The sequence below is a fragment of the Pseudomonas sp. GL-B-19 genome (assembly GCF_019956415.1).
Lineage (GTDB): Bacteria > Pseudomonadota > Gammaproteobacteria > Pseudomonadales > Pseudomonadaceae > Aquipseudomonas.
This window is the reverse complement of the sequence record NZ_JAHBDK010000027.1, coordinates 1-55,400: the sequence shown is the minus strand read 5'-3', so window position 1 is coordinate 55,400 and position 55,400 is coordinate 1. Positions and strand designations below refer to the sequence as shown.

The following is a 55,400-nucleotide window of genomic DNA, read 5'->3' as shown; positions in this document are numbered from 1 at the left end:
CGTAGCGGCAAGCGCGCCGACCTGTTGCTGGACAACCCACGGTTCCGTGCCGGTTACGACTTCTTGCTGCTGCGCGAAAGCGCCGGTGAGCAGACTGATGGCCTGGGTGAATGGTGGACGGATTATCAGGACGCCAATGACAGCGAACGTCGCGACATGATCCGCGACCTCAGCGGCAAGGAAGACGGCACCGGCGCACCACGCAAACGTCGCCGCAGCGGTGGCGCCAAGCGTAAACGCGCAGCCGGCGAACCGAGCGTCTCGGGCGAGTAATCCATGGAACGCATCTACATCGGCATGGGCAGCAATCTGGCTGACCCCGCCGAACAATTGCGCAACGCCGTCGATGCGCTGGCGCAGCTGCCACAGACCGAGCTGGTCGGGGTGTCCGCGTTTTATCAGAGCGACTCGCTGCTGCCTGGCCAACCGCGTTACACCAACGCGGTCGCCGCCCTCGACAGCACCCTCGCACCGCTGGACCTGCTCGATGCGCTGCAAGCCATCGAGAACGAACAGGGTCGCGAACGTCTTGAACGCTGGGGACCACGCACCCTGGATCTGGACATCGTGCTGTTTGGCGATCGACTGATCGACGAGCCTCGCCTCAAAGTCCCTCACTACCACCTGCAGGAAAGGGCCTTTGTCCTGTATCCGCTGGCCGAACTGGCGCCTGCGGATTTGCGTTTGGCCGATGGTCGCACTCTTGGTGAATTACTCGTCGCCTGCCCGTTCGTTGGCCTGGAACGCCTGCCTGCGAATTAACGCAAATCCCCTGTGGGAGCGAGCCTGCTCGCGATAGCTGCTTAACATTCACCAAAGATGTTAACTGTCAGGACGCCATCGCCGGCAAGCCGGTCTCGCTCCCACATTGGTTTTTGTGTCGAACACAGAATCTGCTGCTGAATCGCATCAGTTACGCCGGTAACACCCCCGTCGTAACAACGCGGTAACACATCCAATTGACTTCCCGAGTTCTCCTCACGACTATAGGCGTCCCGCTGCCGCCAACACGGCATTGAAGGGCGCAATCCAGGCCTTAAAAGCACGACAACAGACCGTGCGCCTGTATTTAACGAAGAATCACGCGCGTTACTCGCAGTAGTTTCCACAGCGCCTGAATGAGGATCTTTTCATGCCAGCCATCACCCTGACCACTCTGCAAGGTCTCAAGCAAAAAGGTGAAAAAATCACCATGCTGACCTGCTATGACGCAACCTTCGCCCACGCCTGCAATGAGGCTGGCGTCGAAGTGCTGCTGGTGGGCGACTCCCTCGGCATGGTTTTACAGGGTCACGACAGCACCCTGCCTGTGACGACCGCTGACATGGCTTACCACGTGGCAGCCGTCAAACGCGGCAACACCGATGCGTTCATCCTCGCTGACCTGCCGTTCATGGCCTACGCCACCACCGAACAAGCCATGACCAACAGTGCCCTGTTGATGCAAGCCGGTGCGCACATGGTCAAGGTAGAAGGCGCTCTGTGGCTGGCAGACTCGATCCGCCTGCTGGCCGAGCGCGGCATCCCGGTGTGCGCGCACTTGGGGCTGACGCCGCAATCGGTGAACATCCTGGGCGGTTACAAAGTCCAGGGTCGCAACGAAAACCAGGCTCGGCAAATGCGTGCCGATGCCATTTCGCTGGAACAGGCCGGGGCAGCCATGTTGCTGCTTGAATGCGTGCCCAGCGAACTGGCCGAAGAAATTACCCAGGCCGTGAAGATTCCGGTCATTGGTATCGGCGCCGGCAGTGGCACCGACGGCCAGGTACTGGTCCTGCACGACATGCTGGGCTTGTCGATTACCGGTCGCGTGCCAAAATTCGTGAAGAACTTCATGACCGGACAGCACACCATTCAAGCAGCCCTGAATGCTTACGTGACTGAAGTCAAAGCGGCGACTTTCCCAGGTATCGAACACGGATTCTCTGCATGAACACCGTAAAAACCGTACGCGAACTGCGGGCCGCCGTGGCCCGTGCCCGCAGTGAAGGCAAGCGCATCGGCTTCGTGCCGACCATGGGCAACCTGCACAGCGGTCATATTGCGCTGATTACCAAAGCCTCCCAACGGGTGGATTTCGTGGTCGCGAGCATTTTCGTCAATCCGTTGCAATTCGGTGCCGGCGAAGACCTCGACAAGTACCCGCGCACCCTCGCCGCCGACCAGGAGAAACTGCTCCAGGCCGGTTGCCACTTGCTGTTCGCGCCTAGCGCTGAAGAAATGTACCCCGACGGCATGGCCGGCCAGACGCGCGTCAGCGTTCCGCTGTTGTCTGAAGGCCTGTGCGGCGCCAGCCGCCCAGGGCATTTTGAAGGTGTGGCGACGGTGGTCAGCAAATTGTTCAACATGGTCCAGCCGGACCTCGCGGTCTTCGGCCAGAAAGACTACCAGCAACTGGCGGTGATCAAATCCCTGGTCCATGACCTGAACATGCCGGTCCAGATCATTGGTGAGCCGACTGTCCGTGCGGCCGACGGCTTGGCACTGTCTTCTCGCAATGGTTTCCTCAGCGAAGAGCAGCGGGCTGTGGCGCCGGTGGTCTATCGCACACTGAGTTCGATTGCCGACGCGATCAAACAGGGTGAGCGGGATTTCCCCGCGCTGATCGACGTGCAGATCAAACAGCTTGAAGTGGCTGGATTGCGTCCCGATTACCTGGAGATTCGCCATGCGCTGACCTTGCGTCCGGCCACGGCAGATGATCGCGATCTGGTGATTCTGGTCGCGGCGTTCCTTGGCACCACACGGTTGATCGACAACCTGCACCTGAACCTCGACGCCTCTGCCTAAAACACCACCCCTGTAGGAGCTGGCTTGCCAGCGAAGGCGGCGGGTCATTCAGCATTGATGTTGACTGACACACCGCCTTCGCTGGCAAGCCAGCTCCTACATTGGTCTCCCGCGTCAATTCCTGCATCGTATTGCCGCCCACAAAGCCTTCGGGCAAACTGCCCGCCGTTCGATTCCGACCTGGGAAAACACTCATGCACGCCATCATGCTCAAGGCCAAGCTGCATCGCGCCGAAGTCACCCACGCAGTACTCGATTACGAAGGCTCTTGCGCCATCGACGGCGAATGGCTGGAGTTGTCCGGCATCCGTGAATACGAGCAAATCCAGATCTATAACGTCGACAACGGCGAACGCTTCACCACTTACGCGATTCGTGGTGAAGAAGGCTCGCGCATGATCTCGGTCAACGGTGCTGCCGCCCACAAAGCCAAGGTCGGCGACCGCGTGATCATCTGCGCTTACGCTCATTACAGCGAAGCCGAGCTGCTCAACTTCAAGCCGCGCATGCTCTACATGGCGCCGGGCAATGAACTGAGCCACACCAGCAATGCCATTCCGGTCCAGGTCGCCTGATCGAACCGACATCCTGTCTTTTTCCCGTTTGTCGGACTGCTCCTGACTTCAATGTTAAAAAGTACCGGAAACAGGTCAGACAAAGTCAAGACAGATCAAGGCGCGGGGTTTACTGTATTCGCCCTGCGCCATGAAATCGTGTCGACGCAGTTGACCGGACGCCGACCCGCAGCGCTCCGGGATTTTTAGTGTCCAAAAAGCCGTTCAAGTAAAAAGGAAACCCGCAGCGATGGCGTACTACCGCACTCCTCAAGACGTGACCGCTCTGCCCGCTTGGCAGGCGCTGAATGATCACCGCCAAGCCATGCAGGATTTCAGCATGCGCGAAGCCTTCAATGCCGACCCGCAGCGTTTTACTCAATTTACTCTTAGCAGCTGCGGACTGTTTCTCGATTACTCGAAGAACCTGATCAACGCCGAGACCCGCAATCTGCTGGTAGGTCTGGCCAACGAAGTCGACCTCAGCGGCGCGATCAAGTCGCTGTTCGACGGTGAAATCGTCAACGCCTCCGAAGGCCGCCCCGCGCTGCACACCGCCCTGCGTCGCCCGGTCGGCGACAAGCTGTCGGTGGACGGCGTCAACGTGATGCCGCAGGTACACAAGGTACTGAACCAGATCACCGACCTCGTGGGCCGTATCCACGATGGCCTTTGGCGCGGTTACACCGAGAAGCCGATCACTGACGTAGTGAACATCGGCATCGGTGGCTCGTTCCTCGGCCCTGAGCTTGTGTCCGAGGCGCTGCTGTCCTACGCCCAGAAAGGCGTGCGTTGTCACTACCTGGCGAACATCGATGGCAGTGAGTTCCACGAACTGACCATGAAGCTGCGTGCAGAGACCACGCTGTTTATCGTTTCGTCGAAATCCTTCAACACCCTCGAAACCCTGAAGAATGCCCAGGCAGCACGCGCCTGGTACCTGGCTCAGGGTGGTTCGGAAGCCGAACTGCATCGTCACTTCATCGCCGTTTCCAGCAACAATGCCGCGGCGGTGGCGTTCGGTATTCGCGAAGAAAACATCTTCCCGATGTGGGACTGGGTCGGCGGCCGTTACTCGCTGTGGTCGGCCATCGGCTTGCCCATCGCGCTGGCCATCGGCATGTCGAACTTCAAGGAACTGCTGTCCGGTGCCTACACCATGGACCAGCATTTCCAGAGCGCGCCTTTCGAACAGAACATGCCGGTGCTGCTGGCCTTGCTCGGCGTGTGGTACGGCAATTTCTGGGGCGCGCAAAGCCACGCGATCCTGCCGTACGACCACTACCTGCGCAACATCACCAAGCACTTGCAACAGCTGGACATGGAGTCCAACGGCAAGAGTGTGCGTCAGGACGGCACCCCGGTGTCCACCGACACCGGCCCGGTCATCTGGGGTGGCGTCGGTTGCAACGGCCAACACGCCTATCACCAGCTGCTGCACCAAGGCACCCAACTGATCCCGGCCGACTTCATCGTGCCGATCGTCAGCTTCAACCCGGTGTCCGACCACCACCAGTGGCTGTACGCCAACTGCCTGTCGCAAAGCCAGGCGCTGATGCTCGGCAAGACCCTTAGCGAGGCGCAAGCAGAACTGCGTGACAAGGGCATGAGCGAAGACGACGTGCAGAAACTGGCGGCGCACAAGGTGATCCCGGGCAACCGTCCGAGCAACACCCTGGTGGTCGAACGCATCAGCCCGCGTCGTCTCGGCGCACTGGTGGCGATGTACGAACACAAAGTCTTCGTGCAAAGCGTGATCTGGGGCATCAACGCCTTCGATCAGTGGGGCGTGGAGCTGGGTAAAGAACTGGGCAAAGGCGTCTACAACCGTCTGGTCGGCAGCGAAGAAACCCCGGCTGACGATGCCTCGACCCAAGGCCTGATCAACTACTTCCGCGGCCGTCACCGCGGTTGATCTGACGCCAGACTACAGACGGTACTAACCTTGTAGGAGCTGGCTTGCCAGCGAAGCGGTGGATCAGTCGACATAAATGTTGAATGACACACCGCCTTCGCTGGCAAGCCAGCTCCTACGAGGGTCGTGTAGCTCCCCTCTTGTCGCACAACAAGAATAAGGAACCGTCATGTTCGATATCAGCACGTTCCCCAAAGCCGATGCCGTCCGCCGGTCTGCGAATTTAAGTCAAGACGACTATCACCGCCTGTACCGCGAGTCCATCGAACACCCCTCTACCTTCTGGGCCGAACAAGCCACGCGCTTTCTCGACTGGAGTACGCCGTGGGCCACCGTCCAGCGCTACAACCTGAAAACCGGTGAAGCCAGCTGGTTTGCCGGCGGCAAGTTGAATGTCAGTTACAACTGCATCGACCGTCATCTGGAACAGCGCGGCGATCAAGTCGCGATCATCTGGGAAGGCGACGATCCCGCCGAATCCGCGCAAATCACTTACAAAAAACTCCATCACTACGTCTGTCGCCTGGCCAACGTGCTGAAAAGCCGTGGCGTGAAGAAAGGCGACCGCGTCTGTATTTACATGCCGATGATCCCCGAAGCTGCCTACGCCATGCTCGCCTGCACGCGAATCGGCGCGGTGCATTCGGTGGTCTTTGGCGGTTTCTCCCCGGACTCGGTGCGCGACCGGATTCTTGATGCCGATTGCCGCACCGTGATCACCGCCGATGAAGGTGTGCGCGGCGGAAAATTCGTGCCCCTGAAAGAGAAAGTCGACAAGGCGCTGCAAAATTGCCCGAACGTCAGCACGGTGATCGTGGTCGAGCACACCCAAGGCGAAGTGAAGTGGGTTGAAGGCCGCGACCTCTGGTATCACCAGGCCCTACGCGACGTTAGTGACGATTGCCCGCCGGAACCGATGGACGCCGAAGATCCGCTGTTCATCCTCTACACCTCCGGCAGCACCGGAAAACCCAAAGGCGTGCTACACACCACCGGCGGTTACCTGCTGCAAGCCGCGATGACCTTCAAATACGTGCTCGACTACCGTGATAACGAAGTGTTCTGGTGCACCGCCGATGTCGGTTGGGTCACCGGCCACAGCTACATCGTCTACGGCCCGCTGGCCAACGGCGCGACCACGCTGATCTTTGAAGGCGTGCCGAGTTACCCGAGCAGCTCGCGCTTCTGGCAGGTCATCGACAAACACCACGTCAACATTTTCTACACGGCGCCAACCGCCCTGCGTTCGCTGATGCGCGAAGGGCCGGAACCGTTGAAGGAAACCTCGCGCGCCAGCCTCAGATTACTCGGCACTGTCGGTGAGCCGATCAACCCGGAAGCGTGGGACTGGTACTTCAATGCGGTCGGCGAACAGCGTTGCCCGATTGTCGACACCTGGTGGCAGACCGAAACCGGCGGCATCATGCTCAGCCCGCTGGTCAGCGCACAACGGATCAAACCCGGCTGCGCCACGCAACCGATGTTCGGCGTGCAGCCGGTGTTGCTCGATGAAACGGGCAAGGAAATCAAAGGCGCCGGCAGCGGCGTGCTGGCCATCAAATCCAGCTGGCCGGCGCAGATCCGCAGCGTCTACGGTGACCCGCAACGGATGGTCGACACCTACTTCAAGCCCTACCCCGGTTATTACTTCACCGGCGACGGCGCGCGACGCGATGAGGACGGCGATTACTGGATCACCGGGCGCATCGACGACGTGATCAACGTCTCTGGGCACCGTATCGGCACCGCCGAAGTGGAAAGTGCCCTGGTACTGCACGACAGCATCGCCGAAGCCGCAGTGGTTGGTTACCCCCACGACCTCAAAGGCCAGGGCATCTACGCCTTCGTCACACCCATGAACGGCACTACCCCCGACGACGAACTGAAGAAAGTGTTGCTGGCCCACGTCAGCAAGGAAATCGGCAGCTTCGCCAAACCGGACTTGATCCAATGGGCCCCGGCCTTGCCGAAAACCCGTTCGGGCAAGATCATGCGGCGAATCCTGCGCAAAATTGCCTGCAACGAACTGGACACGCTGGGGGATACTTCGACCCTGGCCGACCCGAGCGTTGTTCAGGATCTGGTCGATAAACGCCTGAACCAATAAGCCTCGCGCGGCCAGCAATGGCCGCGTTTTATGTTCGCCACTGAGTCGCCATGGAATTCATCCGTACCCGCATCGAAACCCAGATCATGAGCCTGACCGGTCTGTCCCTCGGCAAGCTCGATCTGGAAAATCCCAAAGGCGATCCCGGCCTGTTCGGCCCCGACTCGGTGAGTTGGCAAGTGCATGGCGATTTCAGCAGCATGCTGATCGGCGGCATCAGTGCCCTGATGCTGCAAGCCTTGCATCCATTGGCCCTGGCTGGTGTCTGGGACCATTCGAATTTTCGCCAGGACATGCTCGGCCGGCTGCGTCGCACCGGGCAGTTCATCTCCGGCACCACGTTTGGCTCGCGAAAGGATGCCGACTGGCTGATCGAGAAAGTCCGCACTATCCACCTGCAAGTGACGGGCACTGCGCCGGACGGGCGCCCCTATGCGGCCAGCGATCCAGACCTGCTGACCTGGGTGCATGTGGCCGAAGTCAGCAACTTTCTCGCCGCGCATTTGCGTTATCGCAATCCGAATCTGTCACTGGCCGACCAAGACCGTTACTACGGGGAAATCGCGTTGGTCGCCGAACGACTGGGCGCCCGTGATGTGCCCCGTTCGCGGCAGGAAATGGCTGATTACCTTGAGCGCATTCGCCCACAGTTGCTGTGCGATGAGCGCAGCCGCGAAGTCTTGCGACTGTTGCTGAACGCGCCCTCCCCCAGCCGTTTGGCCAAACCTTTCGGCAGTTTGATGATGCAGGCCGGCATCGATCTGTTGCCTGACTGGGCCAGTGACATGCTGGGCGTCAGCCAAAACCCGTTGCAACGCAAACTGATCCGCACCAGCGTCAATCGCAGCGCGCCGATGCTGCGCTGGGCGGTGCGAAATGGCTCGGTGCAGCGGGCTAAACGGCGGATGGGGTTGCTCACCTGAAAAGCTAAAAGCTTCGCGAGCAGGCTCGCTCCCACAGTGGATATGTGTCGAACATAAATGTGCAAACAGTTGAGATCTCTTGTGGGAGCGAGCCTGCTCGCGAAGGCAGCACCTCGGTGTGGCGCCAAGCTGTTAAACTCCCGCGCCAAATTCCCTCCTGCAAGGCGCCCAGCATGTCTTCCTTGAATCAGGCGCTGCGCGCCGCCCTCGAACATCGCCAGGACCTGCTTGCCGAACTGCATCAGCAAGGCACCGATTGCTATCGACTGTTCCACGGCAGCCAGGAAGGCGCCGGCGGCCTGACCATCGACCGCTATGGCCCGCAGCTGCTGGTGCAAAGCTTTCACCAGTCGCTGGAACGCGACTCACTGCTGCACCTGCACGAGACGATCAACCAGCATTTGGGCCTCGACACCCTGCTGGTCTACAACGACCGCTCCCGGGGCAATTCGCGCATCGACCGTGAAGACACGGTCTACCGTGCGAATGAGGCGGCGCTGGAGGATTTGGTTGGCCACGAATGGGGCCTGAATTACCGGGTTCGCGGGCGTCATGCCGGCCAGGATCCTCTGCTGTTCCTCGACCTGCGCAATACCCGTGGCTGGGTCAAAGCGCACAGCCAAAACAAAAGCGTGCTCAACCTGTTTGCCTACACCTGTGGCGTCGGCCTGAGCGCTGCGGCCGGTGGCGCCCGTGAGGTGTGCAACCTGGATTTCGCCGAGGGCAACCTGGCAGTCGGCCGTGAGAACGGTCTACTGAATCCGCAGTTGCCAGCCATGCAATTCGTCCAGTCCGATTACTTCCCGGCGATCCGCCAACTGGCCGGCCTACCAATCAGCCAGCGGCGCGGGCAGAAACTGCCGAGCTACCAACGCCTGGAACAGCGCCAGTACGACCTGGTGTTGCTCGACCCTCCCGCGTGGGCCAAGAGTGCTTTCGGCACCGTCGACCTGCTGCGCGACTACCAGAGTCTGCTCAAACCCGCGCTGCTGACCACCGCCGACAATGGCGTACTGATCTGCTGCAACAACCTGGCAAAAGTCAGCATGGACGACTGGCGCGAACAGGTGCTGCGTTGCGCAGAGAAAGCCGGGCGACCGGTGCGCGAGTGGACAGTGATGACACCGGGCGCTGATTTTCCGTCGATGGATCAGCAGCCGCCGCTGAAAACGCTGATCCTGCAGCTCTGACATTCACCCAAAAATTCAGTTAAATCCTGCAAAGCGTGGTCACTTCGGAACTGCAATCGCATGCCATACTCCAAGGCACTCCGATTCAGACAGATGAAGCCACACATGCCCAAAGGATTGATTCGCGCTATCGGCGCCTTGTTGACTGCTCTGGCCCTCTACAGCTTGCTGGGGTTTCTGATTTTACCGGGTATCGCGTTGCGGGTTGCCAACCAACAATTGGCCAACTACGCCACGGTGCCCGCCCACCTTCAGCGGATCGAACTCAACCCGTTCAGCCTGGAAGTCACCCTTTGGGGCCTGGTCATCGGCGAGCCGGGCAAAGAGCAGTTCGGCTTCGAACGCCTGTACGCCAACCTGCAAGTGGACAGTCTGTGGACCAAGGCCGTGCATTTGTCCGAGATCGAACTGGTCAAGCCCAAGACTGAAATCCTCTTCAGCAAGGACGGCAAGCTCAATCTACTTGGGCTATTCAAACTGCCAGCGAGCGAACCCACCCCCGCCGACCCGGATGCCAAGCCGTTTCCGCTGCGCATCGAGCGGATCGAATTGACCGGCGGCACCGTGCACTTTGAAGATGCCCGGCCAAGCGAACCTATCGAGTTCCTCTACGACAAACTCGACTTCGAGCTGAAAAACCTCAGCACCCTGCCCGACGACAGCGCCGACATGACCTTGGTGGCCATCGGCCCCAACGGCGGACAGGTCGACTGGACCGGCAACTTCAGCCTGATCCCGCTCGCCTCCGAAGGTAAGCTGAAAATCACCGATGGCAAGATGAAAGCCTTCTGGCCCTATGTGCGCGACGCAGTGCCCCTGGATCTCGAAAGGGGCATCATGAGCCTCAGTACCGACTACAAGCTCAATCTGTCCAAAGAAACCCAACTGCTGCTGAGCAATGTCGCTGTCAGCGTCGCGCCTTTCGCGATCAAGGCCCCGGACGGACGGCCGTTGGCGAAGCTTGAACGACTGGACATCAGCGAAACCACGGTAGACCTGGCCAAGCAACTCGTGGTGGTCGGCAAGATTCGCAGCCACAAGCTGGAAACCTGGGCCGCCCTCGAAGCCGACGGGCAACTCGACTGGCAAAAACTGTTCGCCAGCCAGCCGTCCAAACCCGCCGCCAAGGCCAAGGCTGAACCCGCCAGTACGCCAGCGGCAGCCGACTCACCCAAACCTGAACCGACGCCACCGGGCAAACCGTGGCAAGTGCTGCTCAAAGACGTGCAGCTGCGCGATTCCCAGGTACACCTGGCCGACCGCAAGGCGCAACCCGCTGTGGCGCTGGAAGTCGGCCCGTTGAATCTGGACCTGCAGAACTTCGACAGCCTTAACGGTTCGCCTTTTAATCTCAAGCTCGACACTGGCGTGGGCAAACAAGGCAAGGTTTTGGCCGACGGCGTGGTCAATCTCGCCCCGATCAGCGCCAAGCTGAAGGGGCAGACCAAAGACATCGACCTGCGTGTCGCCCAGTCCTACATCACCCCATTCATCCGCCTGGAACTGCGTAGCGGCATGCTCGGCAGTGATCTGGCGGTCGATCTGAAAAGCACTGAGCCACTGGCATTCAGCGTCACCGGCCGGGTTCAAGTCGATCAGTTGCACACCCTCGACACCCTTAAAACCCGCGACTTCCTCAAGTGGCAACAGTTGGTGCTCGAAGGCCTGAACTATCAGCACGGTGATAGCCTGTCGATCGACAAGGTCAACCTGTTCCAGCCCTATACGCGCTTCATGATCAACGAAGATCGCACCACCAACATCGATGACCTGTTGATCCCGCAATCGCCCGACACGGGCGCCAAAGCCACCGCCGCCAAACCGGCCAGCAACGACAAACCACTGGGCATTCACATCGGCGGTATCGCCATCAACGACGGCTCGGCCAACTTCGCCGACTTCAGCCTGACACCGAACTTCGCCACTGCCGTGCAACAGCTCAACGGGCAGATCGGCACCATCGACAGCCGTCAGGCAAAACCGGCCAGCGTGGATATCAAAGGCAAGGTCGACCGTTATGCACCGGTGACCATCAAGGGCGCGGTCAATCCGTTCGACCCGATGGCCAGCCTCGACATCGCCACCAGTTTCAAACGTGTGGAACTGACCACGCTCACGCCTTACTCCGGCAAGTTTGCCGGGTATCGCATCCGTAAGGGCCGGCTCAACCTCGACTTGCATTACCTGATCGTCAAAGGTCAGCTCAAGGCCGAAAACAAAGTGGTGGTCGAGCAACTGCAGTTGGGTGAAAAAGTCGACAGCCCGGATGCTGTGAGTCTGCCGCTGAAACTGGCGATTGCCTTGCTCAAAGACGTAGATGGCAAGATTTCCATCGAATTGCCTGTCACTGGCGACCTCAATAATCCGCAGTTCAGCGTCATGCCGATTATCTGGCAAACCCTGCGCAACCTGATCGTCAAAGCCGCCGCTGCGCCGTTCAAACTGATTGGCGGACTGGTCAGTGGCGGCGGTTCCGAGGACTTGGGCACCGTATCGTTCGCACCAGGCTCAAGCGATTTGAGCCAGGAAGCCGAAGGGGCGTTGGTCAAACTGTCCCAAGCCTTGAAGGAACGTCCGGCCCTGCGCCTTGAAATCGAAGGCACGGCGGCCGCCAGCAGTGACGGCCCGTTGATTGCCGAGCAACGCCTGGAACGGGAATACCAATACAACTACTACAAAATGCTCCAGCGTCGCGGTGACAAAGTCCCGGCCCAGGCCTCATTGCTGGTGGTCCCGGAAAACGAGAAAGGCCCGCTGTTGGAAGGCATCTACCGCACGCGCCTGAAGACTCAACCGCCGGCCGAATGGAAGGACCTGAGCAAGGAAGAACGCACCGCCAAAATGCGCGCCGACGTGATCAAGTTCTGGAGTACCAGTGACGTGCTGTTGCGTCAATTGGGGCAGGAGCGCGCGAGCAGCATCAAGGACTATCTGGTGGATAAAGGTCAGCTGGCCGACGACCGTGTGTACTTCATCGACGCCAACCTTGGCGAAGCGCAAAGTGACGGCCGGGTGGTGACGCCGTTGCATCTGGATGCCGAGTGATGCTCGGAAGATTGGTCAGCAGCCATCGAACTCACCACCATTTTGAGTGACCAAAAATCCATTGTAGAAGTGAGCCTGCTCGCGATGGGGATCGGACATTCCAGATAGATGTCGCCTGACACTCAGCTATCGCGAGCAGGCTCGCTCCCACAGTTGTTTTGTGCCACCCAAATAGAACAGGCCCCTGACACGATTGTCGGGGGCCTGTAATGACCACATCCTTATGGCCGTTCGCATGAACGCCTAAGAAGTGGCAGCCGTATTACTCAGCCCGTCTGCCACACCTTCTCCCGGTCCAGGCGAGAAGTCTTGCCTTACTCGGCTTTCAGGCCGTCAGCGGAGACCGCTTTGACGCCTTTGATTTTCTTGGTGATCGCCACTGCGGTGGCTTTCTGGGAATCAGTCACTGCAACAGTGGACGACAGTGACACGACGCCTTTGTTGGTTTCGACTTTGATGTCGGTGCCAGGAATGCCTTTTTCGGTCAGCAAGTCGCTTTTAACTTTGGTCGTGATCCAGGTATCGGAAGTAACTTCCTCGACCTTGGCAGCTTCACCAGTAGCCACTGTCAACGGGGCTTGAGTGGTGGTGGTCTGCGCGAATGCAGCGTTGGCCAGCGTCAGGGTCAGCGCGGTAGCAGTAGCGGCAGCGATAGCGAACTTCTTCATACGAGTAACTCCTGTTTTTCTAGAAAGTCTGCTGGTTGTCTTCGCAGCAGGGTTACTGGGTAGAGTGCGAACGCTGTGCCAACGTTGAGACAACAACTAAATCGTTATAAATCAATATGTTATAAATATTGCGAATTTTCGAAATCATGCAAAATGCATGACCAGGCAAAACTCTGCATGCAACTTGCGGGTTTTCACAAAGTTCCTAACACCCTGAATTTTTTGCCTTTTTTGCAGTAGCCAGGCATTCGACAAACAAAAAAAGCCCCGCAACCGAAGCAGCGGGGCCGTGTTGGGCGTCAGCGTTTACGAGGCGGAACTGGTGCAGGCTTTAGGTAAGTAATCTTGGTCAGCGGAACTGATACACGACCAGCCATTGGCCGCATCACGCTTCAACGTAATGGTCTTGCTCAGCACTGGCCCTGGGGCATTCAAAATCGTGCAGGTGATGGTGCCATTGCCTGTGGCCACTGCGCCGGTGACCGCGACGGTGCAATTGCTGGTCGTGGCATTACCCGCCGGCGCCACGTTGGCTACCGTTGGCGCAATGCCTTGGTTGATCGCATCTTCATACGGCACCTTCATCGCGGAAATCTCGGCCAGGCCAGCCGTCAACTTCGCCCTGGCCTGATATTTGGAATACATCGGCAACGCAAACGTCGCCAGAATCCCGATGATCGCCACCACGATCAGCAGTTCGATCAGGGTAAAACCTTTCTGAGTCTTCATAGACAAGCTCCATGCATGAGTCGAAAGCTCATGATCTGAAAGAGCATCAGCACAGCCCATGCCAAGCGCTACAGCCCTTGTTCGCGGGGCGGCGAGTCGAATCAAGGACCGTTCCTACCCCCAGGAACCGCACTATCTGACACTTTTTGTCACCTCAAGGCCGCTGGTTTGGCTCAGCGCCTTGACTAGGCTATAAGCCATGAAGAAATCAATCGGGTCACCAAGGACTGAACATGTCGGTCAAAGCAGCAAAAACAAATGTCTACGCTTGGGAAGGCACAGACAGGAAAGGCACCAAGATGATCGGTGAGTTGAGCGGCCAGAACCCGGCGTTGATCAAGGCCCAACTGCGCAAGCAAGGCATCACCCCCGGCAAGGTGCGCAAGAAATCCGCGTCGATTTTCAACGTCGGCAAACGCATCAAGACTCAGGACATCGCCCTGTTCACCCGGCAGATGGCGACCATGATGAAAGCCGGCGTGCCGCTGTTGCAGTCGTTCGACATTATCGGCGAAGGCTTCGATAACCCGGCCATGCGCAAACTGGTGGACGAGTTGAAACAGGAAGTCGCGGCGGGTAACAGCTTCGCCGCGTCCCTGCGCAAAAAGCCGCAGTATTTCGATGAGCTCTACTGCAACCTGGTGGATGCCGGCGAGCAGGCCGGCGCTCTCGATACTTTGCTGGAACGGGTGGCGACCTATAAGGAAAAGAGCGAAAGCCTGAAGGCAAAAATCAAGAAAGCCATGACCTACCCATTGGCCGTGGTGTTTGTCGCGATCATTGTCACGGGGATTCTACTGGTCAAGGTGGTGCCGCAGTTCGAGTCGGTGTTCAAAGGTTTTGGTGCCGAACTGCCTGCCTTCACGGTGATGGTCATCGGCCTGTCGGCGTTCATGCAGCACTGGTGGTGGGTGATGCTCGGTGTGCTGATCACGGCGATTTTCGGCGTGCGCCACGCTTTCAAGAAATCCCCGGGCTTTCGCGACTGGCGGGACACCTGGCTGTTGAAACTGCCCCTGATCGGCACGCTGATGTACAAGTCTGCCGTGGCCCGCTACGCCCGAACGCTGTCGACTACCTTTGCCGCCGGCGTGCCATTGGTCGAAGCATTGGAGTCCGTGGCCGGTGCGACCGGCAACATCGTGTTCAAGCGTGCGGTCCTGCGCATCAGGCAGGACGTGTCGACCGGCATGCAACTGAATTTTTCCATGCGCACTTGCGGCGTATTCCCCAACATGGCGATTCAAATGACGGCCATTGGTGAAGAGTCCGGCGCACTGGATGCCATGCTTGACAAGGTCGCGGGCTTCTACGAAGACGAAGTAGACAACATGGTCGATAACCTCACCAGCCTGATGGAACCATTCATCATGGTCGTGCTGGGTGTTATCGTCGGGGGCCTGGTGGTTGCGATGTACTTGCCCATCTTCCAACTCGGCTCAGCGATCTGACATGCCATTGAATGAAATTCTGACTGTTTACCCAGCGTTCTTCGTGACCCTCGCATTAGTGGTGGGCCTGGTCGTGGGCAGCTTCCTCAATGTGGTGATCTGGCGCCTGCCGAAAATGCTCGACCGCGAATGGCGGCTACAAGCCCATGACGTGCTGGGTGTACCACCCGAAGCACCCGGCCCGACCTACAATCTGATGCTGCCCCACTCCCATTGCCCGCAGTGCGACCATCGAATTCGCGCATGGGAAAACATCCCGGTGCTCAGTTATCTGTTTTTACGGGGGCGATGCTCGAACTGCGCCGCACCTATCGGCAAGCGCTATCCGCTGACCGAACTGACTTGTGGCCTGCTCTCGGCGTTTATCGCCTGGCATTTCGGTTTCGGGTGGCAGGCCTGCATGGTGTTGGTCCTGACCTGGGGCTTGCTGGCGATGAGCCTGATCGACGCCGAGCACCAACTGCTGCCGGACGTGCTGGTACTGCCGCTGTTATGGCTGGGGTTGATCGTCAACAGCTTCGGGGTCTTCGTATCATTACATGAAGCTCTTTGGGGGGCGGTGGCCGGGTACATGGCGTTGTGGTCGGTTTTCTGGCTGTTCAAGCTGCTTACCGGAAAAGACGGTATCGGCCACGGTGATTTCAAGTTACTGGCCATGCTCGGGGCGTGGGGTGGCTGGCAAATTCTGCCGCTGACGATCCTGCTGTCATCGCTCGTGGGCGCCATTCTCGGGGTGATATTGTTGCGTCTGCGCAACGCAAAAACCTCGTCGCCAATCCCCTTCGGCCCCTATCTGGCGATTGCCGGCTGGATTGCCTTGCTCTGGGGTGGTCAAATAACCGACTTCTATTGGCAGTTTGTCGGTTTGAAATGAATACCCCTGTGGAAAAACCCTGGATTCTCGGCCTGACCGGCGGCATCGGCAGCGGCAAAAGCGCGGCCGCCCAACACTTCATCGACATGGGCATCCACGTCGTGGACGCCGATCACGCGGCGCGCTGGGTGGTGGAACCGGGTCGCCCGGCGCTGACCGCCATCGCCGAACACTTCGGACCTGGTGTGCTGCAAGCCGACGGACAACTGGATCGTGCGGCCCTGCGCGCATTGATCTTTGAAGTGCCGGAGGAACGCCGGTGGCTCGAAGGCTTGTTGCATCCGTTGATCGGTGAAGAAATCGCTCACAATCTGGCCAAGGCACAATCGCCTTACGCGATTCTGGTTTCGCCGCTGCTGATCGAGTCCGGGCAGACCGCCATGACTCAACGCGTCCTAGTAATCGATGCCCCGCAACAGTTACAAATCGAACGCACCTTGCAGCGTGACCAGACCACTGAACAACAGGTCCAGGCGATCCTCAAGGTCCAGACCAGCCGCCAGGACCGCGTGAGCCATGCCGACGATGTGGTGGTCAACGACCGCGACCTCGCCTGGCTGCACAGCGAGGTCGAACGCCTGCATCACTTTTACCTTACTTTGCGTGGAGGCCAGTCATGAGCCAGACCCCAACCGTCCAATGCCCAACCTGTGGCGCTCCTGTTGAATGGAGTGCCGAGAACACCTTCCGGCCGTTCTGCTCGGATCGCTGCAAACTGATCGATCTCGGGGCATGGGCATCGGAAGAACACAAGATTCCGGTCAGCCCGGACGCCGAGGACGACCTGTTCAGCGAAGACTTCGAACCGCGTCACTGAGGTTCAAGGCCGCATAAAACCGTAGTCCTGGTCGTCATCGAGGTTTTCCGCGAGAAAACGCAACTCGTCGGCCAGGTCTTCGGTACTGCGCACTGCCTTGCTTTGCTCTACTACCGCGCTGAGCAAGGCGCGCAGGCTCAAGCCCGGATCAAACCCCACCTCCTGCGCCCCATCCAGACTCTGACGCAACTCCTGCCTCGCCCACTCGTACACACTCATACCGATGCTCCTGAAGGTTTTGTCGAGCATGAATTCGTCGATGAAGTGCCGATGTGATGTGGATCAAGACTTCGGATCGTCGTCTTTCCAGGGGGCCGAAAGGTAGCGCGTGCGATTGAACGTCTCCAGCCATTCTGGGCAAAACACCACCAGCGCGCTGACGATCATGCCGTTGATGAACGCTTCCGGAAAAATCAGCAGCCACAGATAGCCGACAAAATCTTCCAGCCAATACGGCATGGCAAAACGTTCGTCGAACCACAGCACCCACAACGCCAGCAGCAGGCACAACAACGCCGACAGCGCCGCCGCAAAAAAACCGGAACAAAAGATATACACAAAGAGGTTACGCGGCTGCGCCCGCTCCACCCGGATGGCGATGCACTCAGTGACCAGCACCGGCAGTAAAATCAGCAGCGCCCCGTTTACGCCAACGGCGACCAGGTCCTGACGCCCGAGCAACACCAGCCCGAACTGCGCAATCAAGCCGCCGATGATCGCCAACGGCCAATCCAGCAGCAGGGTCACGGCTGTCATGCCGATGAAGTGATAAGACACGCCAGTGTCGAAATCCCGCCGCACCAGCCACAGCATAAACAGCGCGAACACCGTGCCAAACAGCAAATGCTGGCGGCGGCTGTCTGTGAATAGCTCAACCCAGGGCGTGCGCCAGATGGCCCAGAGCAGCACAGGCACATAGATCAGCCAGCCGACCGTCAGCGTCTGCGGTGACAGCAACTCGGCACCAATCATGGTCGGGCCTTCTCTAGCGCCTCATGTAGCTGCGCGGCCGTGGCATATTCGTGTTGTGCCAACAATTGGCCGTCCTTGAGTTGCAGCCACAGTACTTTGTCCTCAGCCCCGGGGTAGCGCTGCGCCACACGCCCCTCACGGTCCAGCATTACCCGGTAGGAATAATCGCGCATGGCCGGAATGGCAAACATCTTCGCAATCAACCGTGGCATGCGCTGGATGTCCGCTAAAAATACGACGTGCCGCGCCTCCAGATAGCCTTTTGGCTGGCCTTGCAGTGCAGCCTCTACCAGTTTGGCGGCGTCCATACTTCGCGCCACCAGCAGCGTCCGAGCCTGATTATCTAGCGTGAACGCCTGGTCGTACTGATCGAGCAAGGTCCAGGGCGCCAGTCGCTCGCCCACTTCCAGTGCCTGGGCCCACAAGGGCAGAAAACTGAGCAGCAACACCGGCCAATATTTCACCTTCAACCCCTTGTCCTATCGCTTCTGCATGATGGCCATCAGTCTACACCGCCCTTTCAGACTGCCCAGTGACGTCCATTGCCGGTAAACGCTTTCTGCTTGTCGCATTTGAACGCTAAGCTTGGGCCTATGGATGACTCAGATTATTTACGCCTGCTGACCATCGCGGCCGAGCAAGCCAACGCGTTCCTGTCCAATGCCCGCAAATGGGAGCGTGAGCGTTGGGTGTGCCAGCGCCTGCTGCAAGGCTTGAACATTCCCTACCGCGCCGACGAGTTCGCCCCGGCCGGCGAGCCGCCGGACGTATTGTTTCGGGAGGCGAATTTCGAGGTGTTCTTCGTGCTCGATGAGGGCCGGCGACTGAACGACGAATGGCGCGACGAACTGCAACGTCGGCGCAGTGCGTTTTCCCTGAGTCAGTTAGTGCGACGCGAAGCCAAACCCAAACGCATCCCCGCCAATGAGTTTTTGCTGAGACTGGCGCCGACCTTGCGCAAAAAAGCGCACAACTACAAAGAACGTGGCATGGACCTGGGGGAGCTCGACATCATCGCCTTCGCCAGCCTCAAGCGCGAAGTGCTGGACCTCAACAGCCATTTTCCACCGCCGACCGAATACCTGCGCCAGGGCTGGCGTTCGCTGTCACTGGTCGGCCCGACGTTCGCCCGGGTGCTGTTCGCGCACCCGGATGCACCGGACTTCTTGCGCAGTAATCTGGGGCGCAGCATCGTCTTCGATGTCGGAATCAGCCTGTGAGCCCATTGCAGGAATTGATCGCGCAAGTCCCGCAAACCGGCCGCGTACGCTGGATCGGCGTGCGCCCCGAACCTCACGTACCGATGATCGAACTGGATGCCGTGGAAGCGCGACTCGAAGCCGGTTTGACCGGCGATCAAGCCCGCCCTGGCGTGCGTAACGCGCGGCAGGTGACGTTGATTCAGTGGGAGCATCTGGCGGTGATCAGTTCGTTGATGGGCCGCACGGACGATCAGCCGGTATTACCTAATGATTTGCGGCGCAACCTCGTTATCAGCGGTATCAACCTGTTCAGCCTGAAGGGTCGGCGCTTCCGGATCGGTCAGGCGATTTTCGAAACCACCGGCTGGTGCCAGCCTTGTGCGCGCCTTCAAAACAACCTCGGCCCCGGGACTTTTCAGGCCGTGCGCGGACATGGCGGAATCACCACCCGAGTGATACAAAGTGGAATCATTCGCCTGGACGACACGGTGAGCGTCGAGCCTGTCCCGGACAGCGGCTATGCTCCGTTCAACGTTCGTTAACTCAGCCTGTAGCTTCTACACATTCAGCAACGTCTACTGACGAGGCCTTTATGACCAGCCGCCTGAACCCCGACGACCAAAAGCATGTCGAAGAGTACCTGCACTTGTCCCAGCACCGAGTCGAGCGCCGTCCTTTCCGGCCGTGGATGCTCCTGGTGGTGGTACTGGCAGTGACCATTGGTCTGGGCCTGTTGAGCCGATTTATCAGTTACCTGACGCTATGAGCAGCATCGCGCTCGCTCGGTTGACTGCACCGATTTCTTTTAGCCTTGCGAGATATCCCCATGACTCATCGTATTGTCATCGTTGGCGGCGGCGCCGGCGGTCTGGAGTTGGCTACCCGTCTGGGTAAGACTCTGGGCAAGCGCGGCACGGCCAGTGTGATGCTGGTCGACGCGAACCTGACCCACATCTGGAAACCGCTGTTGCACGAAGTGGCGGCCGGGTCGCTGAACTCCTCCGAAGACGAACTCAACTATGTTGCCCAGGCCAAATGGAACCACTTCGAGTTCCAGCTGGGGCGCATGAGCGGGCTCGATCGCACGCAGAAAAAAATCCAGCTGGCCGCCACTTACGACGAAGCCGGTCTGGAACTGGTGCCCGCCCGCGAAGTGGGTTACGACTCGCTGGTGATTGCCGTCGGCAGCACCACCAACGATTTCGGCACCCAAGGCGCGGCGCAGCACTGCCTGTTCCTCGACACGCGCAAACAGGCCGAGCGTTTCCACCAGCAACTGCTCAACCACTATCTACGCGCCCATGCCGGGCAAACCGACAAAGTCGAACAGATCAGCGTGGCCATCGTTGGTGCCGGCGCTACCGGCGTTGAACTGGCCGCCGAGCTGCACAACGCTGCGCATGAACTGGCCGCTTATGGTCTGGATCGGATCAAACCGGAAAACATGCACATCACCCTGATCGAAGCCGGGCCACGGGTATTGCCTGCCCTGCCGGAACGTATCGGCGGGCCTGTGCATAAAACCCTGGAGAAACTCGGGGTCAACGTCATGACCAATGCCGCGGTCAGTGAAGTCACGGCCGACAGCCTGATCACCGCCGATGGCAAAGTGATCAACGCCAGCCTGAAAGTCTGGGCCGCCGGGATTCGGGCTCCGGGTTTCCTCAAGGACATCGACGGTCTGGAAACCAACCGCATCAACCAGCTGCAAGTGCTGCCAACCCTGCAAACCACCCGCGACGAGAACATCTTCGCCTTCGGCGATTGCGCGGCCTGCCCGCAACCGGGCACTGATCGCAATGTACCGCCGCGTGCCCAGGCGGCGCACCAGCAGGCTTCGTTGCTGGCCAAATCGCTGAAGCTGCGGATCGAAGGCAAGGCGTTGCCGGAGTACAAGTACACCGATTACGGCTCGCTGATCTCGCTGTCGCGTTTTTCGGCTGTGGGTAACTTGATGGGCAACCTGACCGGTAGTGTGATGCTGGAAGGCTGGCTGGCGCGGATGTTTTATGTGTCGCTGTACCGTATGCACCAGATGGCGCTGTATGGCGCGTTTCGTACGGCGATGCTGATGCTGGGCAGCAAGATCGGGCGCGGAACTGAACCGCGACTCAAGCTGCACTGACACACATCCAACTGCGGGAGCGAGCCTGCTCGCGAAGAGGCCATTACATTCAACCTCTGTGTTGACTGTTACACCGCCTTCGCGAGCAGGCTCGCTCCCACATTTTTTAGTCATCAACGTATAAATCTGTGTCTCACTGTATCTCCCCCCGCGTTTTTGCCCCTTCGATTACAAACTCCCCCCTTGCGCGACACAGTAGCGATACACCACTCCCGCTAAATGGCCACACCCGAGCAAGGCACCACGCCTGCGCAGGTTTATCGCCGCACTTACGTGGCAACCCGTTATCAAGCGGTTGTGTCGTGCAACCCAGGAGAATTGAAATGTCCCGTACCACCAAAAACACTATCGGTCTGCTTGGCGCTGTTTTGGCCGGTGGCATGATGTTGACCGGCTCCGTATTCGCTTCGCAGCCGTTGACTCAAGGCTATCTGCTGGCCTCGGCTGAACAGGTGGTGAAAACCCCTGAAGGCAAATGCGGTGAAGGCAAGTGTGGCGATGCATCGATGGCCAAAACCGACACCGATGACGACGGTAAAGTTTCCCGTGCGGAATTCCTGAAAGTCGCGCCGAAGTCCAATTTCGACAAGATCGACACCAACCATGACGGTTTTATCGACGAGCAAGAGGCTTACAACAACGTGAAAGCCAATTTCGAAGCCAACGGCAAGAAAATGCCAAAAGGTTTGTTCGAGCACCTGAAAGACCAAGACGGCGCCTAAGCCTCTGAGTACCACGCCCCGCTTTCTCCACCGAGAAGCGGGGCTTTTTTTCGGCAGACAAAAAAAATCCCCGTATCTTTCGATACGAGGATTTTTAATATGGTCGGGGTAAGGGGATTCGAACTCCTGACATCCTGCTCCCAAAGCAGGCGCGCTACCGGACTGCGCTATACCCCGGTAAAAAAAAGGCGACCTTTACAAGTCGCCTTCTTCGATCAGCGCTTTTGGCCTCTGATCTTAAGATTCGATTCCAGCGTTAACTGGTTTCAAAAATGGTGGGTCGTGTGGGATTCGAACCTACGACCAATTGGTTAAAAGCCAACTGCTCTACCAACTGAGCTAACGACCCAAAAATGGTCGGGGTAAGGGGATTCGAACTCCTGACATCCTGCTCCCAAAGCAGGCGCGCTACCGGACTGCGCTATACCCCGGTTTGAAATTGGCTCCGTGACCAGGACTCGAACCTGGGACCCAATGATTAACAGTCATTTGCTCTACCGACTGAGCTATCACGGAACTACATATTTCAATTTACAACGGTGAAGCTTTTTGCGTTCTCTTCGACCCGTTCGCATCGCTGCGTTCGTGTGTCTGAGGCGCGCTATTCTACAATCTTCAGAACCTCTGTCAACCCCCTAAATTGCTTTCAAGTTAATGATTTGCAACTTATTTTGGATTCCTGCTTGGGGAGCGGAAACCCTGGCGGGTGACTTACTGCGGGGCGCACTTTACAAGCCTTTTCCTTAGAGTTCAACAGCCTGGCGAAAAAAAGGCCTCGCAATGCGAGGCCTCATCAGTTTTGTTGCCTGGATGGGTCAGACGAATACGATTTCGTCGTTCTCCACCACACCCTTGGCGGTCTCGCCGGGCATGAAACGACCCGACAGAATCAACTGAGCCAGCGGATTTTCGATCCAGCGCTGAATCGCTCGTTTGAGCGGACGTGCGCCGTACACAGGGTCGTAACCCACCGCGATCAGCTTATCCATGGCCTCAGGACTCAGCTCCAGTTTCAGCTCACGCTCGGTCAGACGACTGCGCAGGCGTCCCAACTGGATCTCGGTAATGCCTGCGATCTGATCCCGCGCCAATGGCTCGAAGATCACCACTTCGTCGACCCGGTTGATGAACTCCGGCCGGAAGTGGGTGGAAATCGCATCCATCACCGCCGCACGCTGCGCTTCACGATCACCGACCAGTTCCTGGATCTGCACCGAACCCAGGTTAGACGTCATGACGATCACGGTATTCTTGAAATCCACCGTGCGGCCATGGCTGTCAGTCAAGCGGCCATCTTCCAGCACTTGCAGCAAGATGTTGAACACATCCGGGTGGGCCTTCTCGACCTCGTCCAGGAGGATCACCGAGTAAGGCTTGCGACGCACCGCCTCGGTCAGGTAACCGCCCTCTTCATAGCCCACGTACCCTGGTGGCGCACCGATCAGTCGGGCCACGGAATGTTTCTCCATGAATTCGGACATGTCGATCCGCACCATCGCCTCTTCGGTATCAAAGAGGAACTCGGCCAGTGCCTTGCACAGCTCGGTTTTACCGACACCGGTCGGGCCGAGGAACATGAACGAACCACTTGGGCGATTCGGGTCAGACAACCCGGCCCGCGAACGGCGCACCGCGTTGGAAACCGCGATCACCGCTTCGTCCTGACCAATCACACGCTGGTGCAACAGGCTTTCCATCTTCATCAGTTTGTCGCGCTCGCCTTCGAGCATTTTCGACACGGGGATACCGGTCCACTTCGACACGACTTCAGCGATTTCTTCTTCAGTCACCTTGCTGCGTAGCAACTGGTTTTCGCTTTTGCCGTGCTGATCAACCATTTGCAGGCTGCGCTCCAGGTCCGGGATCACCCCGTATTGCAGCTCGGCCATGCGGTTCAGGTCGCCTTTACGGCGTGCGGCTTCCAGCTCCTGACGGGACTGTTCGATTTTCTGCTGGATCTGCGCAGAACCCTGGACTTCGGCTTTTTCCGAATTCCAGATTTCTTCGAGGTCCGAGTACTCACGCTCAAGGCGTCCGATTTCTTCCTGGAGTTTTTCCAGGCGTTTGATCGCCGCTTCGTCGCTTTCTTTCTTCAGCGCCTGCGATTCCACCTTCAACTGAATCAGGCGACGCTCAAGACGGTCGAGCACTTCAGGCTTGGAGTCGATCTCCATCCGAATACGGCTGGCCGCTTCGTCGATCAGGTCGATGGCCTTGTCCGGCAACTGGCGATCAGTAATGTAGCGATGACTGAGCTTGGCTGCGGCGATGATGGCGCCGTCGGTGATCGCCACCTTGTGGTGAACCTCATAACGCTCTTTGAGGCCACGCAAAATCGCGATGGTGTCTTCTTCGCTCGGCTCGTCCACCAGTACTTTCTGGAAGCGCCGCTCGAGGGCTGCGTCCTTCTCTATATATTGGCGGTACTCGTTGAGCGTGGTCGCGCCGACGCAATGCAGCTCGCCACGAGCCAGGGCAGGCTTGAGCATGTTGCCCGCATCCATCGAGCCTTCGCCTTTGCCAGCGCCGACCATGGTGTGCAGTTCGTCGATGAACAGAATGATCTGCCCTTCCTGCTTCGACAGCTCGTTGAGCAGCGACTTCAGGCGCTCTTCAAACTCACCGCGATACTTGGCGCCGGCAATCAGCGCCCCCATGTCGAGGGACAGCAGGCGCTTGCCTTTCAGGCCATCCGGCACTTCGCCATTGATGATGCGCTGGGCCAGGCCCTCGGCGATGGCGGTTTTACCCACGCCAGGCTCGCCGATCAGCACCGGGTTGTTCTTGGTACGGCGTTGCAGGACCTGAATGGTCCGGCGAATTTCATCGTCACGGCCGATCACCGGATCGAGCTTGCCTTCTTCGGCACGCTTGGTCAGGTCGACGGTGTATTTATCCAGTGCCTGGCGCGACTCCTCGTGGTTGGCGTCGTTGACCGCTTCGCCGCCACGCAGGTTATTGATCGCGTTTTCCAGGGCTTTCTTGCTCACGCCCTGCCCCAGCAACAACTTGCCGAGTTTGCTGTTTTCGTCCATGGCAGCGAGCAGCACCAGCTCGCTGGAGATGAACTGGTCGCCCTTCTGCTGGGCCAGGCGATCAGCCTGATTGAGCAGGCGCGCCAGGTCCTGCGACATGTTCACGTCGCCGGTCGGGTTCTGGATTTTCGGCAGCTGGTCGAGCTCTTTGGTCAGCTCTTTACGCAGGCTGTTGACGTCGAAACCGACCTGCATCAGCAGGGGTTTGATCGAGCCGCCCTGCTGTTCAAGCAAGGCCTGCATCAAGTGCGCCGGCTCGATGCCGGGATGGTCGAGGCCGACAGCCAGGGATTGGGCGTCGGATAGTGCTAACTGCAATTTGCTGGTTAAACGATCTATACGCATGGGTCACCTTCCTTTTGAGCAGGCCGGACCTATAAAACATCCTGAATGAAGAAACCTGCCAGATACCGCTATAGATGCGGTCGATTCCGGGAGTTTCAAGCGTCGTGATGTTGATGCAGATCAGCTCAGTCTAGCGTTCAAGCCAAATGAGGGAGGCAAACCGACCAGTGCGAGGGCTGCGGCGGTAAGAAAAGAAGCGCGGATCGGTCACGGTGCAGAAACCGCCGCCATAAATAGCAGTGACACCGCGAGCAGCCAGACGCAAACGCGCCAGCTCGTAGATGTCGGCCATAAATTTCCCGGCGTTTTGGCTTGGCACAAAAGCTTTGGCCGCGTCGGGTAATTGCTGCACGAAGATTTCGCGCACTTCCGGGCCGACTTCAAAGGCTTGCGGGCCAATGGCCGGGCCGAGCCAGACCAGCACGTCTTCTGCCGGTACGGCCAACGCGTCGAGGGTCGCTTCCAGCACCCCCGCCGCCAACCCGCGCCAACCGGCGTGCGCCGCTGCAACGCGGGTGCCGGCACGGTCGCAAAACAGCGCTGGCAAACAGTCAGCCGTCATCGCCGCGCAGGCGATACCGGGCGTGGCCGTCCAGCTGGCGTCAGCGGTGGCTACCAGGCTTGGATCCGCATGGGCCACGGCGATGCCGTGAACCTGTTGCAGCCAGGCTGGTTGAATAGAGAAATGATCGGTGAGGCGACGGCGGTTCTCGGCCACAGCGTCGGGGCTGTCGTCGACATGATCGCCGAGGTTGAGGCTGTCGAACGGCGTCAGGCTGACGCCGCCCGCACGGGTGGTCACACAGGCTTTCACCCCGGCAGGCGCAGGCCAGTCGGGAATCAGCCAGTCACTCATCCGATGAACGCCTCACGGTCTTGCTTGAGCAGGGTCAGCAACCAGACGAAATCGTCCGGCAATGGTGATTCCCAGCTCATGCGCTTACCGGTGGTCGGGTGATCCAGCTCCAGGAACCGCGCATGCAGGGCCTGACGCGGGAACGCCTTCAACGATTCGACCATGGTCACACTGGCTGCCGGCGGAATACGGAAGCGACCGCCGTAGGCAGGGTCTCCGACCAACGGGTAGTTGATGTGAGCCATGTGCACACGAATCTGGTGGGTACGACCGGTTTCCAGCTTCACCCGCACGTGAGTGTGGGAGCGGAAACGCTCGAGCACGCGATAGTGGCTGACGGCTTGCTTGCCACCTTCCATCACCGCCATGCGCTGGCGTTGCTGGCCGTGACGACCGATGGGCGCGTTGATCTTGCCACCCGCTGTCACCACACCGATCACGATGCATTCGTAGATCCGGCTTACGCTGCGGCTCTGCAATTGAGTGACAAGCTGTGTCTGCGCCTGAATGGTCTTGGCCACCACCATCAGACCGGTGGTGTCCTTGTCCAGGCGATGCACGATACCGGCACGGGGCACATTAATAATGTCCGGCACGTGGTGCAGCAAGGCGTTGAGCAAGGTGCCATCAGCGTGACCGGCAGCCGGATGCACCACCAGACCCGCAGGTTTGTTGATCACCAGGATGTCGTCATCTTCATAGACGATGTCCAGCTCGATGTCTTGAGCGATCCATTCGCCCTGAGCTTCCTGCTCGGCAGTCAGTTCAAGAATGGCGCCACCGTGAACGATGTCTCGCGGGCGGATAACCGCCCCATCCACAGTCAGGCGGCCGTCTTTGATCCAGGCGGAAAGGCGCGAGCGCGAGTGCTCAGCGAATAATTGTGCGGCGACTTGATCGAGGCGTTGGCCGCCCAATTCGGACGGCACCTCTGCGCGGAGTTCAATTTTATCGGACATGCTCAGACTAGGCGTCGGCACAGCTTTTGGTTTCAGCTGCGCGCTTGTGGTTAAATACGGCGTCTTTTGCCCCGAGGCTACACAACGGGGCGCTCATCATAACAGGACGGCCCCGCCCAAGACAGCGGCCGTCATAGGGACGCAAGCCGCCATGCAAGTGAAACACCTGCTGCTGATCGCCATCCTCGCATTGACCGCTGCTTGCTCATCGAAGGAAGTCGTAGACGAAAACCTTAGCGAAGTAGAGCTGTACCAGCAGGCTCAACAAGATTTGGACAAGAGTAGCTACACCAGCGCCATTGCCAAGCTGAAGGCTCTGGAGTCGCGTTATCCGTTCGGTCGCTACGCTGATCAGGCTCAACTGGAGCTCATCTACGCGAACTACAAAAACACCGAGCCAGAAGCTGCCAAGTCGGCCGCCGAGCGTTTCATTCGCCTGCACCCGCAGCACCCGAACGTGGATTACGCCTACTATATGAAAGGTCTGACGTCCTTTGATCAGGACGTTGGCCTGCTGGCGCGCTTCCTGCCACTGGACATGACCAAGCGTGATCCGGGTGCCGCTCGCGACTCCTTCAACGAGTTCGCCCAGCTGACTAGCCGCTTCCCGAACAGCCGCTACTCGCCAGACGCCAAGCAGCGCATGATTTACCTGCGCAACTTGCTGGCGGCCTACGAGATTCACGTTGGCCACTATTACCTGACCCGTCAGGCCTATGTCGCCGCTGCGAACCGTGGCCGTTACGTGGTGGAAAACTTCCAGGATACCCCGTCCGTCGGTGACGGCCTGGCGATCATGACTGAAGCCTACCAGCGTATGCATCTGGACGAGCTGGCGGCCACCAGCCTCGAAACCCTGAAGCTCAACTACCCGACCAACCCAAGCCTGGAAGACGGTCAGTTCAAGCCTTCGGTTGCCGAAGCTGACAACCGCTCGTGGATGAGCAAGGCCACACTGGGCCTGATCGAGTCCCGCCCACCACTGCCGCCGGGTGAAACCCGTGCCAACCAGGACGTGCAGAGACAGTTCCAGGATGCCAAGGAAGCGATTCCGAGCGAACTGAAGCCTAAAGATGGAAGTGGCGACGCAGTCGAAGAAGAGCAACACGAGTCCGAAGGCAACAACAGCGACCGCTCGTGGTTCAGCTACATGACCTTTGGCGTGTTCGACTGACACCGCCGGTTGTACAAAAAGGAGCCTTGCAAGGCTCCTTTTTTGTGGGCGTGATGATTACGCTGTGCGCTTGGCATCACCTTGGCTAAACTGCTGAATCACTCGTCATAAAGCTGCTCACCATGCTCCGTTTACTGTTCTGGATCGCCCTGATTGCCGCTGCGGTATGGTTCTGGCGCAAGTTCAAGGGCTCGGCTTCCGCCCCCAGGTCCTCCGCCGAGCTGGAGGCTGCTCCGATGGTCCGCTGCGCCCATTGCGGCGTACACCTGCCCCGCGACCGCGCGCTGAGCCTTCAACAACAGTGGTATTGCAGCCAGGCTCACCTTGAGCAAGGCCCGGGCCCTGGTGGTCGCTGAGACGCCCAGTCCCGGCGACAAACAGGCCCAGCGACTGCTGCGCCTTTATCACTTCTACCGCTTAAGCGTCGGCATCACTCTGGTGTTGTTGATGACCAGCAACCTCGACAACGGGTTGCTGGCGTTCGCCAATGACGACCTGCTGCGCAGTGGCAGCTGGTTGTACCTGGTGCTGAATATTCTGCTGGTGGTGTTTCTGGAAAACACCCGACGGCCGGCGCAGCTGTTCAGCCTCGCGCTGGTCGACGTCTTGCTGCTCTGCGGTTTGTTTTACGCCGCTGGCGGAGTGGCCAGTGGCATCGGCAATCTATTGATCGTGTCAGTGGCCATCGGCAATACCCTGCTGCGTGGACGTACCGGCCTGTCAATCGCCGCAGTCGGCGCACTGGGCATCGTCGGTTTGAGTTTCCTCCTGAGCTACAGTCACCCGGCCAGTCCCAACGATTACCTGCAAGTCGGCACGCTCGGCGCGCTGTGTTTTGCCGCGGCATTGCTGGTGCAAGGCCTGACAAGACGCTTGGAAGTCAGCGAACACCTCGCCGAACAGCGGGCCAGCGAAGTGGTGGGGCTCGAAGCACTCAATGCGCTGATCCTGCAACGCATGCGCACGGGCATTCTGGTGCTCGACGAGCAGCGGCGGGTGCTACTGGCCAATCACAGCGCATTGACTTTCCTGGGGCACAAAGCCCTCGACGGACAGCTGATCGATGATTTTTCGCCAATGCTGGCCGAACGTCTTCAGCTGTGGCTAAACAATCCGACCCTGCGCCCGCAAAACCTGAAAATCGCTGGCAACGGCCTGGAGCTGCAACCCGGTTTCATTGCCCTGAACCAAAGCCCCAACCACCAGATCCTGGTTTTTCTCGAAGACCTCGCTCAGGTCGCACAACAAGCACAGCAACTAAAACTCGCCGCCCTCGGTCGACTGACGGCGGGTATTGCCCATGAAATCCGCAATCCACTGGGCGCCATCAGTCATGCCGCGCAATTGCTGCGCGAATCCGAGGAACTCAAGGGGGCAGATCGGCGTCTGACCCAGATTATTCAAGACCACTCTCAGCGAATGAATCGGGTTATCGAAAACGTCCTGCAACTGTCCCGCCGCCAGCAAACCGTACCGCAACGGCTCGATCTGAAGCCGTGGCTGGAAAGGTTCGTCGCCGAAACCCGTGAGGGCACGACCGAGGGTCAGCACATTCACTTGCGTATAGGCTCAGGCGACTTCAACACCTTGATGGACCCGATCCAGCTCACCCAGGTTCTGGACAATTTGTTGCGCAATGCCTGGCGCCATAGCGCCCTGAATCACGACGCGGCCCAAGTCTGGCTCGAGTTGTTTGTTGATGCCGACACCCAGTTACCGATGCTCGAAGTGGTGGACAACGGCCCCGGCGTGGCGCCGGACCAGCAGGTGCATTTGTTCGAACCGTTTTTTACCACCAGTAGCCAAGGCACGGGCCTGGGGCTTTATCTGTCCCGTGAGCTGTGCGAAAGCAATCAGGCCCGCCTAGACTTCAAACCACGCCAAGGCGGCTGCTTTCGCATTACTTTTGCCCACGGACGGAAACAAAGTTGAACATGAGCCCACGGCCCAAAGTCCTGATCGTCGACGACGAACCGGATATCCGCGAACTCCTCGAAATCACCCTGGGACGGATGAAACTCGATACCTTCAGTGTCCGCAACCTGGGCGATGCCCAAGCCTTGTTGGCCCGGGAATCCTTCGATCTGTGCCTGACCGACATGCGCCTGCCCGACGGCACCGGCCTTGAGCTGGTGCAGCACATCCAGCAGCGTTACGCGCAAGTGCCGGTGGCGATGATCACCGCCTACGGCAGTCTCGAAACAGCGATCAACGCACTCAAGGCCGGCGCCTTCGACTTCCTGACCAAACCGGTCGACCTCACTCGGCTGAGAGAACTGATCACCAGCGCCCTGCGCTTGCCTGCACCGGGCGAGGCCAGCACGGCCATTGATCGCCGGCTACTGGGCGACTCCCTGCCCATGCGCAGCCTGCGCAAACACATCGACAAACTCGCGCGCAGCCAGGCGCCGGTCTACATCAGCGGCGAGTCCGGCAGTGGCAAAGAATTGGTCGCCAGACTGATCCATGAGCAAGGACCGCGAGCCCATCAACCCTTCGTCCCGGTCAACTGTGGGGCGATTCCGTCAGAGTTGATGGAAAGCGAATTCTTCGGGCATCGCAAAGGCAGTTTCAGTGGCGCCATCGAAGACAAACCCGGACTGTTCCAGGCCGCCCATGGCGGCACGCTATTCCTCGATGAAGTCGCGGATTTGCCTTTGGCCATGCAGGTCAAACTGCTGCGTGCGATTCAGGAAAAAACGGTTCGCCGGGTGGGCGAACAACAGGAAACGGTGGTCGATGTGCGCATCCTTTGCGCCACCCACAAAGACCTCGATGCCGAAGTCTCTGCTGAACGATTTCGCCAGGATCTGTACTACCGCCTCAACGTGATCGAACTGCGGGTTCCCTCATTGCGCGAACGCCGTGACGACATCGAACCACTGGCCAGCCATGTGCTCAAGCGCTTGGCAGCCGGCAGCGGCCAACCCGCCGCAACGCTCCTCCCACAGGCCCTGGACGCACTGAAAAATTACCGTTTTCCGGGCAATGTTCGAGAGCTGGAGAACGTGCTTGAACGGGCTCATACCTTGTGTGAAAACAAGCAGATTGAAGCCTGCGACCTGCGACTGGCCGAAGGGAATTGCACCGCAGAGACCGGCGTGCCGGACCTGACGCAGATCGACAATCTGGAAGATTATCTGGAAAACGTCGAGCGCAAAGTCATCCTCCAGGCGCTGGAGGAAACCCGCTGGAACCGCACGGCGGCGGCTCAGCGGCTGAGTCTTTCGTTCAGATCGATGCGTTACAGGCTCAAGAAGTTAGGGTTGGATTGAGGGCCCCTTCGTCGGAACGCCGCCCGGCGCCGGCTCGCTCCCACAGGGAGTTTGCGTCGTTCACAGATTAACTGTGGGAGCGAGCCTGCTCGCGAAGCGATCTGATAAACGACACACATCTAGCAGTCAGATCCGCCCCGTCGGCGCATACGGCGCAGGATCAATAATCGGCTCGCGGCCCAGCATCACGTCGGCAAACAACTGACACGACGCCGGCGCCAGCACCAGCCCATTGCGGTAATGCCCGCAATTGAGCCAAAGGCCTTCAAACCCTGGCACCTGACCGATGTAAGGAATGCCTTCAGGCGACCCCGGCCGCAATCCGGCCCAATGCCCGACCACTTCGGCATCCGCCAATGCCGGAATCAACTCCTCCGCCGACGCCTTCAGGCTTTCCAGCGCCGAATCGGTCGGCGTCTTGTCGTAGCCTTCATGTTCCAGCGTACTGCCAATCAGAATGTGCCCGTCGCGCCGGGGAATCGCATAACGTCCCTTGGCCAGTACCATGCTCGGCAAAAAATCCGCCGCGCACTGGTACAGAATCATTTGCCCTTTTACCGGTTCGACCGGTAGTTCCAGACCCAGGCTTTTCAGTAAATCCCCACTCCAGGCGCCGGCGGTCAGCACCACTTGATCACCAGCAATGGCACCCGTCGCAGTCTGCACACCGACGATTTGATCACCCTCACGAATGAACCCGCTGACTTCGCACTGCTCGTGGATCGTCACATTCGGCAGCGCCAGCAACGCAGCCTTCAGCGACTTCACCAGCCGTGGATTGCGCACATTGGCCACATCGGCCATGTACACCGCCCGCGAAAAACCTGCGCCCAACACCGGCACTGCATCGTGTACCGCAGAGATATCCACAGCACGCAGCGGACGATTCTCGCGCTTGGCCCAAGCCAGCGCCTCAGCCTCGTCATCCAGATCCAACCAGTACAGACCGGTAGTGTGAACCTCAGGGTCAACCCCGGTCGCAGCGAACAATCGCTCACCGAGCTGTGGATAAAAATCCTGGGACCAATGCGCCAACGCGGTGACTGCCGGGTTGTAGCGCCACGGGTACAACGGCGAAACAATCCCGCCACCGGCCCATGACGACTCCTGCCCGACGTTCGAACGATCCAGCAGCACAACGCTGTGCACTTCGGACGCGAGATTGAACGCCGTCAGCAGCCCAATCACGCCGCCGCCGACAATCACCACTTGCTGTTGCCTGGTCATGTTCAGATCCAACCGTTAAATAGACAGAGGGCGCAAATGACGCCCAAAACGAAACTCAGCCACCCCAGCAATCCTTGGCGGTCAACCCGTCTGTTGCATTGACCATGCTTCTGACACCGGTATTGGAGAGGGTGAAATCCCCGCACTTGTCGGTGGCCATACTCGTACCGGACTTGCGCACCGCTGTCAGCAGGAAGGTCTGGTCAGTGAGGGTCGGGGTAATGGTGTAATAGTCATTGCCGGCGCTCAGGCCAGTTGCTTCGGTGTAGACATTCTTCTGGGAGTAGTACCGTTCAAGAATCTGCGCCTGCTCCGATAACACTCCGGCAATTTCGCTGCGCCGGCCCTTATTCAGGTATTCGGTGAAGCTCGGGGCGGCAATGGTGATGACGATCCCAATGATCGCAATCACGATCATGATTTCGATCAGGGTAAAACCTCGGTTGGATCTACGCATGCCTCAACTCTCACTTACTGTATTTGTCGCCACATGATGCGACGGCTGCCGCCGCCGGTTTTTTCCACCACTGGGGTGATCACGTCTCCGGAATCATTTCCGGGGATGTCATTGGCAATGCCATCGGAGGCCGGATTATCGCCGATATAGATCACCCCGCTGGAAATTGCGTCGGGATTATCGACCACGCCATCGCCATTGCCGTCGAGCATCTTAACGCTGAACGCTTCGGGCAGCTTCAGGCAGATTGCCGTCAACCCCTGTCTGTCGCGATAGAAACCGTACCAATTGCCAGCGGCCAGACATCGACGTTTACTCGGGGTGGGCGGGTCCGGCGACGTAAAACAATAGGCCGGCATCGACAGGCACAGCAGCAACCCAACGCCATACCACCTCAGTCGCCATGTAATGTGGCGCTTAGTACTTCGCATAAATACTCTCCACGACACTGCGCGAGTTGCCCGCGATGCCGACGGCGGTCACCCGGTAAAGCGTCGCCGAGGTATTGCTCGGCACATTGACGGCGGTGAGCGTGGTGCCAATGTTCTGTACCCCGTAAAAGCCGCTGCCGGAAGCGATCCACGTCACGCCAGAACTGGCGTTGCGGCCGGCGGTAGTGAGGGTCGTGGCCTCGGCCGGCGGTGCGCACTGGCTGCAAACCGGCAATGAATAAGTGTCGAGTTGCACTGCGCTTTCACCCACGCGCAACGCGGCTTCTGCGCCCTGGAACGACTGGTTGCGCAAGCTCACGCTGCCGGCCATTTTTTCCTGCAGGGTGGCGTTCTGCATCGAAGACAGGCCGATCAACGTCAGCAACAGCAGAAACACCAGGCTGACCAGCAGCGCCATCCCGCGTTGAGCGTGAGATGTCATGACGGCTCTCATGGCAAGCGGTTGCGCAAGGCGGCAACCACGCTGAAGGTTTGGTTGTGTACCCGGTTGTTCGGGTCCGCGAGGGTCAGACTCAGCCGTACGCTGCGAATCCGTGCCGGGTCTGACGGGTTGCTGCTGTAACTGGAGGCGGCCACACCGGTGGCCGAACTGGCGAGGCCGAAGCTTACGTTGAAAGCCTCCACGTGGTTCACCAGCACGTACTGGGTGGGCGTGCCGACGCCGGCCCCCATCAGTACCTGGTTATTTTTGAAGCTGTAGATCAAGCGCCGTATCGGAAACGCCAGAAACCCCGTCGCGGGTTTGCGCAAGCCGGTGTACGCCGTCGCCGAGTTTCGGCAGTCAGAAATGACCGTCCAGGCTGGCACTCCGCCCGCGCCGCCGACATCCGCCGTCACCAGGGTCAGCTTGCGGTTGGCGTTGTCCCAACTGATGGGCGTTATCTGACTGGCGTTGAAATCACCCGCATCACTTGAGTCAGTAATGGCCCCCAGACAGCCGAACATGCCGACCATGCGGATTTCCTGGATCATCTTGCTCAATACAAATCGCGCGTCTTCCTGCATGGCGGCGGAGGCGTTCTGGCTGACGTAGGTATTTTTAGCCGCGATGAAAATCTGCACGACGCCCAGTACTACGATCAGACTCAACGCCAGCGCAATCAGCAACTCGATCAAACCGAACCCTCGGCTGGAGCGGCTCATGGCGTGGACACCGGGTCGACCGTGGCGCGACTGGTCAAGACGAAACTGCGGCGCGAATTGGCGGTATTGGCGGCGCGCGAGTCATCCCAGGTGATGGTGATGGTGTAGACCCGCTGGTTCAACGCCACACTGCCGGTGGCCGTCGCGCCGCCGAAATTGACGATGTTGGTGGTGAAATCGTAGAGATCCTGATCGCGGGCGACACTCTGGTTGCCCGAGGTCGGCGGCGTGACGGTGTAATCAGCGCCGGAATTGGCGCGGATGCGGTCCATCATGTCATAGGCGATAAAACTGGCCTGGCTGGTCATCCGTGAACTGTCGGTGTACTTCAGCGCATTGAGCTGAATCGCCGCCGCCCCCAATAGCCCCACCGTCAGTATCAACAACGCAACCAAGACTTCGATCAGCGTCATGCCCTCCTGTGCACGCTTGCTCCATCCCCTCATCCGCAACTTCCACCCAATAGAATTCGTCCGTTCAAACACACATTCAGCGTCCTGCTTTGCGTCCCCCGTACATAGTTGATAACCACGGCAGTCGACGGTGCCGACAAACCGCCCAGGTTGTTGAAGTCCAGCGCGGTCACTCCTGAGGTTAGCGTCAGGGTGGCGCCGCTGCTCGTCGCTGGAACAACCCGCAATACATTGGCCGGTGTGCCAGTACCGTCATAGACCGTCAATTCACCGGTCCAAACGCTGTCACCGGCTGTCGGGCGGACTCGAGTGGTGATGCCACGGTTGATGGCCTCCAGTCGGGCGAAGTTGAGTCCGCGCTGCAAGTCGCCGATTTCTGTATCGGCCCTGGTGGTTTGCACCGAACGGGTAAACGCCGGCACCGCCAGGGTGATCAAGATCAGAAACACCGCGAGCGCAATCAGCAGCTCGATCAGCGTGAAACCTTTTGTACGATGATCCATCGGTGCCCTCAGTTGCCGTCGGCTATACCTGCCACTACACGCTAGAAAACTCGACCGGCGCAGGCAGGTTGTTTGCCATCCCCCCCGCAGGGACCGCGCGGGTCACAACACTCCAGGGAAGGAAATGCCATGCATCAGCAAGGTTTCAGCCTGATCGAACTGCTTATGGGACTGGCGATTGCCGCAATTGTTCTGCTGTTGGTCAGTCCGGCGTTCGCAGCACTCACTGAATCGAACCATCGAGAGCAGGCGGCGCACGCGCTGGTCAGTGGGATACGCAACGCCCGAACCTTGGCCATCACGCGCAACCAGGCCGTTGTAATTCATGGCATCAACGGGGATTGGGGTCAGGGTTGGCGGATCATTCTGGACATCAGTGGCAAAGGGCCGAAGGACAGCAGCAATCCGCTGCTGGTTGAGCGCGCCAGTGGCGCTCGGGGGGCGATTGTCGGCAATGGGCCGGTCAGGCGTTACATACGATTCAGCGGGATAGGCGAACCCCAGATGCCCGGACGGGCGTTTCAAGCGGGGACAGTGCACTTTTGCGCGGCCCGCGAGCCGGTCAGCCAGCTCCAGGTGGTGCTGGCCGCTACGGGTCGCGTCAGCCTGCGCAGCAAAAAAGCCGAGCAGGCGCTATGTCCGGGTGGGAAACGCTTCAGAGCAACGAGCGCACGCGCAGCTCTTTAGGCATGGAGAACGTGATGTTCTCCTCGCGACCGGCCAGTTCATCGGCACCGGTTGCACCCCAGGCCTGCAATTGCTGAATTACCCCACGCACCAACACTTCCGGAGCAGAAGCGCCGGCGGTAATGCCGATACGCTCGACACCATCAAACCAGCTCTTTTGCAGGTCTTCGGCGCCGTCGATCAGGTACGCCGGGGTGGCCATGCGTTCGGCCAGCTCACGCAAGCGATTGGAGTTGGAGCTGTTCGGGCTGCCGACCACCAGCACCACGTCGCATTCGTCGGCCAGTTGCTTAACGGCGTCCTGACGGTTTTGCGTGGCGTAGCAGATGTCGTCCTTGCGCGGGCCACCAATCGCCGGGAAGCGCGTACGTAGCGCGTCGATCACACGACTGGTGTCGTCCATGGACAGGGTGGTCTGGGTCACGAAGGCGAGTTTTTCCGGATTGTGTACCTGCAATGCGGCGACGTCTTTCTCGTCTTCGACCAGGTAAATCGCGCCACCATTGCTGCCATCGTACTGGCCCATGGTGCCTTCGACTTCCGGGTGACCGGCATGGCCGATGAGGATGCATTCACGACCATCGCGGCTGTAACGTGCGACTTCGATGTGCACCTTGGTCACCAGCGGGCAGGTCGCGTCGAACACCTTGAGGCCACGGCCGGCGGCTTCGGTACGCACCGCCTGGGAAACGCCGTGGGCACTGAAGATCACGATGACGTCGTCTGGCACCTGATCCAGTTCCTCAACGAAGATCGCCCCGCGAGCACGCAGGTCTTCGACGACGAACTTGTTGTGGACCACTTCGTGGCGCACATAGATCGGCGGCCCGAACACTTCGAGGGCGCGGTTGACGATTTCGATCGCTCGGTCCACTCCGGCGCAGAAGCCACGGGGGTTGGCGAGTTTGATTTGCATGCTGTGCCTCGTGTCTTGCGCGCAGGAAATTGAAACATTGCAACTCACTGTAGGAGCTGGCTTGCCAGCGATGAGGCCATCAGCTTCAACGCTAGTCTTCAAGGCCTCTTCGCCTTCAAGCCGGCTCCTACAGAAAAGCGTTTTACAACGATTTGACGTTGATGATCTCGACGTCAAAGGTCAATGTCTTGCCGGCCAGCGGGTGGTTGAAGTCGATGGTCACTTGCTCATCATCGAATTCTTTCACAACACCTGGCAGCTCAGTATTTGCCGCATCGTTGAAGATCACCAGCAGACCCGGCGACAGGTCCATGTCCTTGAACTGTGAACGCGGGATGATCTGTACGTTCTGCGGGTTCGGTTGACCGAAAGCGTTTTCCGGCTGAATGGTCAGCGTACGCTTGTCGCCCGCCTTGAAGCCGAACAGTGCCGCTTCGAAACCTGGCAACAGGTTGCCGTCGCCGACCTGAAAGGTCGCCGGGGCTTTGTCGAAGGTGCTGTCGACGGTGTCGCCGTTCTCCAGGCGCAGTGCAAAGTGCAAGGTGACTTCCGTGTTCTGGCGGATGCGTTGCTCAGCCAATACCTGTTCAGTCATGAACGGCTTCTCCGGTCTTCTTACTTTTGAACATATCCAGTGCCAGCATCACCGCACCGACAGTAATTGCGCTGTCGGCAAAGTTGAACGCCGGGAAATACCAGCGGTTCTGCCAATGCACCAGAATGAAATCGATCACATGGCCCAAGGCGATGCGGTCATACAAATTGCCCAGCGCGCCGCCCAGCACTAGCGCCAAGGCGACAGCCAGCCAGGTTTCGTTGCGCCCAAGACGCTTGAGCCACACCACCAGCACCGCACTGACCAACACAGCGATCAGGGCAAACAACCAGCGCTGCCAGCCGGAGCTGTCAGCCAGGAAGCTGAACGCCGCGCCGGTGTTGTAGGCCAGGGTCCAGCTGAAGTAATCGGGGATCACCACGATTTGCTGGTACATCTCGAGCTTGCCTTCAAAGTAGAACTTGCTGGCCTGGTCGATGACCAGGACCAGCAAACTCAACCAGAGCCAGCTCAGCCGTCCGAAACGGCCAACGGCATTAGGCATAGTGACGGACCTCGCCAGCGCCGCTGATGTTGTCGACGCAACGACCGCAGATTTCCGGATGCTCCGGGTTCACGCCGACGTCTTCACGGCAGTGCCAGCAACGGGCGCACTTGGCGTGGCTCGACTTGACCACTTGCAGCTTCAAACCGCTGACTTCGGTGACCACGGCATCGGCCGGTGCCTGTACGAACGGTGCAACGGTCGCGGTCGAAGTGATCAGCACGAAGCGCAGTTCGTTGCTCAGCTTGGCCAGGTCGGCGCTCAGCGCTTCTTCGGCGAACAGCGTCACTTCGGCTTGCAGGTTGCCACCGACGGCCTTGGCCGCGCGCTGGATTTCCATTTCTTTGTTGACGGCTACTTTGACCGCCATGATCCGCTCCCAGTAGGCGCGGTCCAGTTCGACGCCTTCCGGCAGCTCGGTCAAACCTTCGTACCAGGTGTTGAGCATCACCGATTCGTTGCGCTCGCCCGGCAGGTATTCCCACAGTTCGTCAGCGGTGAACGCGAGGATCGGCGCGATCCAGCGCACCAGCGCTTCGGAGATGTGATACAGCGCGGTTTGCGCCGAACGGCGGGCCTTGCTGTTGGCGCCAGTGGTGTACTGACGGTCCTTGATGATGTCGAGGTAGAAACCGCCCAACTCCTGCACGCAGAAGTTGTGGATCTTGGAGTAGACGTTCCAGAAACGGTACTCGCCGTAGTGCTCTTGCAGCTCACGTTGCAGCAGCAGCGTGCGGTCCACGGCCCAACGATCCAGCGCGAGCATGTCTTCGGCCGGCAGGATGTCGGTGGCCGGATTGAAGCCGGTCAGGTTCGAGAGCAGGAAGCGCGCGGTGTTACGGATACGCCGGTAGGCGTCTGCACTGCGTTGCAGGATCTGCTCGGAAACTGCCATTTCACCCGAGTAATCGGTGGAAGCCACCCACAGACGCATGATGTCGGCGCCCAAGGTGTCGTTGACCTTTTGCGGTGCAATCACGTTGCCCAGCGATTTGGACATCTTGCGACCGGACTCATCAACCGTGAAGCCGTGAGTCAGCAGTTCGCGGTACGGCGCGTGGTTGTCGATGGCGCAACCGGTCAGCAAGGACGAGTGGAACCAGCCACGGTGCTGGTCCGAGCCTTCCAGGTACAGGTCGGCGCGTGGACCGGTTTCGTGGCCCATCGGGTGCGAACCGCGCAGGACGTGCCAATGCGTGGTGCCCGAATCGAACCAGACGTCCAGGGTGTCGCTGATCTTGTCGTACTGCGGCGCTTCATCACCCAGCAGTTCGGCGGCGTCCATCTTGAACCAGGCTTCGATGCCTTCGACTTCGACGCGCTTGGCCACTTCTTCCATCAGTTCGGCGGTGCGTGGGTGCAGTTCGCCGCTTTCCTTGTTCAGGAAGAACGGGATTGGCACGCCCCAGTTGCGCTGACGGGAGATGCACCAGTCCGGACGGTTGGCGATCATCGAGTGCAGGCGCGCCTGGCCCCAGGCTGGAACGAACCGGGTGTCTTCGATGGCTTTGATCGCCCGCTTGCGCAGGGTGTCGCCGGTCGCAGGCTCTTTGTCCATGCCGATGAACCACTGTGCGGTGGCGCGGTAGATCAACGGGGTCTTGTGACGCCAGCAGTGCATGTAGCTGTGTTCGATGATGGTGGTATGCAGCAGCGCGCCGACTTCAGTCAGCTTGTCGACGATGGCCGGGTTGGCTTTCCAGATGAACTGGCCGCCGAAAAACTCCAGCGAGGTCGCGTAAACACCGTTGCTTTGCACCGGATTGAGGATGTCGTCGTTGACCATGCCGTACTTCTTGCAGGTCACGAAGTCGTCCACGCCGTAGGCCGGTGCGGAGTGAACCACGCCGGTGCCGGCGCCCAGTTCAACGTACTCGGCCAGGTAAACCGGCGACAGGCGATCGTAGAACGGGTGACGGAAATTGATCAGTTCCAGTTCTTTACCGGTGGTGGTCGCGATGACCGAACCTTCCAGGCTGTAACGGGCCAGGCACGACTCGACCAGCTCTTCAGCCAGCACCAGCAGTTTGCCGCCGACGTCGACCAGGGCGTAGTTGAATTCCGGGTGAACGTTCAGCGCCTGGTTGGCCGGGATGGTCCACGGGGTGGTGGTCCAGATCACGATCGAAGCAGGCTTGGCCAGAGACGGCAGACCGAAAGCGGCAGCCAGTTTGGCTTCGTCGGCAATCGGGAACGCTACGTCGATGGTCGAGGACTTCTTGTTCTCGTACTCGACTTCCGCTTCAGCCAGGGCCGAACCGCAGTCGAAGCACCAGTTCACAGGCTTGAGGCCTTTGAACACGAAACCGCCTTTGACGATTTCAGCCAAGGCGCGGATTTCACCGGCCTCGTTCTTGAAGTCCATGGTCTTGTACGGGTTGGCAAAGTCGCCCAACACGCCCAGACGGATAAATTCGGATTTCTGACCTTCGATCTGCTCGGTGGCGTAGGCACGGCACAGTTCGCGGGTCTTGTCCGCGCCCAGGTTCTTGCCGTGGGTCACTTCGACTTTGTGCTCGATCGGCAGACCGTGGCAGTCCCAACCCGGCACATAAGGCGCGTCGAAACCCGACAGGGTCTTCGAGCGAATGATCATGTCCTTGAGAATCTTGTTCAGCGCATGACCGATGTGAATCGTGCCGTTGGCGTACGGAGGACCGTCGTGCAGGACGAACTTCGGACGATCCTTGCCAATCTCGCGCAACTTACCGTACAGGCCAATGCTGTCCCAGCGCTGCAGAATCTGCGGTTCGCGCTGAGGCAGGCCGGCCTTCATTGGGAAGGCGGTGTCCGGAAGGTTTAGCGTGGCTTTATAGTCGGTCATTTAAGGCTCTTCATTAGCGATTGGCGCTAGGTGCGACAGGGCACGGGCGGCGGCGACATCCGCATTGATCGCCGTCTTAAGCGCCTCCAGAGAGGCGAAACGCTGCTCTTCACGCAGCTTGTGGTGGAAGACCACCGTCAAACGCCGGTCATACAGATCGCCGGCAAAATCTAAAAGATGCACTTCGAGGTGGGCTTTGCCATCACCTTGAACCGTTGGCCGCACGCCGATATTGGCGACGCCTGGCCAGGTCTTGCCGTCGATGTCGACGTTGACCAGGTAAACCCCGGTCAGCGGCACGCGACGGCGCTTGAGTTGTATGTTGGCCGTGCGCGTACCCAACTGGCGCGCCAGCTTCTGGCCGTGCAGCACCCGCCCGGTAATCTGGAAGGGCCGCCCGAGCAGTCGCTCGGCCAAGGCAAAATCAGCAGCGGCCAGGGCATTGCGGACCTGGGTGCTGCTGACGCGAATGCCGTCCAGCTCGACGGTTTGCGCCGCTTCGACGGTAAAGCCCTGAACGATGCCGGCTTGTTGCAGGAAATCGAAATCTCCTACGCGGTCACAGCCAAATCGGAAGTCATCACCGACTTCCAGGTGCTGCACGCCAAGGCCGTCCACCAGAATGGTATCAACGAATTCACTGGCGCTGAGCTTGCTCAGCCGCTGGTTGAAGGCCAGGCACAGGACACGGTCGACACCTTCGTCGGCCAGCAGCTGCAGTTTATCCCGCAACCGGGCCAGACGGGCAGGAGCCGTGTCCGGGGCGAAAAATTCTCGGGGCTGCGGCTCAAAAATCACCACGCAGCTGGGCACGCCCAACTCGAGCGCACGTTCACGCAGCCGCGCCAGGATAGCCTGATGACCACGGTGAACACCGTCAAAGTTGCCAATGGTGGCGACACAGCCCCGATGCTGGGGGCGCAGATTTTGGAGGCCTCGAACCAGCTGCATAACGCGCTTCTTGCTCATAAAGTGGTCGATTATAACCACACCCGGCGGCCGACGACAGGCAACACCGTAACCAAAGTGATCGAACCGACAAAACCACCGGCTCGCCCGTGTTTATCGAGGCCGCAACCTCAACTCAGTGCCTTGCGATTGAAGTCGCGCAAACGGAAGCCCATCAGCAGCAACATCCCGAAATAAGAGACGATACCGGCCGCGACCAAAGCACCAAGGCGCAGGAACCGCTCCAGCATATGCCCCTGATCCCACGCCGGCATGAAGTGCATCCCGACCAGCAACACCGCAGACATCACCAACACGGCGATGACGAGCTTGGCGCCGAACTTCGCCCAACCCGGTTGCGGCTGGTACATCTGCTGCTTGCGCAACTGATAGAACAATAACCCGGCGTTGAGGCAGGCACCGGCACTGATGGCCAGTGCCAGACCGGCGTGGGCCAGTGGACCGATCAACATCAAGTTGAATAACTGGGTCACCACCAGGGTAAAAATTGCAATTTTCACCGGCGTGCGGATGTTTTGTTGCGCATAAAAACCCGGCGCCAGCACTTTGATCACGATAATGCCCAGCAAACCGACTGAATAAGCGATTAACGCCCGTTGCGTCATCGACGCATCGAAGGCGCTGAATTGACCGTACTGAAACAGCGAGACGGTCAGCGGCTCAGCCAGAATCCCCAGCGCCAGCGCACACGGCAACACCAACATGAAGCACAGGCGCAGCCCCCAATCGAGGATGCGCGAATACTCGTGACGATCATTGCTGGCGTAGGTTTTGGCCAGTGTCGGCAACAGAATCGTGCCCAACGCCACGCCCAATACGCCGGACGGCAATTCCATCAAACGGTCGGCGTAGTACATCCAGGACACCGAACCGGCCACCAGGAACGACGCGAAAATAGTGTTGATGATCAGCGAAATCTGGCTCACGGACACGCCGAGAATCGCCGGCAGCATCTGTTTCATGACCCGCCAGACGCCACTGTCACGCAGGTTCAGGCGTGGCAACACCAGCATGCCGATCTTTTTCAGGTGCGGCAGCTGATAGAGCAATTGCGCCAGACCACCCACCAGAACCGCCCAGCCCAACGCCATGACCGGCGGATCGAAATACGGAGTCAGGAACAGCGAAAAGATGATCATGCTGACGTTGAGCAGAGTCGGTACAAAGGCCGGCACCGAAAAACGGTTGTAAGTATTGAGGATCGCACCGGCCAGGGACGACAGGGAGATCAACAAGATGTAGGGAAAGGTCACCCGCAACAGGCTGGAGGTCAGCTCGAATTTTTCCGGTGTAGTGGTAAATCCCGGCGCGGTCGCCCAGATGACCCAGGGTGCAGCAATCATCCCCAATACCGTAACCAGGGCCAGCACCAGCGTCAGCAGGCCCGAGACGTACGCAACAAACGTTCGCGTCGCCTCTTCACCCTTCTGGCTTTTGTATTCGGCCAGAATCGGCACGAAAGCCTGGGAAAACGCCCCCTCGGCGAAGATCCGCCGCAGCAGGTTAGGCAGTTTGAAGGCGATAAAGAAGGCGTCCGTCGCCATCCCGGCACCAAATGTACGTGCGATAAGCGTGTCACGAACAAACCCCAAAACCCGGGAAATCATCGTGATAGAGCTGACGGCGGCCAACGATTTGAGCAGATTCATTGAAAGAGTTTGTGCCTGTCGATAAACAGCAGGCGAACAAAGCGCCTACTTATGCGATACTCCGCGCCGCAGCAGCACAGAGCCAAAGCTCGCGAGTTTACAGGTCAAGCGCCGGAAATAAATATCCCGCCTCTTTATACCTACCACTTAGCGGAACGTCTCAACCGCCCTTGACAAGACATCAACTCATCGGCATGATTCGCGGCCTATTTTGTTTGCTATTTCCTAAAAAGTCTTTCGAGGAGCTCGACGGTGGCCAACACACCTTCCGCCAAAAAACGTGCAAAACAGGCTGAGAAGCGTCGCAGCCACAACGCCAGCCTGCGTTCCATGGTTCGTACCTACATCAAGAATGTAGTTAAAGCCATCGACGCAAAAGACGCTGCTAAAGCTCAAGCTGCTTACGTTCTGGCCGTACCAGTTATCGACCGTATGGCCGATAAAGGTATCATCCACAAGAACAAGGCTGCTCGTCATAAGAGCCGCCTGAACGGTCACGTCAAGGCTCTGAACCTTGCTGTTGCCGCTTAAGCGATAAGCTTGTTGAAAAACCGACCTCAGGGTCGGTTTTTTATTGCCTGCGATTTAGTGAAAGCACCGCAAAAAAAAATGTGGGAGTGAGCCGGCTCCGGGCGGCGTTCCGACGATAACGGCAGAACAATCAACATGAGCGTTGAATGTTAAACAGCTATCGCGAGCAGGCTCGCTCCCACATTTCGATTTGCGTCAGATTACTGAGCGTGCGCCCACGGCAGAATCGGAATCGCCGTCACCGCATTCTGCGGGCTGCCTTCGATCAAACGATCGCTGTAGACCAGGTACACCAGCGTATTGCGTTTCTTGTCGAGAAACCGCACCACCTGCATGGTCTTGAACACCAGCGATGTGCGCTCCTTGAACACCTCATCGCCATCCTTCAGCTCACCCTTGAAGCTGATAGGGCCGACCTGACGGCAAGCGATAGACGCCTCGGCGCGGTCTTCAGCCAGCCCCAGACCACCCTTCACACCACCCGTCTTGGCGCGCGACAGGTAGCACGTCACGCCATCGACCTTCGGATCATCAAACGCCTCGACGACAATACGGTCGTTGGGGCCGACGAATTTGAACACCGTTGATACCTGGCCAATTTCCTCAGCCGAAGTCAGCAGCGGCAATGTCAGCAACAGACCCAATATTCCTTTTGCCACACGCATTCAGGTATTCCCTCAGACCAGAATCAGGTTATCGCGGTGAACCAGTTCCGGCTCAGCCATATAACCCAACAAACCGACAATCGCCTCAGACGACTGACCGATAATTTTTTGCGCTTCCAGCGCACTGTAGTTAGCCAGGCCTCGGGCGATCTCGCGACCATCTGGCGCCACGCACACCACCATTTCGCCACGACGGAAGCTGCCCTGAACCAGTTTGACACCCACCGGCAGCAAACTTTTATTATCCTGAACCAGCGCCTTCACCGCACCACCATCCAACACCAGCGTGCCACGGGTTTGCAAATGCCCGGCCAACCACTGCTTACGCGCCGCCAGCATGCCACGCTCAGGCGAGAGCAAGGTGCCGATGCGCTCACCCGCCTTCAGGCGATCCAGCACGCGCTCAATACGTCCGCCGACAATGATGGTGTGCGCCCCAGAACGGGCCGCCAGACGCGCAGCACGCAACTTGGTCTGCATACCGCCACGCCCCAGCGCACCACCCGTACCGCCCGCCACTGCATCCAGTGCCGGATCATCGGCGCGTGCCTCGTAAATCAGGTTGGCGTCGGGGTTGTTGCGCGGATCAGCATCAAACATGCCATCGCGATCCGTGAGAATCACCAGCAAGTCAGCCTCGACCAGGTTGGCCACCAGCGCCGCCAGCGTGTCGTTGTCGCCGAAACGGATTTCGTCCGTCACCACGGTGTCGTTTTCGTTGATCACCGGGATCACTTTCAACTCAACCAGAGCACGCAAGGTGCTGCGAGCATTCAGGTAACGCTTGCGGTCGGACAAGTCATCATGCGTCAGGAGAATCTGCGCGGTGTGCCGGCCATGCTCGGCAAAGCTCGATTCCCAAGCCTGCACCAACCCCATCTGACCGATGGCGGCGGCGGCCTGCAACTCATGCATCGCACTGGGTCGTACGGTCCAGCCCAAGCGGCTCATGCCCGCAGCTACCGCCCCGGAAGACACCAACACCAGCTCGACGCCAGCTTCATGTAAAGCCACCATCTGTTCGACCCAGACACCCATTGCTGCGCGATCCAGGCCTTTGCCGTCCGCCGTCAGCAAAGCGCTGCCGATCTTCACGACCCAACGCTGCGCACCTGTCACCTTGCTCCGCATCATCTTCAACCTTAGTTTGAGGACAGCGCGACCCAGCGCTGCCCGTAACGTTATTCGTGACTACCTATTTCCAGATACTAAAACGCCGCTCTAGTGAGCGGCGCTTAAGTTTATCGCAACGAATCAGTCACGCACGTAAATGATTTCCGGACCGTCTTCGTCATCCACATCTTCTTCGTCCCAATCATCGTCGCCGATGTCATGGACCGACTTCACGCCGCTACGGCGCAGGGCACGCTGGTCATCCAGGGCCTGCAGCTGAGCACGCGCTTCGTCTTCGATGCGCTGATCGAGCTCAGCCAACTCTTCCTTGTAGGCCGGGTCGGCAGCCAGGCGATCAGCACGATCTTCCATGTAACGCATGATGTCGTGGCACAGACGCTCGGTACCCAGCTTGGAGATGGCCGAGATCACGTACACCGGACCGGTCCATTCCAAGCGATCGACGATTTCCTTGACGCGAGCATCGTGCTCTTCCTCAAGGATCTGGTCGCACTTGTTCAGCACCAACCAACGATCACGCTCAGCCAGGGACGGGCTGAACTTGGTCAACTCGCTGACGATTACTTCAGCGGCATCCGGAGCGCTGGTGTCATCCAGCGGCGCCATGTCCACGAGGTGCAGCAGCAGACGGGTACGCGACAAGTGCTTGAGGAAACGAATCCCCAGGCCGGCGCCATCGGAAGCACCTTCGATCAAGCCCGGAATGTCCGCGACCACGAAGCTCTTCCAGCGATCGACGCTGACCACACCCAGGTTCGGCACCAAGGTGGTGAACGGGTAGTCGGCGACTTTCGGCTTGGCGGCCGATACCGAGCGGATAAAGGTACTTTTACCGGCGTTCGGCAAGCCCAGCAGACCGACGTCAGCCAGTACTTTCATTTCCAGCTTGAGGTCACGCGCCTCACCCGGCTTACCCGGAGTGGTCTGACGCGGAGCGCGGTTGGTACTGGATTTGAAACGGGTGTTACCCAGACCGTGCCAGCCGCCGTGAGCCACCAGCAGCTTCTGACCAGCCTTGGTCAGGTCGCCGATCACTTCCTGAGTGGCCGCATCGATGACGGTGGTGCCGACCGGTACGCGCAGCACCAGCTCTTCACCTTTCTTGCCGGTGCAGTCGGTGCTGCCACCGTTGGAACCGCGCTCGGCATCGAAGTGACGGGTGTAACGGTAGTCGACCAGGGTGTTGAGGTTTTCGTCTGCGATCATATAGACCGAGCCGCCATCACCACCGTCACCGCCGTTCGGGCCGCCGTTTTCAATGAATTTTTCGCGACGGAAGCTCATGCAACCGTTGCCGCCGTCACCGGCCTTTACTCGAATCGATACTTCATCAACAAACTTCATAACAAAACGCCTCTCGCCATACGGACGAGCCGAAAAAATCTAGACATAAGACTCTTGCAAAAATGAGCGCAGCGACCTCAATCAACGACCGCAAAACCTGCGCTGGAGCCCATCACAAACAGCTTTGCAAGAGACTCACCCCACAAACGAAAAAGCCCCGTCGCAAGACAGGGCTTTTCCAGCAACCACGTAATTATGCCGCGACGACGTCAGTCTTCGGGACAATGCTTACGTAACGGCGGTTGAAAGCGCCTTTTACTTCAAACTTGATCACGCCGTCGATTTTAGCGAACAGAGTGTGATCTTTACCCATGCCAACACCGTAACCGGCGTGGAATTGGGTGCCGCGCTGACGCACGATGATGTTGCCCGGAATGATAACCTGGCCGCCATACATCTTCACGCCAAGGCGTTTGGCTTCTGAGTCGCGACCGTTACGGGTACTACCACCAGCTTTTTTGTGTGCCATGAGTCAATTCTCCTAGTGAGGAATTAGGCTGAAATTAAGCCTGAATACCGGTGATTTTGATCTCGGTGTACCACTGGCGGTGGCCCATACGCTTCATGTGGTGCTTACGACGACGGAACTTGATGATGCGGACTTTATCGTGACGACCTTGGGAGATCACTTCAGCCACAACGGTAGCGCCAGCAACAACTGGAGCGCCGATGTTCACGTCATCGCCATTGGCGACCAACAGAACGCGATCAAAAGTAACGGATTCGCCGGTAGCGATTTCCAGTTTTTCGATCTTCAGGTATTCACCTGGGGCGACCTTGTATTGCTTGCCACCAGTAACAATTACTGCGTACGACATGGTATTTCTCCGATAATCCTGCTCACCCAGCTCTTTATAAGAAGAGGTATTGGCTGGCATGGCTGCATATGGCTGGAAGGCCGGTTTGCAATTGCGTAAGGCAGGTGCTGCCCAGGAAGTTCAGGGTGCGCGATTGTACGCAAGCTACCGGGGCGATGCAAGAGGCCGTCCATCGCGCCTTGACACTCGCCGACGTGGGTCCTAGCATGCCGCGCAACCCTTCTGGAGCAACTGTCGCTGATGCAACCCCAAGCTTTCTACCGCGCGGTGGCGGACGATTTTAGCGCCGTCGACGGCATCATCAAGAAGCAGCTGACTTCCCGAGTGCCGCTGGTATCGAAAATCGGCGATTACATTACCTCGGCTGGCGGTAAACGCCTGCGCCCTTTATTGGTGTTGCTGTGTGGCAAGGCGCTGGGCCGCGAAGGCGACGACCTGCGCCTGCTGGCTGCGACCATCGAGTTCCTGCACACCGCCACCCTGCTGCACGACGATGTGGTCGACATGTCCGGCATGCGCCGTGGCCGCTCGACCGCCAACGCCATGTGGGGCAACGCACCGAGCGTGCTGGTCGGCGACTTCCTCTATTCGCGCTCCTTCGAAATGATGGTCGAACTGGGCTCCATGCCGGTCATGAAGATCCTTTCGCAAGCGACCCGCATCATCGCTGAAGGCGAAGTGTTGCAGCTGTCAAAGGTCCGTGACGCCAGCACCACTGAAGAAACCTACATGGAAGTCATCCGCGGCAAGACCGCGATGCTCTTCGAAGCTTCGACCCACAGTGCCGCCGCTCTTTGCGAAGCCCCAGCGGAACAGGCAGAAGCCCTGCGCACTTTTGGCGATCATTTGGGCGTGGCCTTCCAACTGGTCGACGACCTGCTGGACTACAAAGGCGATGCCGAAACCCTGGGCAAGAACGTCGGTGACGATCTGGCCGAAGGCAAGCCGACCCTGCCGCTGATCTACACCATGCGCGAAGGCACGCCGGAACAGGCAGCCCTGGTGCGCAAGGCGATCCAGAAAGGCGGTATCGAAGACCTGGAAAGCATCCGCGAAGCGGTAGAAGCCTCTGGCTCGCTGGAATACACCGCGCAACTGGCCCGTGATTACGTTGCTCGTGCGATCAAATGCCTCGACGCGCTGCCTGCCAGTGAGTATCGCGATGCATTGGTTGAGCTGAGTGAGTTTGCGGTCGCGCGTACCCATTGATACGCCCTCTGTAGGAGCTGGCTTGTCGGGTCGCCGCATCGCAGCGAAGGCGGTGTTTCAGACACACCGCGTCGCCTGGTTCGCCGGCAAGCCGGCTCCTACAGGAAAGCGGCACCGCAGCGTTCGCCGGCAAGCATCCCGCCCCTCTCCCGCCTAAAACCCTATATAATGTGCGCTTTTTAGCCATCCTGAATTCAAGGAGCTTTAGTGAGCACGTTGCCACCCTGCCCAAAATGCAACTCCGAATACACCTATGAAGACGGCGCACAGCTGATCTGCCCCGAGTGTGCGCACGAATGGTCTGCCAGCGGCGAAGCCGACGTGGCGTCCGATGACACCGTGAAAAAGGATTCGGTAGGCAATGTCCTGCAGGACGGCGATACCATCACCGTGATCAAGGACCTGAAGGTCAAAGGCACGTCGCTGGTGGTCAAGGTCGGCACCAAGGTCAAGAACATCCGCTTGTGCGATGGCGATCACGACATCGACTGCAAGATCGACGGCATCGGCCCGATGAAACTCAAATCCGAGTTCGTCAGAAAAGTCTGAACTGGCTGTATTCCATCCCACGCCTTGCGTGGGATGGTGCTTCGCCCTCTTCCCGCTTTATCCCGCCTACACGCGCAATATCCAAACGCCAGCCGTTTTGACCTGACGCAAGCTTTACCCGGAAAAAAGCACAAAGCGCCAATAGGCCCTTGCTATTTGATGAATAAGAATTATTCTCATTGAAACCCATTCAATGGAGATAAGACATGACTTATTTGATCGATGCCTGGCTGGACCGCCCACACCCTTACCTCAGGATCCTGCATCGGGAAACCGGGGAAGTCTGCGCGGTGTTTGAAGAAGAAGCCTTGAGCGAACTGCAGGATCAGGGGGATCTGGACGTCAGCGACTTGAGTTCCAGCGAGCCGGTGGTGCTCAAGGAACTGGTGCGTAATCTGTTTCTGTTCTGCTACGCCCGGGCGTTGCGCCCATCGAGTGAACTGCACCACAAGATCGAAATATGAGACAGCACAAAGAACTGTGGGAGCGAGCCTGCTCGCGATAGCATCACCGCGGTTTCACAGGAAAACCGAGTTGACCGCATCGCGAGCAGGCTCGCTCCCACATGGGTATTACAGAACGTCGAGCAGTTCGACGTCGAATACCAGTACGCTGTGCGGCGGAATGCTGCCAACGCCTTGAGCGCCGTAAGCCAGTTCGCTCGGCACGTACAGACGCCATTTGCTGCCGGCGTTCATCAGTTGCAGGGCTTCGGTCCAGCCAGCGATCACGCCGCCAACCGGGAATTCTGCCGGCTCGCCGCGCTCGTAGGAGCTGTCGAACACAGTGCCGTCGATCAGGGTGCCGTGGTAGTGAGTGCGCACTTGATCTTCACGGGTTGGCTTGGCGCCTTCGCCGGCAGTCAGCACTTCAAATTGCAGGCCGGAAGCCAGGGTGGTGATGCCGTCACGCTTGGCGTTTTCAGCCAGGAAAGCCAGGCCTTCGCCAGCAGCGGCTTGAGCTTTGGCAGCAGCTTCGGCTTGCATGATTTCGCGGATCACCTTGAAGCTCGCGGACATTTCTTCCTGGCCAACACGGCTTTCTTTGCCGGTGAAGGCGTCAGTCAGGCCAGCCAGGATCGCGTCCAGGCTAACGCCCGGTGGCGGGTTGTCGCGCAGCTGGTCGCCCAGCTGACGGCCAATACCGTAGCTGACGCGGGTTTCGTCGGTGGACAGATTTACTTCGGACATGACATTGCTCCGCTGTGCGGACGGCTCAGGAACTCGCCGTGCTCGCACAGCGCATCCCGGAGCGCCCGGAACCAAAAGGGCCAGCAGACTAGCACAGATGTCATTGCGTTGATGAGAGCCTTCAGAGATGCCAGGCAGAACGGAAGGCTATCGGCACCTTCAGGCTTTCCCCCACGTTCGCACCCTGCCCGCACATTTCATCATGAACCGAGGCGTGAACAAGGTTGAAGGGTAAGGAAGGAAAGTCATGCAACACTTCACGAGCATGCTCGACCGAGCGCAGTTGAAACATATGGTCGTGAGCATCACTCAGCGGATACGCGACACCATGCATGCGCGCCTCCAGCAGGTAGATCCCGCCTTCCATGGAGATCAGATTCAACTCATCGACCTTCCCTGCGATGGCATAAGCGCGTAGTTCAACAAGGTTCATGAATGCACCTCATACAGTGGCGAGCCAAGACTACTTACAGGGATAGGCCTCGGCGAATCAAAGTACAAGCCAGTAATCACACCACCTGTCCGGTTCGACCAAATACCCTTGTACGAGCCTGGCTTGCCAGCGATGGCATCAACTTGGTCTGACGATAAACCGCGGTGATGCCATCGCTGGCAAGCCAGGCTCCTACAGGGGGGGTGTACGAATCAGTGCTTGGTCAGCTTGTCCAGATAGCCCATGGCAAACGCCGACACGACGAACGTCATGTGAATGATCACGTACCACTTCAAATGCTCAGGATCAACGTTCTTGGCGTCCATGAAGATCCGCAGCAGGTGGATAGAGGAAATCGCCACAATGGAAGCGGCCACTTTCATCTTCAGAGAAGATGAATCCATGGTGCCCAGCCAGTTGAGCTTTTCCTTGTGGTCATCGATGTCCAGTTCAGAGACGAAGTTCTCGTAACCGGAAATCATCACCATCACCAGCAAACCGCCCACCAGCGCCATGTCGATCAGCGACAGCAGCACCAGAATCAGATCCGATTCTGCCATCGAGAAAACGTTAGGGATAACGTGGAAAACCTCCTGGAAGAACTTCAGCGCCAGCGCCAGCAGACCAAGGGATAGCCCGAAGTAGATCGGCGCCAGCAGCCAGCGGGAGGCGTACATTGCATTTTCGATAAAGCGTTCCATTGAATCTCACACGTGGGTTGAAAATGGCCGCGAGTATACCAGCCACCTGTCTACACCCAGAAGCAGCCAGAAACCGTCGAAAAATCCGCTACCTGCGCGTGTGCCACAAAGTTTTTCTGCTAGTGTCCAGACTATTGACTGCTCAGCGATGTCGGACAGGAAGACTGGAAAATGGATGTGCGATTGCCTTTAACGAGTACCGGCATTTGCCTGATCCTGCTGATGAGCGGCTGCTCGCCAAGCGAGGACAAGCGTCAGGTCAGCCTCGAGGAAAAAACCGCACAGTTCGAGCAATCGCTGGATCAGATCCAGGACCCGAAGCTCAAGGACGCGGTCTCTGAACTCGGCGGCTCACTCTTGTTGCTCGAACGTGCGCAACTCAAGCTCGACAGTAAACCGGTGGAAACCGAATACGGCGAAGACGCCCTCGCCGTGCTCAAGCACTACCCTACGCCCCAGGCTCTGGTCGACACCTACATCAATGGCCTGTTCGTGCTGCACAAGGATTCAAGTTCCGATTACCTGACAGATCTGCAACCGGTATTCCCCTTCAACTTCAGTATTCCGGCGGCGTTCCTTTTCCCCCATGGTCTGGAATGGCAATCGGTGACACTGAACAACAAACGGGTCATCCCCTTCCAGCCCGAATGGTCGGAAACCGATCCCGGTATTCAGTTCAGCCCATCGAGTTCCAACCTGACCAGCCCCGATGACCTGACGGTGACCTACCCCTTCATCAACGGCCTGGATGTGGACAAAAAAAACCAGCCGCAACCGGTGAGCGTGCAAGGCAAAGTCGAAGTGATCGCGCCACGCCGGCTCTACAGCTTCGACCTGACCAAAAAGGATGTCGGACAGACGCGCACCAACGACAACCTCAGCGTCACCCTGTTGAAGCTAGAAAAGAACTATGCCGAAATTGAATACAGCAACAACGCCCCACTGCCCCCCGAAGTCGCTGAAACCCGGTTGATCCCACTGATTGTTCAGGCCAAAGACACCACAGGGCAGTTCCTCTCGCGCGCAGGCTCGATCAACGAAACCGCCACGCAAATTGCTTTCTATCAAAAACAACTGGCGAAAATGCAGCAGCAGAAGGCCTGGAGCGACGCGTTCGAACAACAGCTCAATGAAGAACAGCGCACGTTCGAGCAGCAGCAGGGACAGCATTATTCCAAGGTGTACTTCAACGGGCCGATCGAGACCCTTGAGGTCAGCCTGTTGGACTTCTCGGCTGCCACCATAACCCGCAAGGACCTCAACCTGCCGATACGCCGCTTCGACCCGCACACCACGGGAAAAACCATCCCGCCGCTGAGCTTACCGGTGGTGGTGTATGACGATCAGACGCCGAACTGGCTCAAGGGCGCGACACTGAGTGAGGAACAGCTGAAAAAAAGCATCAACGTCATTCAGTCCGTGGAGGACCCGAGCGCCGCGCGCATCGAATTCGATCACCCCAGAAGCTTCAATGACGAGTTGCTCGGCAGCACCTTCAGCCCCGGCGATAGCCCGCTCAGTTTTTTTACCGCGGACAGTAGCGGCAAACGCGATGAGCCAATCGAACTGCCATCGCAGGCGTATCAGGTTGACCCTCTGCGCGGCACGATCACTTACGACCTGAACCTGTTTCCACAAACGCCAGCGTACGCCGTGGGCTCCATGCCGTTGTTTCTGGCCACGATCGAGAAGCAGACGCTCGACACCCGGAAATTGCCCAAGGGCCTGGAGCTCAAAGGCAATGCGCTGGTGGTGGATTTAAAGCTGTTCCCTGCGCAGGACTGGCGATTTTTTGCCAAGGACGACAGCGGGAACTATCTGAAAGAGATTCTTGCGGTCACGCATCACGCAAGCGCCGAAGGCCCGGCGTTACTCGAGGTGCATTACTTTTATGGTCAGCCGACACACCTGGAAAGCTATCAGCGCACCGAACTCACCACCGTGCAATATGGTTTCGAGGTCCAACTGTCCAAGGCTGATCCAAGTGAACTTGATCAATAACCCGCTCAGTGATCGGGCCGGTACTCGAAGCCACCGAGATTGCGGCAACGGCCACCGTTGATTTCCCGCAGTTGGGCTTGCAGGTGCAGGCACCAGATTTGTGGATCGTCGGCCAGTTCGTAGCCGTGCAGGGTCAGGCTTTCAACGATGGTGTCGAGGATTGATTCAGCCACGATAGGACCATGAAACGGGCCTTGCGCCTTGATGGCCGAGGGCTGCTCGCCGGCCATCCCGGCGGCGAAGAGCAAGGTCCACATGCCCGTATCTCCCGCCAGAGGGCGGATGGCACACTCGATACGGGTTACAAGGCCCAGGCATTGACGGGTGAGGCAGAGGTTGCGCGACATGGCGGCGACCCTCGGTAGATCTGGTATTCAGCCCCCACATAGGAACTGTCTCGATCCAGTGATTACTGTCGATATCCTTGAGCAGAGAATAGAAGAAAAGTCCGCACCGTACGTCAGGCGAGACCAGAAGGCGCCGAATGGTCATTGTGTGAAGCTTGACGTCAGAGTGATGGCACTTTTTCATGCTGCACCCGATACAAATGTGGGAGTGAGCCTGCTCGCGATAGCGGTGTGTCAGGCAACAATGATGTCAACTGACACTCCCTCTTCGCGAGCAAGCTCGCTCCTATGTATGGACTCGCCCCCACTGTCTACCTGCTTTTCAAACACTGCTACCCGGTTGCATCTATGTATAAGGCCTATTCGAGGAAGCCATCTTTGGCTTCTGGCCAACATTGGTTGAGCTCACG

At 58.6% G+C, this 55,400-nt stretch carries 59 protein-coding genes and 4 tRNA genes (1 of these 63 running past the window's edge); 29 read left to right on the top strand and 34 right to left on the bottom strand.

What is annotated here, in order from left to right; genetic code table 11:
* The 10 genes from KGB06_RS11595 to KGB06_RS11550 all read left to right on the top strand — a co-directional run.
* On the top strand, positions 1-273 hold the final stretch of the coding sequence (locus KGB06_RS11595) for a polynucleotide adenylyltransferase PcnB (RefSeq protein ID WP_223515650.1). It extends 1,128 nt beyond the left edge of the window; only the last 273 of its 1,401 coding nucleotides appear in the window; its start codon lies off the left edge, out of view; it ends in the stop codon at positions 271-273.
* A gap of 3 nt (positions 274-276) precedes the next feature.
* Positions 277-762, top strand: coding sequence for a 2-amino-4-hydroxy-6-hydroxymethyldihydropteridine diphosphokinase (folK, locus tag KGB06_RS11590; RefSeq protein ID WP_223515648.1), 486 nt, complete (start codon positions 277-279; stop codon positions 760-762).
* A 370-nt stretch (positions 763-1,132) separates the two neighbouring features.
* On the top strand, positions 1,133-1,933 hold the full coding sequence (gene panB / locus KGB06_RS11585) for a 3-methyl-2-oxobutanoate hydroxymethyltransferase (RefSeq protein ID WP_223515645.1): 801 nt from the start codon (positions 1,133-1,135) through the stop codon (positions 1,931-1,933).
* Positions 1,930-2,790: a pantoate--beta-alanine ligase gene (panC, locus tag KGB06_RS11580; RefSeq protein ID WP_223515642.1), complete on the top strand. Its 861-nt coding sequence runs from the start codon at positions 1,930-1,932 to the stop codon at positions 2,788-2,790. The genes panB and panC overlap by 4 nt, the downstream gene beginning before the upstream one ends.
* A 194-nt stretch (positions 2,791-2,984) precedes the next feature.
* A complete protein-coding gene (panD, locus tag KGB06_RS11575) occupies positions 2,985-3,365 on the top strand; it encodes an aspartate 1-decarboxylase (RefSeq protein ID WP_223515639.1) in 381 nt (126 codons plus the stop codon).
* 229 nt (positions 3,366-3,594) lie between these two features.
* Positions 3,595-5,259, top strand: a complete 1,665-nt coding sequence (pgi, locus tag KGB06_RS11570) for a glucose-6-phosphate isomerase (RefSeq protein WP_223515637.1) — start codon at positions 3,595-3,597, stop codon at positions 5,257-5,259.
* 169 nt (positions 5,260-5,428) lie between these two features.
* The gene (gene acs, locus KGB06_RS11565) at positions 5,429-7,366 is read left to right on the top strand and encodes an acetate--CoA ligase (protein ID WP_223515634.1); all 1,938 of its coding nucleotides are present in this window, start codon (positions 5,429-5,431) and stop codon (positions 7,364-7,366) included.
* A gap of 50 nt (positions 7,367-7,416) precedes the next feature.
* Entirely contained in the window at positions 7,417-8,289 is an 873-nt protein-coding gene (locus KGB06_RS11560; protein WP_223515631.1) for an oxygenase MpaB family protein, read from the top strand.
* A 173-nt stretch (positions 8,290-8,462) separates the two neighbouring features.
* Positions 8,463-9,479 carry a class I SAM-dependent rRNA methyltransferase gene (locus tag KGB06_RS11555; protein WP_223515628.1) on the top strand — a complete coding sequence of 339 codons (1,017 nt, stop codon included), beginning with the start codon at positions 8,463-8,465 and terminating at the stop codon, positions 9,477-9,479.
* Between the two features lie 60 nt (positions 9,480-9,539).
* A complete protein-coding gene (locus KGB06_RS11550) occupies positions 9,540-12,524 on the top strand; it encodes a DUF748 domain-containing protein (protein ID WP_223515625.1) in 2,985 nt (994 codons plus the stop codon).
* A gap of 314 nt (positions 12,525-12,838) precedes the next feature.
* Here KGB06_RS11550 and KGB06_RS11545 read toward each other — a convergent pair whose 3' ends face one another.
* Both KGB06_RS11545 and KGB06_RS11540 read right to left on the bottom strand, forming a co-directional pair.
* Positions 12,839-13,192 carry a BON domain-containing protein gene (locus tag KGB06_RS11545; RefSeq protein WP_223515622.1) on the bottom strand — a complete coding sequence of 118 codons (354 nt, stop codon included), beginning with the start codon at positions 13,190-13,192 and terminating at the stop codon, positions 12,839-12,841.
* A 306-nt stretch (positions 13,193-13,498) separates the two neighbouring features.
* Positions 13,499-13,921 carry a pilin gene (locus KGB06_RS11540; RefSeq protein WP_223515619.1) on the bottom strand — a complete coding sequence of 141 codons (423 nt, stop codon included), beginning with the start codon at positions 13,919-13,921 and terminating at the stop codon, positions 13,499-13,501.
* Between the two features lie 233 nt (positions 13,922-14,154).
* On the opposite strand from KGB06_RS11540, the gene KGB06_RS11535 reads away from it, so the two are divergent.
* Genes KGB06_RS11535 through yacG form a run of 4 tightly spaced genes read left to right on the top strand, consistent with a single transcriptional unit; the run spans position 14,155 to position 17,063 of the window.
* Entirely contained in the window at positions 14,155-15,372 is a 1,218-nt protein-coding gene (locus KGB06_RS11535) for a type II secretion system F family protein (protein ID WP_223515616.1), read from the top strand.
* Position 15,373: 1 nt separating this feature from the next.
* Entirely contained in the window at positions 15,374-16,246 is an 873-nt protein-coding gene (locus tag KGB06_RS11530; protein ID WP_223515613.1) for a prepilin peptidase, read from the top strand.
* Positions 16,243-16,866 (top strand): dephospho-CoA kinase, encoded by a 624-nt coding sequence (gene coaE, locus KGB06_RS11525; RefSeq protein WP_223515611.1) that lies wholly within the window; start codon positions 16,243-16,245, stop codon positions 16,864-16,866. The genes KGB06_RS11530 and coaE overlap by 4 nt, the downstream gene beginning before the upstream one ends.
* Entirely contained in the window at positions 16,863-17,063 is a 201-nt protein-coding gene (yacG, locus tag KGB06_RS11520) for a DNA gyrase inhibitor YacG (RefSeq protein WP_007942299.1), read from the top strand. The genes coaE and yacG overlap by 4 nt, the downstream gene beginning before the upstream one ends.
* Before the next feature lie 3 nt (positions 17,064-17,066).
* Here the strand turns inward: yacG and KGB06_RS11515 are convergent, their stop codons facing one another.
* The 3 genes from KGB06_RS11515 to KGB06_RS11505 all read right to left on the bottom strand — a co-directional run bounded on the left by KGB06_RS11515 (position 17,067) and on the right by KGB06_RS11505 (position 18,499).
* Entirely contained in the window at positions 17,067-17,282 is a 216-nt protein-coding gene (locus KGB06_RS11515; RefSeq protein ID WP_223515608.1) for a hypothetical protein, read from the bottom strand.
* 63 nt (positions 17,283-17,345) lie between these two features.
* Positions 17,346-18,035 carry an energy-coupling factor ABC transporter permease gene (locus KGB06_RS11510; RefSeq protein WP_223515605.1) on the bottom strand — a complete coding sequence of 230 codons (690 nt, stop codon included), beginning with the start codon at positions 18,033-18,035 and terminating at the stop codon, positions 17,346-17,348.
* Positions 18,032-18,499, bottom strand: a complete 468-nt coding sequence (locus KGB06_RS11505) for an FAD/FMN-containing dehydrogenase (protein ID WP_223515602.1) — start codon at positions 18,497-18,499, stop codon at positions 18,032-18,034. The genes KGB06_RS11510 and KGB06_RS11505 overlap by 4 nt, the downstream gene beginning before the upstream one ends.
* A 129-nt stretch (positions 18,500-18,628) precedes the next feature.
* Here KGB06_RS11505 and KGB06_RS11500 point away from each other — a divergent pair, with 129 nt between their 5' ends.
* From KGB06_RS11500 to KGB06_RS11480, 5 genes are all read left to right on the top strand, one after another.
* On the top strand, positions 18,629-19,255 hold the full coding sequence (locus tag KGB06_RS11500) for a DUF1780 domain-containing protein (protein ID WP_007942303.1): 627 nt from the start codon (positions 18,629-18,631) through the stop codon (positions 19,253-19,255).
* On the top strand, positions 19,252-19,779 hold the full coding sequence (locus KGB06_RS11495) for an MOSC domain-containing protein (RefSeq protein ID WP_223515599.1): 528 nt from the start codon (positions 19,252-19,254) through the stop codon (positions 19,777-19,779). The genes KGB06_RS11500 and KGB06_RS11495 overlap by 4 nt, the downstream gene beginning before the upstream one ends.
* Before the next feature lie 50 nt (positions 19,780-19,829).
* Entirely contained in the window at positions 19,830-20,003 is a 174-nt protein-coding gene (locus KGB06_RS11490; protein ID WP_008028730.1) for a DUF3094 domain-containing protein, read from the top strand.
* A 60-nt stretch (positions 20,004-20,063) separates the two neighbouring features.
* Entirely contained in the window at positions 20,064-21,362 is a 1,299-nt protein-coding gene (locus tag KGB06_RS11485) for an NAD(P)/FAD-dependent oxidoreductase (protein WP_223515596.1), read from the top strand.
* A gap of 323 nt (positions 21,363-21,685) precedes the next feature.
* Positions 21,686-22,084 carry an EF-hand domain-containing protein gene (locus KGB06_RS11480; protein WP_223515593.1) on the top strand — a complete coding sequence of 133 codons (399 nt, stop codon included), beginning with the start codon at positions 21,686-21,688 and terminating at the stop codon, positions 22,082-22,084.
* Positions 22,085-22,184: 100 nt separating this feature from the next.
* Here KGB06_RS11480 and KGB06_RS11475 read toward each other — a convergent pair.
* From KGB06_RS11475 to rluD, 7 genes are all read right to left on the bottom strand, one after another.
* A tRNA-Pro gene (locus KGB06_RS11475) sits at positions 22,185-22,261 on the bottom strand.
* Positions 22,262-22,357: 96 nt separating this feature from the next.
* Positions 22,358-22,433, bottom strand: a tRNA-Lys gene (locus KGB06_RS11470).
* 5 nt (positions 22,434-22,438) lie between these two features.
* Positions 22,439-22,515: transfer RNA gene (locus tag KGB06_RS11465), tRNA-Pro, on the bottom strand.
* A 9-nt stretch (positions 22,516-22,524) separates the two neighbouring features.
* Positions 22,525-22,600 (bottom strand) — tRNA-Asn (locus KGB06_RS11460).
* Positions 22,601-22,899: 299 nt separating this feature from the next.
* The gene (gene clpB / locus KGB06_RS11455; protein WP_223515590.1) at positions 22,900-25,464 is read right to left on the bottom strand and encodes an ATP-dependent chaperone ClpB; all 2,565 of its coding nucleotides are present in this window, start codon (positions 25,462-25,464) and stop codon (positions 22,900-22,902) included.
* 130 nt (positions 25,465-25,594) lie between these two features.
* Positions 25,595-26,320, bottom strand: coding sequence for a peptidoglycan editing factor PgeF (pgeF, locus tag KGB06_RS11450; protein WP_223515587.1), 726 nt, complete (start codon positions 26,318-26,320; stop codon positions 25,595-25,597).
* Entirely contained in the window at positions 26,317-27,279 is a 963-nt protein-coding gene (gene rluD / locus KGB06_RS11445; protein WP_007942311.1) for a 23S rRNA pseudouridine(1911/1915/1917) synthase RluD, read from the bottom strand. Before rluD ends, pgeF begins: the two co-directional genes overlap by 4 nt.
* Positions 27,280-27,430: 151 nt before the next feature.
* Here rluD and KGB06_RS11440 point away from each other — a divergent pair, with 151 nt between their 5' ends.
* The 4 genes from KGB06_RS11440 (at position 27,431) to KGB06_RS11425 (ending at position 31,728) form a co-directional block, all read left to right on the top strand.
* On the top strand, positions 27,431-28,453 hold the full coding sequence (locus tag KGB06_RS11440; RefSeq protein ID WP_223515569.1) for an outer membrane protein assembly factor BamD: 1,023 nt from the start codon (positions 27,431-27,433) through the stop codon (positions 28,451-28,453).
* Positions 28,454-28,575: 122 nt separating this feature from the next.
* Positions 28,576-28,809 (top strand): PP0621 family protein, encoded by a 234-nt coding sequence (locus tag KGB06_RS11435; protein ID WP_223515567.1) that lies wholly within the window; start codon positions 28,576-28,578, stop codon positions 28,807-28,809.
* Complete coding sequence (locus tag KGB06_RS11430) at positions 28,799-30,385, top strand: sensor histidine kinase (RefSeq protein ID WP_223515710.1); 1,587 nt, start codon at positions 28,799-28,801, stop codon at positions 30,383-30,385. The genes KGB06_RS11435 and KGB06_RS11430 overlap by 11 nt, the downstream gene beginning before the upstream one ends.
* 2 nt (positions 30,386-30,387) lie before the next feature.
* Positions 30,388-31,728, top strand: a complete 1,341-nt coding sequence (locus KGB06_RS11425; RefSeq protein ID WP_223515564.1) for a sigma-54-dependent transcriptional regulator — start codon at positions 30,388-30,390, stop codon at positions 31,726-31,728.
* 126 nt (positions 31,729-31,854) lie between these two features.
* Here the strand turns inward: KGB06_RS11425 and thiO are convergent, their stop codons facing one another.
* The 7 genes from thiO to KGB06_RS11390 are packed head-to-tail and all read right to left on the bottom strand — an operon-like array spanning position 31,855 to position 35,923.
* Entirely contained in the window at positions 31,855-32,955 is a 1,101-nt protein-coding gene (gene thiO, locus KGB06_RS11420; protein WP_223515561.1) for a glycine oxidase ThiO, read from the bottom strand.
* Positions 32,956-33,010: 55 nt separating this feature from the next.
* Positions 33,011-33,412: a type IV pilin protein gene (locus tag KGB06_RS11415; protein WP_223515558.1), complete on the bottom strand. Its 402-nt coding sequence runs from the start codon at positions 33,410-33,412 to the stop codon at positions 33,011-33,013.
* 14 nt (positions 33,413-33,426) lie between these two features.
* Positions 33,427-33,789 (bottom strand): hypothetical protein, encoded by a 363-nt coding sequence (locus tag KGB06_RS11410; protein ID WP_223515555.1) that lies wholly within the window; start codon positions 33,787-33,789, stop codon positions 33,427-33,429.
* Between the two features lie 40 nt (positions 33,790-33,829).
* A complete protein-coding gene (locus KGB06_RS11405) occupies positions 33,830-34,285 on the bottom strand; it encodes a PilX N-terminal domain-containing pilus assembly protein (protein WP_223515552.1) in 456 nt (151 codons plus the stop codon).
* Positions 34,286-34,293: 8 nt separating this feature from the next.
* Positions 34,294-35,007 carry a PilW family protein gene (locus KGB06_RS11400; protein WP_223515536.1) on the bottom strand — a complete coding sequence of 238 codons (714 nt, stop codon included), beginning with the start codon at positions 35,005-35,007 and terminating at the stop codon, positions 34,294-34,296.
* Complete coding sequence (gene pilV / locus KGB06_RS11395; RefSeq protein ID WP_223515533.1) at positions 35,004-35,453, bottom strand: type IV pilus modification protein PilV; 450 nt, start codon at positions 35,451-35,453, stop codon at positions 35,004-35,006. The genes KGB06_RS11400 and pilV overlap by 4 nt, the downstream gene beginning before the upstream one ends.
* A complete protein-coding gene (locus tag KGB06_RS11390; protein ID WP_223515530.1) occupies positions 35,450-35,923 on the bottom strand; it encodes a GspH/FimT family pseudopilin in 474 nt (157 codons plus the stop codon). The genes pilV and KGB06_RS11390 overlap by 4 nt, the downstream gene beginning before the upstream one ends.
* Positions 35,924-36,052: 129 nt before the next feature.
* On the opposite strand from KGB06_RS11390, the gene KGB06_RS11385 reads away from it, so the two are divergent.
* On the top strand, positions 36,053-36,610 hold the full coding sequence (locus KGB06_RS11385) for a GspH/FimT family pseudopilin (protein ID WP_223515527.1): 558 nt from the start codon (positions 36,053-36,055) through the stop codon (positions 36,608-36,610).
* Here the strand turns inward: KGB06_RS11385 and ispH are convergent.
* From ispH to murJ, 6 genes are all read right to left on the bottom strand, one after another.
* The gene (ispH, locus tag KGB06_RS11380) at positions 36,579-37,526 is read right to left on the bottom strand and encodes a 4-hydroxy-3-methylbut-2-enyl diphosphate reductase (RefSeq protein WP_214378885.1); all 948 of its coding nucleotides are present in this window, start codon (positions 37,524-37,526) and stop codon (positions 36,579-36,581) included. The two genes, KGB06_RS11385 and ispH, sit on opposite strands and share 32 nt — an antisense overlap.
* A 142-nt stretch (positions 37,527-37,668) precedes the next feature.
* The gene (gene fkpB, locus KGB06_RS11375; RefSeq protein ID WP_177318165.1) at positions 37,669-38,106 is read right to left on the bottom strand and encodes an FKBP-type peptidyl-prolyl cis-trans isomerase; all 438 of its coding nucleotides are present in this window, start codon (positions 38,104-38,106) and stop codon (positions 37,669-37,671) included.
* A gap of 7 nt (positions 38,107-38,113) precedes the next feature.
* Complete coding sequence (gene lspA, locus KGB06_RS11370; protein WP_223515510.1) at positions 38,114-38,626, bottom strand: signal peptidase II; 513 nt, start codon at positions 38,624-38,626, stop codon at positions 38,114-38,116.
* Entirely contained in the window at positions 38,619-41,450 is a 2,832-nt protein-coding gene (gene ileS / locus KGB06_RS11365; protein ID WP_223515507.1) for an isoleucine--tRNA ligase, read from the bottom strand. Before ileS ends, lspA begins: the two co-directional genes overlap by 8 nt.
* The gene (ribF, locus tag KGB06_RS11360) at positions 41,451-42,401 is read right to left on the bottom strand and encodes a bifunctional riboflavin kinase/FAD synthetase (RefSeq protein ID WP_223515504.1); all 951 of its coding nucleotides are present in this window, start codon (positions 42,399-42,401) and stop codon (positions 41,451-41,453) included.
* 128 nt (positions 42,402-42,529) lie between these two features.
* Positions 42,530-44,068, bottom strand: coding sequence for a murein biosynthesis integral membrane protein MurJ (gene murJ, locus KGB06_RS11355; protein WP_223515501.1), 1,539 nt, complete (start codon positions 44,066-44,068; stop codon positions 42,530-42,532).
* Positions 44,069-44,320: 252 nt separating this feature from the next.
* On the opposite strand from murJ, the gene rpsT reads away from it, so the two are divergent.
* A complete protein-coding gene (rpsT, locus tag KGB06_RS11350; protein WP_007942340.1) occupies positions 44,321-44,599 on the top strand; it encodes a 30S ribosomal protein S20 in 279 nt (92 codons plus the stop codon).
* A gap of 200 nt (positions 44,600-44,799) precedes the next feature.
* Here the strand turns inward: rpsT and KGB06_RS11345 are convergent, their stop codons facing one another.
* The 5 genes from KGB06_RS11345 to rplU form a co-directional block, all read right to left on the bottom strand.
* Positions 44,800-45,264 carry a CreA family protein gene (locus KGB06_RS11345; protein ID WP_223515498.1) on the bottom strand — a complete coding sequence of 155 codons (465 nt, stop codon included), beginning with the start codon at positions 45,262-45,264 and terminating at the stop codon, positions 44,800-44,802.
* A gap of 12 nt (positions 45,265-45,276) precedes the next feature.
* Complete coding sequence (gene proB / locus KGB06_RS11340; RefSeq protein WP_223515707.1) at positions 45,277-46,395, bottom strand: glutamate 5-kinase; 1,119 nt, start codon at positions 46,393-46,395, stop codon at positions 45,277-45,279.
* 123 nt (positions 46,396-46,518) lie between these two features.
* Positions 46,519-47,742, bottom strand: a complete 1,224-nt coding sequence (gene cgtA, locus KGB06_RS11335) for an Obg family GTPase CgtA (protein ID WP_027924200.1) — start codon at positions 47,740-47,742, stop codon at positions 46,519-46,521.
* A gap of 193 nt (positions 47,743-47,935) precedes the next feature.
* On the bottom strand, positions 47,936-48,211 hold the full coding sequence (gene rpmA, locus KGB06_RS11330; protein ID WP_007943982.1) for a 50S ribosomal protein L27: 276 nt from the start codon (positions 48,209-48,211) through the stop codon (positions 47,936-47,938).
* Positions 48,212-48,245: 34 nt separating this feature from the next.
* Positions 48,246-48,560: a 50S ribosomal protein L21 gene (gene rplU, locus KGB06_RS11325; protein ID WP_003176051.1), complete on the bottom strand. Its 315-nt coding sequence runs from the start codon at positions 48,558-48,560 to the stop codon at positions 48,246-48,248.
* 240 nt (positions 48,561-48,800) lie between these two features.
* Between rplU and KGB06_RS11320 the strand changes: the two genes are divergently transcribed.
* From KGB06_RS11320 to KGB06_RS11310, 3 genes are all read left to right on the top strand, one after another.
* Positions 48,801-49,769: a polyprenyl synthetase family protein gene (locus KGB06_RS11320; RefSeq protein WP_223515496.1), complete on the top strand. Its 969-nt coding sequence runs from the start codon at positions 48,801-48,803 to the stop codon at positions 49,767-49,769.
* Positions 49,770-49,976: 207 nt separating this feature from the next.
* A complete protein-coding gene (locus tag KGB06_RS11315; RefSeq protein WP_046028563.1) occupies positions 49,977-50,318 on the top strand; it encodes a zinc ribbon domain-containing protein YjdM in 342 nt (113 codons plus the stop codon).
* Between the two features lie 206 nt (positions 50,319-50,524).
* Positions 50,525-50,782, top strand: coding sequence for a hypothetical protein (locus tag KGB06_RS11310; protein WP_223515493.1), 258 nt, complete (start codon positions 50,525-50,527; stop codon positions 50,780-50,782).
* Between the two features lie 108 nt (positions 50,783-50,890).
* On the opposite strand, the gene KGB06_RS11305 is transcribed toward KGB06_RS11310, so the two are convergent.
* The 3 genes from KGB06_RS11305 to KGB06_RS11295 all read right to left on the bottom strand — a co-directional run bounded on the left by KGB06_RS11305 (position 50,891) and on the right by KGB06_RS11295 (position 52,642).
* A complete protein-coding gene (locus KGB06_RS11305) occupies positions 50,891-51,508 on the bottom strand; it encodes an FKBP-type peptidyl-prolyl cis-trans isomerase (protein ID WP_223515490.1) in 618 nt (205 codons plus the stop codon).
* Positions 51,509-51,629: 121 nt separating this feature from the next.
* The gene (locus KGB06_RS11300; RefSeq protein ID WP_223515487.1) at positions 51,630-51,941 is read right to left on the bottom strand and encodes a DUF6482 family protein; all 312 of its coding nucleotides are present in this window, start codon (positions 51,939-51,941) and stop codon (positions 51,630-51,632) included.
* Positions 51,942-52,153: 212 nt separating this feature from the next.
* A complete protein-coding gene (locus KGB06_RS11295; protein ID WP_027924206.1) occupies positions 52,154-52,642 on the bottom strand; it encodes a TIGR00645 family protein in 489 nt (162 codons plus the stop codon).
* Between the two features lie 171 nt (positions 52,643-52,813).
* Between KGB06_RS11295 and KGB06_RS11290 the strand changes: the two genes are divergently transcribed.
* Complete coding sequence (locus KGB06_RS11290) at positions 52,814-54,643, top strand: hypothetical protein (protein ID WP_223515485.1); 1,830 nt, start codon at positions 52,814-52,816, stop codon at positions 54,641-54,643.
* Positions 54,644-54,648: 5 nt separating this feature from the next.
* Here the strand turns inward: KGB06_RS11290 and KGB06_RS11285 are convergent, their stop codons facing one another.
* Positions 54,649-54,990: a hypothetical protein gene (locus KGB06_RS11285; protein WP_223515467.1), complete on the bottom strand. Its 342-nt coding sequence runs from the start codon at positions 54,988-54,990 to the stop codon at positions 54,649-54,651.
* Positions 54,991-55,400: the final 410 nt, after the last annotated feature.

Excerpts from the sequence above, each read along its gene's own strand:
- KGB06_RS11415 (WP_223515558.1), bottom strand. The coding sequence starts at position 33,412 with ATGCGTAGATCCAACCGAGGTTTTACCCTGATCGAAATCATGATCGTG.
- KGB06_RS11555 (WP_223515628.1), top strand. The coding sequence starts at position 8,463 with ATGTCTTCCTTGAATCAGGCGCTGCGCGCCGCCCTCGAACATCGCCAG.
- cgtA (WP_027924200.1), bottom strand. The coding sequence starts at position 47,742 with ATGAAGTTTGTTGATGAAGTATCGATTCGAGTAAAGGCCGGTGACGGC.
- lspA (WP_223515510.1), bottom strand. The coding sequence starts at position 38,626 with ATGCCTAATGCCGTTGGCCGTTTCGGACGGCTGAGCTGGCTCTGGTTG.
- folK (WP_223515648.1), top strand. The coding sequence starts at position 277 with ATGGAACGCATCTACATCGGCATGGGCAGCAATCTGGCTGACCCCGCC.
- thiO (WP_223515561.1), bottom strand. The coding sequence starts at position 32,955 with ATGACCAGGCAACAGCAAGTGGTGATTGTCGGCGGCGGCGTGATTGGG.
- KGB06_RS11485 (WP_223515596.1), top strand. The coding sequence starts at position 20,064 with ATGACTCATCGTATTGTCATCGTTGGCGGCGGCGCCGGCGGTCTGGAG.
- KGB06_RS11435 (WP_223515567.1), top strand. The coding sequence starts at position 28,576 with ATGCTCCGTTTACTGTTCTGGATCGCCCTGATTGCCGCTGCGGTATGG.
- panB (WP_223515645.1), top strand. The coding sequence starts at position 1,133 with ATGCCAGCCATCACCCTGACCACTCTGCAAGGTCTCAAGCAAAAAGGT.
- KGB06_RS11400 (WP_223515536.1), bottom strand. The coding sequence starts at position 35,007 with ATGAGCCGCTCCAGCCGAGGGTTCGGTTTGATCGAGTTGCTGATTGCG.
- coaE (WP_223515611.1), top strand. The coding sequence starts at position 16,243 with ATGAATACCCCTGTGGAAAAACCCTGGATTCTCGGCCTGACCGGCGGC.
- KGB06_RS11295 (WP_027924206.1), bottom strand. The coding sequence starts at position 52,642 with ATGGAACGCTTTATCGAAAATGCAATGTACGCCTCCCGCTGGCTGCTG.
- KGB06_RS11385 (WP_223515527.1), top strand. The coding sequence starts at position 36,053 with ATGCATCAGCAAGGTTTCAGCCTGATCGAACTGCTTATGGGACTGGCG.
- KGB06_RS11305 (WP_223515490.1), bottom strand. The coding sequence starts at position 51,508 with ATGTCCGAAGTAAATCTGTCCACCGACGAAACCCGCGTCAGCTACGGT.
- KGB06_RS11310 (WP_223515493.1), top strand. The coding sequence starts at position 50,525 with ATGACTTATTTGATCGATGCCTGGCTGGACCGCCCACACCCTTACCTC.
- KGB06_RS11390 (WP_223515530.1), bottom strand. The coding sequence starts at position 35,923 with ATGGATCATCGTACAAAAGGTTTCACGCTGATCGAGCTGCTGATTGCG.
- KGB06_RS11540 (WP_223515619.1), bottom strand. The coding sequence starts at position 13,921 with ATGAAGACTCAGAAAGGTTTTACCCTGATCGAACTGCTGATCGTGGTG.
- ribF (WP_223515504.1), bottom strand. The coding sequence starts at position 42,401 with ATGCAGCTGGTTCGAGGCCTCCAAAATCTGCGCCCCCAGCATCGGGGC.
- acs (WP_223515634.1), top strand. The coding sequence starts at position 5,429 with ATGTTCGATATCAGCACGTTCCCCAAAGCCGATGCCGTCCGCCGGTCT.
- KGB06_RS11530 (WP_223515613.1), top strand. The coding sequence starts at position 15,374 with ATGCCATTGAATGAAATTCTGACTGTTTACCCAGCGTTCTTCGTGACC.
- pilV (WP_223515533.1), bottom strand. The coding sequence starts at position 35,453 with ATGAGGGGATGGAGCAAGCGTGCACAGGAGGGCATGACGCTGATCGAA.
- KGB06_RS11545 (WP_223515622.1), bottom strand. The coding sequence starts at position 13,192 with ATGAAGAAGTTCGCTATCGCTGCCGCTACTGCTACCGCGCTGACCCTG.
- KGB06_RS11500 (WP_007942303.1), top strand. The coding sequence starts at position 18,629 with ATGGATGACTCAGATTATTTACGCCTGCTGACCATCGCGGCCGAGCAA.
- proB (WP_223515707.1), bottom strand. The coding sequence starts at position 46,395 with ATGCGGAGCAAGGTGACAGGTGCGCAGCGTTGGGTCGTGAAGATCGGC.
- rluD (WP_007942311.1), bottom strand. The coding sequence starts at position 27,279 with ATGTCCGATAAAATTGAACTCCGCGCAGAGGTGCCGTCCGAATTGGGC.
- KGB06_RS11285 (WP_223515467.1), bottom strand. The coding sequence starts at position 54,990 with ATGTCGCGCAACCTCTGCCTCACCCGTCAATGCCTGGGCCTTGTAACC.
- KGB06_RS11515 (WP_223515608.1), bottom strand. The coding sequence starts at position 17,282 with ATGAGTGTGTACGAGTGGGCGAGGCAGGAGTTGCGTCAGAGTCTGGAT.
- pgeF (WP_223515587.1), bottom strand. The coding sequence starts at position 26,320 with ATGAGTGACTGGCTGATTCCCGACTGGCCTGCGCCTGCCGGGGTGAAA.
- KGB06_RS11535 (WP_223515616.1), top strand. The coding sequence starts at position 14,155 with ATGTCGGTCAAAGCAGCAAAAACAAATGTCTACGCTTGGGAAGGCACA.
- rpmA (WP_007943982.1), bottom strand. The coding sequence starts at position 48,211 with ATGGCACACAAAAAAGCTGGTGGTAGTACCCGTAACGGTCGCGACTCA.
- murJ (WP_223515501.1), bottom strand. The coding sequence starts at position 44,068 with ATGAATCTGCTCAAATCGTTGGCCGCCGTCAGCTCTATCACGATGATT.
- ispH (WP_214378885.1), bottom strand. The coding sequence starts at position 37,526 with ATGCAAATCAAACTCGCCAACCCCCGTGGCTTCTGCGCCGGAGTGGAC.
- pgi (WP_223515637.1), top strand. The coding sequence starts at position 3,595 with ATGGCGTACTACCGCACTCCTCAAGACGTGACCGCTCTGCCCGCTTGG.
- panD (WP_223515639.1), top strand. The coding sequence starts at position 2,985 with ATGCACGCCATCATGCTCAAGGCCAAGCTGCATCGCGCCGAAGTCACC.
- KGB06_RS11345 (WP_223515498.1), bottom strand. The coding sequence starts at position 45,264 with ATGCGTGTGGCAAAAGGAATATTGGGTCTGTTGCTGACATTGCCGCTG.
- ileS (WP_223515507.1), bottom strand. The coding sequence starts at position 41,450 with ATGACCGACTATAAAGCCACGCTAAACCTTCCGGACACCGCCTTCCCA.
- panC (WP_223515642.1), top strand. The coding sequence starts at position 1,930 with ATGAACACCGTAAAAACCGTACGCGAACTGCGGGCCGCCGTGGCCCGT.
- KGB06_RS11405 (WP_223515552.1), bottom strand. The coding sequence starts at position 34,285 with ATGACATCTCACGCTCAACGCGGGATGGCGCTGCTGGTCAGCCTGGTG.
- yacG (WP_007942299.1), top strand. The coding sequence starts at position 16,863 with ATGAGCCAGACCCCAACCGTCCAATGCCCAACCTGTGGCGCTCCTGTT.
- KGB06_RS11320 (WP_223515496.1), top strand. The coding sequence starts at position 48,801 with ATGCAACCCCAAGCTTTCTACCGCGCGGTGGCGGACGATTTTAGCGCC.
- KGB06_RS11300 (WP_223515487.1), bottom strand. The coding sequence starts at position 51,941 with ATGAACCTTGTTGAACTACGCGCTTATGCCATCGCAGGGAAGGTCGAT.
- KGB06_RS11490 (WP_008028730.1), top strand. The coding sequence starts at position 19,830 with ATGACCAGCCGCCTGAACCCCGACGACCAAAAGCATGTCGAAGAGTAC.
- KGB06_RS11510 (WP_223515605.1), bottom strand. The coding sequence starts at position 18,035 with ATGATTGGTGCCGAGTTGCTGTCACCGCAGACGCTGACGGTCGGCTGG.
- KGB06_RS11425 (WP_223515564.1), top strand. The coding sequence starts at position 30,388 with ATGAGCCCACGGCCCAAAGTCCTGATCGTCGACGACGAACCGGATATC.
- KGB06_RS11480 (WP_223515593.1), top strand. The coding sequence starts at position 21,686 with ATGTCCCGTACCACCAAAAACACTATCGGTCTGCTTGGCGCTGTTTTG.
- KGB06_RS11440 (WP_223515569.1), top strand. The coding sequence starts at position 27,431 with ATGCAAGTGAAACACCTGCTGCTGATCGCCATCCTCGCATTGACCGCT.
- clpB (WP_223515590.1), bottom strand. The coding sequence starts at position 25,464 with ATGCGTATAGATCGTTTAACCAGCAAATTGCAGTTAGCACTATCCGAC.
- KGB06_RS11550 (WP_223515625.1), top strand. The coding sequence starts at position 9,540 with ATGCCATACTCCAAGGCACTCCGATTCAGACAGATGAAGCCACACATG.
- rplU (WP_003176051.1), bottom strand. The coding sequence starts at position 48,560 with ATGTCGTACGCAGTAATTGTTACTGGTGGCAAGCAATACAAGGTCGCC.
- KGB06_RS11290 (WP_223515485.1), top strand. The coding sequence starts at position 52,814 with ATGGATGTGCGATTGCCTTTAACGAGTACCGGCATTTGCCTGATCCTG.
- KGB06_RS11560 (WP_223515631.1), top strand. The coding sequence starts at position 7,417 with ATGGAATTCATCCGTACCCGCATCGAAACCCAGATCATGAGCCTGACC.